The organism is Phenylobacterium sp. (assembly GCF_013911965.1).
In the GTDB taxonomy this organism is placed as follows: domain Bacteria; phylum Pseudomonadota; class Alphaproteobacteria; order Caulobacterales; family Caulobacteraceae; genus Phenylobacterium.
Window position 1 is genome coordinate 1 of sequence record NZ_JACESE010000019.1, and the last position, 52,625, is coordinate 52,625.

Annotated in this window: 63 protein-coding genes, 3 tRNA genes and 2 pseudogenes (1 of these 68 running past the window's edge); 23 read left to right on the forward strand and 45 right to left on the reverse strand. The window is 70.4% G+C overall.

The annotated features are described in order from the left end of the window. Together H2041_RS16195 and glpK are read right to left on the reverse strand one after the other, a co-directional pair. Positions 1-116 (reverse strand): annotated as a pseudogene (locus H2041_RS16195) (class II aldolase); the annotation flags it as partial. Positions 117-175: 59 nt separating this feature from the next. Beyond that, positions 176-1,675: a glycerol kinase GlpK gene (glpK, locus tag H2041_RS16200; RefSeq protein ID WP_293414456.1), complete on the reverse strand. Its 1,500-nt coding sequence runs from the start codon at positions 1,673-1,675 to the stop codon at positions 176-178. Positions 1,676-1,794: 119 nt separating this feature from the next. Here glpK and H2041_RS16205 point away from each other — a divergent pair, with 119 nt between their 5' ends. The 3 genes from H2041_RS16205 (at position 1,795) to H2041_RS16215 (ending at position 4,328) form a co-directional block, all read left to right on the forward strand. Next, the gene (locus tag H2041_RS16205) at positions 1,795-2,916 is read left to right on the forward strand and encodes a DUF2336 domain-containing protein (protein ID WP_293414458.1); all 1,122 of its coding nucleotides are present in this window, start codon (positions 1,795-1,797) and stop codon (positions 2,914-2,916) included. A 65-nt stretch (positions 2,917-2,981) separates the two neighbouring features. Beyond that, entirely contained in the window at positions 2,982-3,764 is a 783-nt protein-coding gene (locus H2041_RS16210; protein WP_293414460.1) for an NAD kinase, read from the forward strand. 78 nt (positions 3,765-3,842) lie between these two features. Further along, positions 3,843-4,328 (forward strand): Hpt domain-containing protein, encoded by a 486-nt coding sequence (locus tag H2041_RS16215; RefSeq protein ID WP_293414462.1) that lies wholly within the window; start codon positions 3,843-3,845, stop codon positions 4,326-4,328. Positions 4,329-4,335: 7 nt separating this feature from the next. On the opposite strand, the gene H2041_RS16220 is transcribed toward H2041_RS16215, so the two are convergent. Both H2041_RS16220 and H2041_RS16225 read right to left on the reverse strand, forming a co-directional pair. Continuing rightward, the gene (locus tag H2041_RS16220) at positions 4,336-5,109 is read right to left on the reverse strand and encodes an NUDIX hydrolase (RefSeq protein WP_293414464.1); all 774 of its coding nucleotides are present in this window, start codon (positions 5,107-5,109) and stop codon (positions 4,336-4,338) included. Positions 5,110-5,162: 53 nt separating this feature from the next. Then, positions 5,163-6,302: a DUF2336 domain-containing protein gene (locus H2041_RS16225; RefSeq protein ID WP_293414466.1), complete on the reverse strand. Its 1,140-nt coding sequence runs from the start codon at positions 6,300-6,302 to the stop codon at positions 5,163-5,165. 196 nt (positions 6,303-6,498) lie between these two features. Here H2041_RS16225 and H2041_RS16230 point away from each other — a divergent pair, with 196 nt between their 5' ends. Beyond that, positions 6,499-8,262, forward strand: a complete 1,764-nt coding sequence (locus H2041_RS16230) for an ATP-binding protein (protein ID WP_293414597.1) — start codon at positions 6,499-6,501, stop codon at positions 8,260-8,262. A gap of 102 nt (positions 8,263-8,364) precedes the next feature. Then, a complete protein-coding gene (locus H2041_RS16235; protein WP_293414468.1) occupies positions 8,365-9,561 on the forward strand; it encodes a CoA transferase in 1,197 nt (398 codons plus the stop codon). On the opposite strand, the gene H2041_RS16240 is transcribed toward H2041_RS16235, so the two are convergent. Both H2041_RS16240 and H2041_RS16245 read right to left on the reverse strand, forming a co-directional pair. Next, positions 9,558-10,391 (reverse strand): transglycosylase SLT domain-containing protein, encoded by an 834-nt coding sequence (locus H2041_RS16240; protein WP_293414470.1) that lies wholly within the window; start codon positions 10,389-10,391, stop codon positions 9,558-9,560. The genes H2041_RS16235 and H2041_RS16240 overlap by 4 nt on opposite strands. Positions 10,392-10,448: 57 nt before the next feature. Beyond that, positions 10,449-11,471, reverse strand: a complete 1,023-nt coding sequence (locus H2041_RS16245) for an FAD-binding oxidoreductase (protein ID WP_293414472.1) — start codon at positions 11,469-11,471, stop codon at positions 10,449-10,451. A gap of 95 nt (positions 11,472-11,566) precedes the next feature. On the opposite strand from H2041_RS16245, the gene H2041_RS16250 reads away from it, so the two are divergent. After that, a complete protein-coding gene (locus H2041_RS16250) occupies positions 11,567-12,079 on the forward strand; it encodes a CinA family protein (RefSeq protein ID WP_293414474.1) in 513 nt (170 codons plus the stop codon). A 35-nt stretch (positions 12,080-12,114) separates the two neighbouring features. On the opposite strand, the gene H2041_RS16255 is transcribed toward H2041_RS16250, so the two are convergent. The 3 genes from H2041_RS16255 to H2041_RS16265 all read right to left on the reverse strand — a co-directional run bounded on the left by H2041_RS16255 (position 12,115) and on the right by H2041_RS16265 (position 15,252). Then, the gene (locus H2041_RS16255) at positions 12,115-13,245 is read right to left on the reverse strand and encodes a ferritin-like domain-containing protein (RefSeq protein WP_293414476.1); all 1,131 of its coding nucleotides are present in this window, start codon (positions 13,243-13,245) and stop codon (positions 12,115-12,117) included. A 64-nt stretch (positions 13,246-13,309) separates the two neighbouring features. After that, positions 13,310-13,897, reverse strand: coding sequence for a TetR/AcrR family transcriptional regulator (locus tag H2041_RS16260; RefSeq protein ID WP_293414478.1), 588 nt, complete (start codon positions 13,895-13,897; stop codon positions 13,310-13,312). 530 nt (positions 13,898-14,427) lie between these two features. Then, positions 14,428-15,252 (reverse strand): RNA methyltransferase, encoded by an 825-nt coding sequence (locus tag H2041_RS16265; protein ID WP_293414480.1) that lies wholly within the window; start codon positions 15,250-15,252, stop codon positions 14,428-14,430. Between the two features lie 88 nt (positions 15,253-15,340). On the opposite strand from H2041_RS16265, the gene H2041_RS16270 reads away from it, so the two are divergent. Continuing rightward, positions 15,341-16,597: a cytochrome P450 gene (locus tag H2041_RS16270; protein ID WP_293414482.1), complete on the forward strand. Its 1,257-nt coding sequence runs from the start codon at positions 15,341-15,343 to the stop codon at positions 16,595-16,597. 105 nt (positions 16,598-16,702) lie between these two features. Next, positions 16,703-17,383: a spermidine synthase gene (locus tag H2041_RS16275; protein ID WP_293414484.1), complete on the forward strand. Its 681-nt coding sequence runs from the start codon at positions 16,703-16,705 to the stop codon at positions 17,381-17,383. A gap of 3 nt (positions 17,384-17,386) precedes the next feature. On the opposite strand, the gene H2041_RS16280 is transcribed toward H2041_RS16275, so the two are convergent. From H2041_RS16280 to H2041_RS16295, 5 genes and pseudogenes are all read right to left on the reverse strand, one after another. Beyond that, on the reverse strand, positions 17,387-17,653 hold the full coding sequence (locus H2041_RS16280) for a DUF2171 domain-containing protein (RefSeq protein ID WP_293414486.1): 267 nt from the start codon (positions 17,651-17,653) through the stop codon (positions 17,387-17,389). 80 nt (positions 17,654-17,733) lie between these two features. Continuing rightward, complete coding sequence (locus H2041_RS16285) at positions 17,734-18,558, reverse strand: VOC family protein (RefSeq protein ID WP_367134127.1); 825 nt, start codon at positions 18,556-18,558, stop codon at positions 17,734-17,736. After that, positions 18,532-18,885, reverse strand: a pseudogene (locus H2041_RS19120) (DUF1428 domain-containing protein); the annotation flags it as partial. The pseudogene H2041_RS19120 and the gene H2041_RS16285, both read right to left, overlap by 27 nt. Positions 18,886-19,006: 121 nt before the next feature. Next, on the reverse strand, positions 19,007-19,573 hold the full coding sequence (locus H2041_RS16290) for a hypothetical protein (RefSeq protein WP_293414490.1): 567 nt from the start codon (positions 19,571-19,573) through the stop codon (positions 19,007-19,009). A gap of 10 nt (positions 19,574-19,583) precedes the next feature. After that, the gene (locus H2041_RS16295; RefSeq protein WP_293414492.1) at positions 19,584-20,354 is read right to left on the reverse strand and encodes an SDR family oxidoreductase; all 771 of its coding nucleotides are present in this window, start codon (positions 20,352-20,354) and stop codon (positions 19,584-19,586) included. Between the two features lie 187 nt (positions 20,355-20,541). Here H2041_RS16295 and H2041_RS16300 point away from each other — a divergent pair, with 187 nt between their 5' ends. Together H2041_RS16300 and H2041_RS16305 are read left to right on the forward strand one after the other, a co-directional pair. Continuing rightward, on the forward strand, positions 20,542-21,756 hold the full coding sequence (locus H2041_RS16300; protein ID WP_293414494.1) for a parallel beta-helix domain-containing protein: 1,215 nt from the start codon (positions 20,542-20,544) through the stop codon (positions 21,754-21,756). Beyond that, entirely contained in the window at positions 21,753-22,817 is a 1,065-nt protein-coding gene (locus tag H2041_RS16305; RefSeq protein WP_293414496.1) for an SO2930 family diheme c-type cytochrome, read from the forward strand. The genes H2041_RS16300 and H2041_RS16305 overlap by 4 nt, the downstream gene beginning before the upstream one ends. A gap of 9 nt (positions 22,818-22,826) precedes the next feature. Here the strand turns inward: H2041_RS16305 and H2041_RS16310 are convergent, their stop codons facing one another. From H2041_RS16310 to H2041_RS16330, 5 genes are all read right to left on the reverse strand, one after another. Next, on the reverse strand, positions 22,827-24,278 hold the full coding sequence (locus tag H2041_RS16310) for an alkaline phosphatase (RefSeq protein WP_293414497.1): 1,452 nt from the start codon (positions 24,276-24,278) through the stop codon (positions 22,827-22,829). A gap of 257 nt (positions 24,279-24,535) precedes the next feature. Continuing rightward, positions 24,536-24,612 (reverse strand) — tRNA-His (locus H2041_RS16315). A 141-nt stretch (positions 24,613-24,753) separates the two neighbouring features. Then, positions 24,754-25,461, reverse strand: coding sequence for an energy transducer TonB (locus H2041_RS16320; RefSeq protein WP_293414499.1), 708 nt, complete (start codon positions 25,459-25,461; stop codon positions 24,754-24,756). Positions 25,462-25,473: 12 nt separating this feature from the next. Beyond that, positions 25,474-25,905: a biopolymer transporter ExbD gene (locus H2041_RS16325; RefSeq protein WP_293414501.1), complete on the reverse strand. Its 432-nt coding sequence runs from the start codon at positions 25,903-25,905 to the stop codon at positions 25,474-25,476. Positions 25,906-25,910: 5 nt separating this feature from the next. Further along, on the reverse strand, positions 25,911-26,819 hold the full coding sequence (locus H2041_RS16330; RefSeq protein WP_293414503.1) for a MotA/TolQ/ExbB proton channel family protein: 909 nt from the start codon (positions 26,817-26,819) through the stop codon (positions 25,911-25,913). 700 nt (positions 26,820-27,519) lie between these two features. On the opposite strand from H2041_RS16330, the gene H2041_RS16335 reads away from it, so the two are divergent. After that, on the forward strand, positions 27,520-28,167 hold the full coding sequence (locus tag H2041_RS16335) for a hypothetical protein (RefSeq protein WP_293414505.1): 648 nt from the start codon (positions 27,520-27,522) through the stop codon (positions 28,165-28,167). A gap of 91 nt (positions 28,168-28,258) precedes the next feature. Here the strand turns inward: H2041_RS16335 and H2041_RS16340 are convergent. The 12 genes from H2041_RS16340 to H2041_RS16395 form a co-directional block, all read right to left on the reverse strand. Beyond that, positions 28,259-28,334: transfer RNA gene (locus H2041_RS16340), tRNA-Phe, on the reverse strand. Between the two features lie 75 nt (positions 28,335-28,409). Beyond that, positions 28,410-28,577 (reverse strand): DNA gyrase inhibitor YacG, encoded by a 168-nt coding sequence (locus H2041_RS16345; protein WP_293414507.1) that lies wholly within the window; start codon positions 28,575-28,577, stop codon positions 28,410-28,412. After that, on the reverse strand, positions 28,574-29,614 hold the full coding sequence (locus H2041_RS16350) for a ribonuclease E/G (protein WP_293414509.1): 1,041 nt from the start codon (positions 29,612-29,614) through the stop codon (positions 28,574-28,576). The genes H2041_RS16345 and H2041_RS16350 overlap by 4 nt, the downstream gene beginning before the upstream one ends. Next, positions 29,611-30,201 (reverse strand): nucleoside triphosphate pyrophosphatase, encoded by a 591-nt coding sequence (locus tag H2041_RS16355; protein WP_293414511.1) that lies wholly within the window; start codon positions 30,199-30,201, stop codon positions 29,611-29,613. Before H2041_RS16355 ends, H2041_RS16350 begins: the two co-directional genes overlap by 4 nt. Positions 30,202-30,218: 17 nt before the next feature. Next, entirely contained in the window at positions 30,219-30,437 is a 219-nt protein-coding gene (infA, locus tag H2041_RS16360) for a translation initiation factor IF-1 (RefSeq protein WP_293414513.1), read from the reverse strand. 113 nt (positions 30,438-30,550) lie between these two features. Continuing rightward, complete coding sequence (locus H2041_RS16365) at positions 30,551-31,009, reverse strand: low molecular weight phosphatase family protein (RefSeq protein WP_293414515.1); 459 nt, start codon at positions 31,007-31,009, stop codon at positions 30,551-30,553. Positions 31,010-31,014: 5 nt separating this feature from the next. After that, entirely contained in the window at positions 31,015-31,494 is a 480-nt protein-coding gene (locus H2041_RS16370; RefSeq protein WP_293414517.1) for a UPF0262 family protein, read from the reverse strand. Between the two features lie 135 nt (positions 31,495-31,629). Continuing rightward, a complete protein-coding gene (locus H2041_RS16375) occupies positions 31,630-32,259 on the reverse strand; it encodes an SH3 domain-containing protein (RefSeq protein ID WP_293414519.1) in 630 nt (209 codons plus the stop codon). Positions 32,260-32,365: 106 nt separating this feature from the next. Further along, entirely contained in the window at positions 32,366-33,655 is a 1,290-nt protein-coding gene (gene hisD / locus H2041_RS16380) for a histidinol dehydrogenase (protein ID WP_293414521.1), read from the reverse strand. A 57-nt stretch (positions 33,656-33,712) separates the two neighbouring features. After that, the gene (locus H2041_RS16385; RefSeq protein ID WP_293414523.1) at positions 33,713-34,147 is read right to left on the reverse strand and encodes a DUF2948 family protein; all 435 of its coding nucleotides are present in this window, start codon (positions 34,145-34,147) and stop codon (positions 33,713-33,715) included. Then, complete coding sequence (gene murA / locus H2041_RS16390) at positions 34,140-35,435, reverse strand: UDP-N-acetylglucosamine 1-carboxyvinyltransferase (protein WP_293414525.1); 1,296 nt, start codon at positions 35,433-35,435, stop codon at positions 34,140-34,142. The genes H2041_RS16385 and murA overlap by 8 nt, the downstream gene beginning before the upstream one ends. A gap of 97 nt (positions 35,436-35,532) precedes the next feature. After that, the gene (locus H2041_RS16395) at positions 35,533-35,694 is read right to left on the reverse strand and encodes a hypothetical protein (protein WP_293414527.1); all 162 of its coding nucleotides are present in this window, start codon (positions 35,692-35,694) and stop codon (positions 35,533-35,535) included. 106 nt (positions 35,695-35,800) lie between these two features. On the opposite strand from H2041_RS16395, the gene H2041_RS16400 reads away from it, so the two are divergent. Further along, positions 35,801-35,875, forward strand: a tRNA-Thr gene (locus H2041_RS16400). 92 nt (positions 35,876-35,967) lie between these two features. After that, positions 35,968-36,525: a DUF2239 family protein gene (locus H2041_RS16405; protein ID WP_293414529.1), complete on the forward strand. Its 558-nt coding sequence runs from the start codon at positions 35,968-35,970 to the stop codon at positions 36,523-36,525. A gap of 160 nt (positions 36,526-36,685) precedes the next feature. On the opposite strand, the gene H2041_RS16410 is transcribed toward H2041_RS16405, so the two are convergent. Continuing rightward, positions 36,686-37,063, reverse strand: a complete 378-nt coding sequence (locus H2041_RS16410; protein WP_293414531.1) for a hypothetical protein — start codon at positions 37,061-37,063, stop codon at positions 36,686-36,688. Then, on the reverse strand, positions 37,060-37,521 hold the full coding sequence (locus tag H2041_RS16415) for a D-Ala-D-Ala carboxypeptidase family metallohydrolase (protein WP_293414533.1): 462 nt from the start codon (positions 37,519-37,521) through the stop codon (positions 37,060-37,062). Before H2041_RS16415 ends, H2041_RS16410 begins: the two co-directional genes overlap by 4 nt. A gap of 570 nt (positions 37,522-38,091) precedes the next feature. On the opposite strand from H2041_RS16415, the gene H2041_RS16420 reads away from it, so the two are divergent. After that, positions 38,092-38,286, forward strand: a complete 195-nt coding sequence (locus tag H2041_RS16420; protein ID WP_293414535.1) for a hypothetical protein — start codon at positions 38,092-38,094, stop codon at positions 38,284-38,286. A 16-nt stretch (positions 38,287-38,302) separates the two neighbouring features. On the opposite strand, the gene H2041_RS16425 is transcribed toward H2041_RS16420, so the two are convergent. Next, positions 38,303-38,692 (reverse strand): GFA family protein, encoded by a 390-nt coding sequence (locus tag H2041_RS16425; protein WP_293414537.1) that lies wholly within the window; start codon positions 38,690-38,692, stop codon positions 38,303-38,305. Positions 38,693-38,958: 266 nt separating this feature from the next. On the opposite strand from H2041_RS16425, the gene H2041_RS16430 reads away from it, so the two are divergent. Both H2041_RS16430 and rpiB read left to right on the forward strand, forming a co-directional pair. Next, positions 38,959-39,960, forward strand: a complete 1,002-nt coding sequence (locus tag H2041_RS16430) for a phosphoribosylaminoimidazolesuccinocarboxamide synthase (RefSeq protein ID WP_293414539.1) — start codon at positions 38,959-38,961, stop codon at positions 39,958-39,960. A gap of 11 nt (positions 39,961-39,971) precedes the next feature. Next, positions 39,972-40,421: a ribose 5-phosphate isomerase B gene (gene rpiB, locus H2041_RS16435; RefSeq protein WP_293414541.1), complete on the forward strand. Its 450-nt coding sequence runs from the start codon at positions 39,972-39,974 to the stop codon at positions 40,419-40,421. A 20-nt stretch (positions 40,422-40,441) separates the two neighbouring features. Here rpiB and H2041_RS16440 read toward each other — a convergent pair whose 3' ends face one another. After that, positions 40,442-40,981 (reverse strand): DUF805 domain-containing protein, encoded by a 540-nt coding sequence (locus H2041_RS16440; RefSeq protein ID WP_293414543.1) that lies wholly within the window; start codon positions 40,979-40,981, stop codon positions 40,442-40,444. A gap of 39 nt (positions 40,982-41,020) precedes the next feature. Here H2041_RS16440 and H2041_RS16445 point away from each other — a divergent pair, with 39 nt between their 5' ends. Next, positions 41,021-41,149 carry a hypothetical protein gene (locus H2041_RS16445; RefSeq protein WP_293414545.1) on the forward strand — a complete coding sequence of 43 codons (129 nt, stop codon included), beginning with the start codon at positions 41,021-41,023 and terminating at the stop codon, positions 41,147-41,149. A 228-nt stretch (positions 41,150-41,377) separates the two neighbouring features. Here the strand turns inward: H2041_RS16445 and H2041_RS16450 are convergent, their stop codons facing one another. Genes H2041_RS16450 through H2041_RS16460 form a run of 3 tightly spaced genes read right to left on the reverse strand, consistent with a single transcriptional unit; the run spans position 41,378 to position 42,542 of the window. Continuing rightward, positions 41,378-41,971: a hypothetical protein gene (locus H2041_RS16450; RefSeq protein ID WP_293414547.1), complete on the reverse strand. Its 594-nt coding sequence runs from the start codon at positions 41,969-41,971 to the stop codon at positions 41,378-41,380. An 11-nt stretch (positions 41,972-41,982) separates the two neighbouring features. Then, positions 41,983-42,204 (reverse strand): hypothetical protein, encoded by a 222-nt coding sequence (locus tag H2041_RS16455; RefSeq protein WP_293414549.1) that lies wholly within the window; start codon positions 42,202-42,204, stop codon positions 41,983-41,985. Continuing rightward, on the reverse strand, positions 42,201-42,542 hold the full coding sequence (locus tag H2041_RS16460) for a hypothetical protein (RefSeq protein WP_293414551.1): 342 nt from the start codon (positions 42,540-42,542) through the stop codon (positions 42,201-42,203). Before H2041_RS16460 ends, H2041_RS16455 begins: the two co-directional genes overlap by 4 nt. A gap of 89 nt (positions 42,543-42,631) precedes the next feature. Here H2041_RS16460 and H2041_RS16465 point away from each other — a divergent pair, with 89 nt between their 5' ends. The 6 genes from H2041_RS16465 (at position 42,632) to H2041_RS16490 (ending at position 47,218) form a co-directional block, all read left to right on the forward strand. Beyond that, complete coding sequence (locus tag H2041_RS16465) at positions 42,632-43,276, forward strand: peptidase S24 (RefSeq protein ID WP_293414553.1); 645 nt, start codon at positions 42,632-42,634, stop codon at positions 43,274-43,276. Positions 43,277-43,322: 46 nt separating this feature from the next. Further along, positions 43,323-43,736: a hypothetical protein gene (locus tag H2041_RS16470; RefSeq protein ID WP_293414555.1), complete on the forward strand. Its 414-nt coding sequence runs from the start codon at positions 43,323-43,325 to the stop codon at positions 43,734-43,736. A 57-nt stretch (positions 43,737-43,793) separates the two neighbouring features. Next, positions 43,794-44,621, forward strand: a complete 828-nt coding sequence (locus tag H2041_RS16475) for a phytanoyl-CoA dioxygenase family protein (RefSeq protein WP_293414557.1) — start codon at positions 43,794-43,796, stop codon at positions 44,619-44,621. A 94-nt stretch (positions 44,622-44,715) separates the two neighbouring features. Then, the gene (locus H2041_RS16480) at positions 44,716-45,186 is read left to right on the forward strand and encodes a MarR family transcriptional regulator (RefSeq protein WP_293414559.1); all 471 of its coding nucleotides are present in this window, start codon (positions 44,716-44,718) and stop codon (positions 45,184-45,186) included. Continuing rightward, positions 45,183-46,652, forward strand: coding sequence for an MFS transporter (locus tag H2041_RS16485; RefSeq protein WP_293414561.1), 1,470 nt, complete (start codon positions 45,183-45,185; stop codon positions 46,650-46,652). Before H2041_RS16480 ends, H2041_RS16485 begins: the two co-directional genes overlap by 4 nt. Before the next feature lie 47 nt (positions 46,653-46,699). Further along, complete coding sequence (locus H2041_RS16490) at positions 46,700-47,218, forward strand: hypothetical protein (protein WP_293414563.1); 519 nt, start codon at positions 46,700-46,702, stop codon at positions 47,216-47,218. Positions 47,219-47,222: 4 nt separating this feature from the next. Here H2041_RS16490 and H2041_RS16495 read toward each other — a convergent pair whose 3' ends face one another. The 7 genes in view from H2041_RS16495 to H2041_RS16525 are tightly spaced (at most 43 nt apart) and all read right to left on the reverse strand, a layout consistent with a single transcriptional unit that may run on beyond the window. Then, positions 47,223-47,999, reverse strand: coding sequence for an acyl-CoA thioesterase domain-containing protein (locus tag H2041_RS16495; protein WP_293414565.1), 777 nt, complete (start codon positions 47,997-47,999; stop codon positions 47,223-47,225). 43 nt (positions 48,000-48,042) lie between these two features. Further along, a complete protein-coding gene (locus tag H2041_RS16500) occupies positions 48,043-48,456 on the reverse strand; it encodes a Na+/H+ antiporter subunit G (RefSeq protein ID WP_293414567.1) in 414 nt (137 codons plus the stop codon). 5 nt (positions 48,457-48,461) lie between these two features. Next, positions 48,462-48,731, reverse strand: a complete 270-nt coding sequence (locus H2041_RS16505; protein ID WP_293414569.1) for a K+/H+ antiporter subunit F — start codon at positions 48,729-48,731, stop codon at positions 48,462-48,464. Then, positions 48,728-49,219: a Na+/H+ antiporter subunit E gene (locus H2041_RS16510; RefSeq protein ID WP_293414571.1), complete on the reverse strand. Its 492-nt coding sequence runs from the start codon at positions 49,217-49,219 to the stop codon at positions 48,728-48,730. The genes H2041_RS16505 and H2041_RS16510 overlap by 4 nt, the downstream gene beginning before the upstream one ends. A 10-nt stretch (positions 49,220-49,229) precedes the next feature. Next, entirely contained in the window at positions 49,230-50,744 is a 1,515-nt protein-coding gene (locus tag H2041_RS16515) for a monovalent cation/H+ antiporter subunit D (protein WP_293414573.1), read from the reverse strand. Beyond that, positions 50,741-51,085: a Na+/H+ antiporter subunit C gene (locus tag H2041_RS16520; RefSeq protein ID WP_363245032.1), complete on the reverse strand. Its 345-nt coding sequence runs from the start codon at positions 51,083-51,085 to the stop codon at positions 50,741-50,743. The genes H2041_RS16515 and H2041_RS16520 overlap by 4 nt, the downstream gene beginning before the upstream one ends. A 2-nt stretch (positions 51,086-51,087) precedes the next feature. Further along, on the reverse strand, positions 51,088-52,625 hold the 3' portion of the coding sequence (locus H2041_RS16525; protein WP_293414577.1) for a monovalent cation/H+ antiporter subunit A. 1,330 nt of this gene lie beyond the right edge of the window; 1,538 of the gene's 2,868 nt are visible here — the last part of the coding sequence; its start codon lies beyond the right edge, outside the window; it ends in the stop codon at positions 51,088-51,090.

The following is a 52,625-nucleotide window of genomic DNA, read 5'->3' on the forward strand; positions in this document are numbered from 1 at the left end:
CACCCGTGCAGCGCCACCAGACGGTAAAGCGCCGCCAGATCCACCCGCGCCTGCCACTCCTCGGCGCTCACCTTGCCCTTCAGGGACGTCACGACGCCCGCGGACCCATCGGCCATGGCGGCCTCCCTTCGTGTCTGTTCGTTGCCTCGAAGAGTCCTCCCGCGGGCGGGGGCCGTCAAGGGGCGCGGCTGAGCGTACGGCCGACGGCGTCGCGCCAGCGGGCCTGGCGCCTGGCGCGCGCCTCGGGATCGAGGGCCGGCTCGGCGGCCTCCGTCCGGGGGCGCGCGGCGGCGGCCTCTTCCAGGCTGGCGTAGAGGCCCGCGCCGAGGCCGGCGAACAGCGCCGCCCCCAGGGCGGTGGTTTCCTGATAGCTGGCGCGCGCCACCCGCTGGCCGGTGAGGTCGGCCAGGCGCTGGGCGAACCAGGCGCTGCGCGACATGCCGCCGTCGATGCGCAGCTCCGATCCGGCGCCGAAGGCGTCCGGCGCGTCGGACCGCATGGCCTCGATCAGGTCGGCGGTCTGGAAGGCGCTGGCCTCGTAGGCCGCCGCGCTGATCTCAGCCAGGCCGGTGTCGCGGGTCAGGCCGATCAGGGCGCCGCGGGCGTCCGGGTCCCACCACGGCGCGCCCAGGCCGGTGAAGGCCGGGACCATGACGACGCCGTGGCCCTCCCGGGCCTGCCGCGCCAGGTCCTCGGCCGCCTGGGGCGAATCGACCCCCAGGCCTTCGCACAGCCACTGGATGGCCGCGCCGGCGATGAAGATGGCGCCCTCCAGGGCGTAGGTGGCGCGGCCGTTCACCCGGGCTGCGACCGTGGTGAGGAGCCGGGCCCGGGAGACCGGCGCCGCCGCCCCGGTGTTGACCAGAAGGAAGCAGCCCGTCCCGTAGGTGGCCTTCATCTGGCCCGGCGCGATGCAGCCCTGCCCCATCAGGGCCGCCTGCTGGTCGCCGGCCACGCCGCAGATGGGCACGGCCCGCCCCAGGACGTCAGGCAGGGTGTCGCCGAAGTGGGTGGCGCAGTCCTTCACCTCGGGCAGGACCTGGGCCGGCACGTCGAAGAGTTCGAGCATCGCCTCCGACCAGGCCTGCATCCGCAGATCGAAGAGCAGGGTGCGGGAGGCGTTGGTGGCGTCCGTCACGTGCGCCTGTCCGCCTGTCAGCTGCCAGATGAGCCAGGTGTCGATCGTCCCGGCCAGGAGTTCGCCCGCCGCGGCCCGGGCGCGTGCGCCCGGCACATTGTCGAGCAGCCAGGCGAGTTTCGTCCCGGCGAAATAGGGGTCGATCAGCAGTCCCGTGACCTCGGTGACGTGCGGCTCCGCCCCCTGCCCCTTCAGGCGTTCGCACGTCGCAGCGGTGCGGCGGTCCTGCCAGACGACCGCGCGGTGGATCGGCTCGCCCGTGGCCCGATCCCAGACGACCACCGTCTCGCGCTGGTTGGTGATGCCGATCGCGGCCACATCGGAGACGCCACAGCCGGCCCGTTCCACGGCCTCGCGCATGACCGCGACGCTGGCCTGGAAGATCTCGACGGCGTCGTGCTCGACCCATCCGTCGGCGGGATAGTGCTGGGTCAGAGGCCGGCCCGCCTCGGCCACCGCCCGTCCCTGCAGATCGAAGAGGATGGCGCGGGTGCTGGTGGTGCCCTGGTCCAGGGCCATGATCAGCGGTTTGGCCATGCGGCGTTTCCTCCTGAAGCGTCTTGAACTGCAGCCTTGGTTGAACGGGGTTTAAGCATGTTTTCATTTGCTCCCGTCAGATTCGCGAGTGCGAAAGCCCTTCAGATTCGGAGATCGCCTTGAGCGCTCTGGCCCGGACGCAAGAGATTCTCAGCCTCGCCAAGAGCCGCGCGCCGGCCGATCGCGAGCGCCTGCTTATGGCCGTGGTCGACCTGTGCGACGTCTCCGACAGCGCCCAGATCATGGGCGCGCCGGCCATTCAGGACCTGCTGAACTCCATCTTCATGAGCCTGGTGGTCGAGGCCGAGCGGGAGATCCGCCGCCGCCTCGCCGAGAAGCTGTCGACCGTGGACTGGGCTCCGACGGCCCTGGTGAACGTCCTGGCGCTGGACGACATCGAGATCGCCCGCCCGATCATCGCCTCCAGTCCCGTGCTCAAGGATTCCGACCTGGTCCGGCTGCTGGTCGAGGCGACGGTGGAGCACCAGATCGAAGTCGCGCGGCGGCCCGGCCTGGGCGGCGAAGTGGTCGCGGCCATCCTGCAGCAGAACGAACCGGCGGTGCTCACGGCCCTGGCGGGCAATACGCAGACGCCGCTTTCGGCCGGCGACATGGCCCTCCTCGTCAACGCCTCGCGACGGGTGGCGGCCCTGCGCTCGCCTCTGGCCCGACGCCCGGAACTCACCGAGGATCTGGCCCTGCAGCTCTATGTCTGGGTCGGCCAGGCCCTTCGGCAGTCCCTCACCTCGCGCTTCCGGCTCGATCCGGCCGCGCTGGACGCCGCCCTCGCCGAGGCCGTCGGACAGGCGCACGCCGGTGGGGTCCAGGAGGCCGATCCGGCCATCGTCTGGCAGCAGGACGACGAGCGGGAGGAGATGGAGCGGCGCCTGATCTCCAAGCTCGCCGCCGCCGGCCAGCTGCGCCCGGGCTACCTCCTGCGCGCCCTGCGCGAAGGCAAGCTGTCGCTCTTCGTCGGCGCCCTCGCCGCCCTGGGCGATTTTCCGCCCGAGCACATCCGCAAGGCCCTCGACAGCGATCGGCCGGAGCTGCTCGGCCTGGCCTGCGCGGCCGTGAGCATCGACCGAAGCGCCTTCCCGACCATCCTGCAGCTCGTCCGCGAACTGAACGAAGACCGGCCCTGCGGCGGGGCCGAAGGCGCCCGACGCGCCTTGAGCGCCTTTGGCCCGTTCTCTCCCGATCTGGCGGCGGCCGCCTTCCGCCAGGCCGTGGCCGCCCACTGAGGCTTGCGGACGCCCGACGAGATCGGGTTTGACAAGGCCGGACGGCTGCCGGCTTTTGCACCGCCATGTTCAAGGCCGAACCCTTCGTGACCCGCGTCGCCTTCGCCGCCAGCGACCGCCCCGAAGCCCAGGATGCGCTGAAGGACCTGACGGCGCGCTACGGTCAGGTCCCGGAGGACCAGGCCCAGGTCATCGTCGCCCTGGGCGGCGACGGCTTCATGCTGGAGACCCTGCATCGGAACATGGGCGCGCCCAAGCCGATCTACGGCATGAACCGCGGCTCCGTCGGCTTCCTGATGAACGAGTACAGCGCCGACGACCTGCTGGACCGGATCAACGCCGCCGAACGCGCCGTCATCCACCCGCTGAGCATGGTCGCCGTGGACATCCGCCGGCGGCAGCACCGGGCGCTGGCGATCAACGAGGTGTCGCTGCTGCGCCAGACCCGCCAGACGGCCAAGCTGCGCATCTCGGTGGACGGCAAGGTCCGGCTCAACGAGCTGTCGTGCGACGGCGCCCTCGTCGCCACGCCGGCGGGATCGACCGCCTACAACCTCTCGGCTCACGGGCCGATCATCCCCCTGGACGCCAAGGTCCTGGCCCTGACGCCGATCAGCGCCTTCCGGCCCCGCCGTTGGCGGGGCGCCCTGCTCGGCCACGAGGCCCGCGTCACCTTCGAGATCCTGGAGGCCGACAAGCGGCCGGTCAGCGCCGTGGCCGACAATTACGAGGTCCGCGACGTCCTCGAGGTGCATGTGGCCGAGAACCGCGACATCAGCCTGGTCATGCTGTTCGACGCCGGGCGCAGCCTGGAGGAGCGGGTTCTCGCGGAGCAGTTCTCGTCCTGAGGCAGGCATAGCCACGCCTCATTCGTTGTTAAGGTCTGGGAACTACGGTCAGGCCAAGCATCCGTAAAGGAGATGGCCATGAGTCAGCAGAATACCGGTCAGGTGATCCAGGTCCCCAACACCCTCCGACTGAAGGTCGGCGGCCGGTTCGGCTCGGTCGATCCCAGCGCGATCGCCAAGGCCGAAGCTGCGCTCAAGAACCTCTCCGGAAACTTCGCCCAGTGGCTTCAGGACGAGGTCACCAAGCTCGAGACCGCCCGCGCGCGGGTGAAGTCCGAAGGTGCGAACCCGGAAACGCTCGAGAGCCTCTATCTCCGCGCTCACGACCTGAAGGGCCTGGGCACCACCTACGAATTCCCGCTGATCACCCGCATGGCCGCCTCGCTCTGCAAGCTGATCGACGACAAGGACAAGCGCCTGGAGGCGCCGATGGTGCTGATCGACGCCCATATCGACGGCATCAAGGCGGCCGTCCGCGACAGCATCAAGACCGACGACCATCCGGTCGGAAAGATCCTGGTCGAGGAACTGGAGCGCCGCGTGGCCGCCTCGGGCCTGGTCTGACCCGGACTTAGAGGACCGAGGCGAGCGGCTCGGCCACCGGCCCGTAGCCCGCCGCCTCCGGCAGCACCAGCATCCTGCCTTCGGGACGATCCTCCACCTGCGGCTCAACCGCATAGGGCGGGCGTGATCTCGCCTGGGCGACGGCCTCGTCCGCGGCCCGCGCCTCAGCCAGGCGCATCAGATTCATGCGGGTGGGGAAGACCACCTTGCGCCGCCCCGTCTCGGCGGCCTCGAGGGCTTCCTGCGGCGTGAGCCAGCAGGCGTCCACCGTCTCGCGCCCGTCGCAGGCGGCGAGCTGCCCCTCCGGGGCGTGAGCGACATAGAACCAGGTGTCGAACCGTTTGGCCGCGAAGGCCGGCGTGATCCACCGGGCGAAGACGGTGAGGGCGGCGAGGTCGATGCTCGCACCCGCCTCGCGCACCACGTCCAGGAACGGGATCTCGCCCCGGTCGACCGCCTGGCGCAGCTCGAGCGGGCAAGGCTCCATCTCCAGAGGCCCGCCTCCGCGGCCGCGCGCGAGCAGGACGCCGGCCTCCTCGAACACCTCCCGGATGGCGGCGATGCGCAGTGGGCGCTGCTCGGCCTCCACCGCGCCCCAGCCCAGGGCATGCTCCGACCAGGCTTCGTCCAGATCGCCGGCGTGGGTCTTGCCGCCCGGAAAGACGAGGGCGCCGGAGGCGAACTCGATCTGCCGGTGGCGCTCGACCATCAGCACCTCGAAGCGCGGCGCGTCGCGCAGCAGCAGGATGGTCGAGGCGGGGACGGCGGCGGCGGAATCCATGGCTCATGTTGAGCCGCGACGCCGCCCTTGGCCAGCGGCTTCGGCCGCGCCGGTCAGGCCAGCTGGGCGGCCGGCGCCTGCCGGTCGGCCAGGCGGTCCATCTTCTCCAGCAGATAGTCGGCGTCCTCGCGGCCGCCCACGTGGGGCTGGGTGAGAAAACGTTCGAGCATCTTCTTCTGGAAGCGCTCGCGGTCGCGCGCGCCGCCGTCGAACTCCACGGCGTGGAAGGTGTCCACCCCGGCCCGGAACGCGGGGAAGAGTCGCGCCGGCAGTCCCGCCCGCTCATAGACGGCCTTGAGACCGAGCGGCCCGGCGTCGTGGATCATCAGCCAGGTGCGATGGTGCGGCACGCCGGCCAGTTCGGCCAGGCCCCACTCGAAGAAGGCCATGTGGCCGTGAGCCAGGGCCCGCAGCAGAAGCGAGGCGGTCAGGCGCTCATTGCGGTGCAGGTGGGCGACGAAGGACTTCAGGTCCGCGGTCCGGCCGGCCTGGTCCACCAGGTCGATGGTCGCGCGCTCCTTGGCGCCGGTGGCGATCTGAAGCGCCAGTTCGGCCGAGACCGGGTGATGGGTCAGCAGGTGATCGCGCACCTTGTCGCTGACCATGTCGACGAGCTTCTCGGTGACCGACAGCGGCAGGGCCTGACGATAGGCCACGGCCGAGAGGACGCGCTCGGAGCGCTCGAACCGCGCCAGCACCTGCATCAGGGTGGCGTCGGCGAAATCGGCGTTGTCGTTGGCGCAGGCGACCTCGACGGCGCGCTCGGTGCCCACCTCGACGATGGCCTGGGTCACCCGCTTCGACAGGCGCGGGCGCTTGGCCACGGCCACCTGCCGGATGGGCCCGCCCAGGCGCACGATCTCCATCAGATCCTCGTCGGTGAAGACCGGCGAGAAGGCGATGATCGGCTGGCAGACGCTCTCCACGTCGCGGGCGAGCTTCACCGCCACGTCGTGCGGCAGGAGGGGCGAGTGCTTCAGGGTGACGGCGAGCGCACGGCGCACCAGTTCGGCCGCGTCGGCGGCCATGACGCGGAGGATTTCCTGCGCCAGATCGCGCTCCTCCGCCGTCAGCTCCACCGTCTCGATGCGGCGGCAGAGCTTGTGGGCGACCACCGCACGCTCGTCCGGCGTCGCGCCCTTGACGAGTGTGCGGATGTCCTCGTCGGTCAGAGCCGCCCGCGTGGTCGTCATGACGCACCCCCTCGCCTTCAGGACCGCCGTCCCAACCTCGGATAATGGTCGGTTAGGCTTAACGATCAGTTGCACACGCGGCTGTGGATTAACGCTGTTCCGTAACCCCGCGCCAACCGTGCGCCTCTACCCTCGACACGTGTCCGCAGAGGGTTCGTCCGTGTCATCAAACGCCGATTCTCGTCGGGCCGCGCCACTGCGCGGCGGGGCGTCCTTCTCCCACCAGTCGCTCGAGGCGCAGACCGCTCTGCTGCCCTACGCCCTGGCCGCCTTCGCCATCAGCCTGCCCGTCTATGTCTGGGCCGGTTCGTTCGCCCCGAACACCGCCTGGATGACGGCGAGCTTCGCCCTCTTCGCCATCGCCTGCGGCGCCACCTACGCCGCGGTGAGCTGGCTGAAGACCGAGGCCGCCGCCGATCTCGGCCGGCGCGCCCGGGTGCACATCCTGACCGGCCTCATCTGGGCCGGCTGCGTGGCCCAAATCGCCGCCTTCGCCCACCAGGCCGGCCCGATGCGCGAACCTCTGCTGATGATGGCCACGGCCGCGGCGGTGGTCTGCATCTTCTTCACGGCGCCCTGGCTGCCGAGCCTGCTGGTGGTCGGGGCCGCCGCCGCCGCCGGGCCGCTGATCGCGCTCTTCGCCCATCCGGAGAGCGAAGGCGCCGCCACCCTGGCCTGGGGGGCCGTGGCGCTGGCCTTCGCGCTCGCCCTGATCCTGAACCGCATCCTGCGCCGCCAGTTCGCCCTGGCCAGCGAGCGCGAGGTGCTGATCGCCGACCGCGCCGGAAAGGTCGAGGAGGCGAGCCGCCTGGCCCAGTCGAAGTCTGACCTGGTCGCCACCCTGAGCCACGAGATCCGCAACGGCCTGACCGGCGTCGCCCACGTCCTGGCCTCGGCCGCCGGCCGCAACGGCCGCGCCGCGCCCTCGCGCGAGCAGCTGTCGGCGGCCCTGGACGCGGTCAACGACCTGATCGCGGTCCTCAACACCACCCTGGATTCCGAGACCGCCGAAGCCGGCCGCCTGGCCGTGGACATCCGTCCCATCGACGCCGCAGCCCTGGTCCGGGATCTCGTCCTGCTCAACCGGCCGCATGCGGCCGCCAAGGGCCTGGAGCTGACCCTGCACGTGCCCGCCGAGCTCTCTGAGGGCCGCGGCGCGGCGCTGGGTGATGCGACCCGGGTCCGCCAGATCCTGGCCAACCTGATCGGCAACGCGATCAAGTTCACCGTCCGCGGGCGCGTGGAAGCCCGCCTGGAGATCACCGAGGCCGGCCGCCTCGCCGTAGAGGTCGCCGACACCGGGCCGGGCCTGTCGCCCGAAGAACTGTCGCGCGCCTTCGAGGCCTTCCACAGGGTCGAGCGGACCAGCGCCGGCGTGCCGGGGGCGGGTCTGGGCCTGTCGCTGTCGCGGCAGCTGGCGCGGCTGATGCACGGCGAGCTGAAGGCGAGCAGCGCGCCCGGCGTCGGCAGCTGCTTCCGGCTGGAGCTGCCCTTCGACGCCACGGCTTCGGGCGACACGCCCGAATTCGAGGATGCCGCCGCCCTTCCGGCGCAGGATCGGCGCAAGCTGCGCATCCTGGTGGCGGAGGACGACGGCCTGAACGCGGCCATGCTGCGGGCCGTCCTGGAACAGCTGGGCCACCAGATCGTCCACGCGGCCGACGGCCGGCGGGCGACGGACCTGGCGCGGGTCTGCGAATTCGACCTGGCGATGATCGACGGCCGCATGCCGGGCCTGGACGGTCCGCAGGCGACGGCCGAGATCCGCCGCTTCGAAGGCGCGGCGGGACGCCTGCCGATCATCGCCGTCATCGGCGGCGACGCCGAGGAGGCTCAGGAATGCCTGGAAGCCGGCGCCGACGCGGTGCTGCGCAAGCCGGTCACCGTCACCGCCGTCGCCCGGGCCGTCGCCGACGCGACGGCGCGTTCGGGCCAGGAGGCCGGCCGCCGCGTCGCCTGACGTCGCGGCGCCCTTTTCCCGGCCGGCGCCGAACGCCATCATGCCGCCGAACGACAAGGCCGGGCCCATGCCGCCCGGCCGCCAGGCGGAGGACCAAGGCTCGTGATCCTGAAGGGACTGAAGGTGGTGGAGTTCGCCACCTATATCGCCGCGCCCGGCGCGGCCGGCGTCTTGGGCGACTGGGGCGCGGAGGTCATCAAGATCGAACGGCCCGGCGGCGACGAGATGCGGCACGTCTTCGCCGACGCCAAGAGCGAGCTGTCGGCCAACCCCACCTTCGAGATGGACAACCGCGGCAAGCGCTCGGTCGTCCTCGACATCTCCAAGCCGGAGGGCCGGGACGCGGTGGCGCGGCTGGCGGAAGACGCCGACGTGTTCATCACCAATGTCCGGCCAGCCTCTCTGAAACGGGCGGGCCTGGACGAGGCCGCGCTGCGGGCGAAGAACCCCCGCCTCGTCTATGCGCTCGTCACCGGCTACGGACTCGAGGGACCTGACGCCCACAAGCCGGGCTTCGATGTCACCGCCTTCTGGTCGCGTGCCGGCGTGGCCCACATGCATGCGCCCAAGGGGACCGATCCCTTCCTGCTGCGCACCGGCGTCGGCGACCACACCACCTCGCTCGCCACCGTCTCGGCCATACTGGCGGCGCTCTACGAGCGCGAGCGGACAGGGGAAGGACGGTTCGTCCAGACGTCGCTGCTGGCCACCGGCGTCTATGTGGTGGGCTCGGACCTGGCGGTGCAGCTGCGCTTCGGGCGGCTGGCCTCCAACCGGTCCCGGCGCGAGCCGCTGAACCCGCTGGCGAACTTCTTCAGGAGCGCCGACGGGCGGTGGTTCGTGACCAATCCGCGGGGCGGGAGCGTCGACTGGAAGGCCATGTGCGACGTCGCCGGCCGGCCCGACCTGCTGGAGGATCCCCGCTTCGCCGGCGGGCGCGAGCGCAAGGCCAACACCGCCGAACTGACGGCGGAGTTCGACGCCGCCTTCGCCGCCCTCACCTATGAGGAGATCACCGCAAGGCTCGACGCCGCCGATCTCGTCTGGGCGCCGGTGCAGACCCCCGCCGAGGTGGCGGCCGATCCGCAGGTCCGCGCCGCCGGCGCGCTGGTCGAGGTCGAGGATGGCCGTGGCGGCCGCGCCGATTCGCCGGCCGCGCCCGCGCGCTTTCCCGGCAGCGACGCGCCGAGCCGCCCCGCAGCGCCGGCTCTGGGCGCCCACACCCGCGAGGTGCTGGCGGAGATCGGATACGGGCCAGCCGAGATCGAGGCCATGATCGAGGCCGGCGCGGCCGCCTAGGTCCCGTCCCGGGCCTCGGAGAGCATGCGCAGCATTTCGGTGGAGAAGAGCGAGCCGCCGAGCCGCTGTCCGACGCCGGCGTCCTCGGCGCTCTGCGATCCCCGGAGGATGAAGTCCACCAGGGCCTCCTGCTCGCGCAGGGCTTCGGCCCGCCGGGCCGAGGCGTACTGGATGAAGCCGCCGTCGGGCGCGGGCGTCGGCTGGGCTTCGCGCGGGCGGACCGCCTCCCCGCCCCCGCCGGTGCGGGTCAGGTTGGCGTAAACCTCGGCCACGGTCGCCGCGCGGCCGCCCTTATAGAAGATCGATCGGTTGGCGCGGGCGGCCTCGGGGAAGAGCGAGGCGGCGCTGGCGTTGGGCTGGGTGCGGGTGGCCTCGATCAGACGCGCCGATCCCTGCGGCCCCAGGAAGTGGGCGGCGTAGAGCTCGCCGGCCGTGGGCGTGCGCCCGACCCGGCCGCGCAGATAGGCGGCATGGTCCGTGGCCAGCTCGCCGGCCATCAGCGAGGCGGCGTGGGGGTCGTAGCGCAGGTCCATCACCGTCTTGCGCGCCTCGGCGCCGGCGACACGGTAGCGCCCGTCCGAGCCCTTCTGGATCAGGTCGGCGTAGCGGGCATAGCCGTACTTGGCGCCATGCTGCTTGAGGGTGGCGAGCCAGGTCTGCTCGACGAACTGGAAGAGGCCGGCGGCCGAGGAGGTCTTGGCCTTGGCCGAGGGGTTGTAGCCGCTCTCGCGGTGGGCCGTGCCCATCAGGAAGGTGAAGTCGACGCCCGTCGCGCTTGAGGCGCGCTGGATCGCCGTTTCAACCACACCTCTGAGGCCCTGCACCGCCATGCGCCTCTGATGCCGCAGACATGGTTAATTCGCCGCTAACCACGTTCGCCCGGAGGGTCAGGCGTCGAAACGCCGCGGGTCCAGGCGCTTCGCCCAGGGGCCGGGATCGTGACCGAGCACGACATCGGCGACCATTCGACCGACCATCGGGGCGAGCAGCCAGCCATTGCGACGCGCGCCGGTCGCAAGGATCACGCCGTCAGCGGCCGACTCGCCGACCATGGGCAGGCCGTCGGGAGTCGCCGCCCGCACGCCGGCCGCAGCGATCCAGGGACGGTCGGCCAGGCGAGGAAAGACCGCCGCGGCGCGCGCGGCGAAATCGCGCGCCACCGCAGCATCGACGGTCCCCTCCCCGCGCCCCACCTCCATGGTCGCGCCGATCAGGGGTCCAAGGTCGGAAGGGACGGCGTAGGCCCCAGGACCCCGGAGCGCCGGCCCCGTATAGTCCAGATACGGCAGGCTCAGGATGTGGCCCTTGATCGGCGACAGGACCTTCAGCTCCGGCGCCAGCTTGACCGAACTGGGCGACCAGCCGGTGGCGACCACGAGGCGGTCGATCGTCTGCAGATCGGGCGGCGCAGTGTTGAAGACCACGCCAAGATCTTCGGCGACGACGGCCATCGAGAGAAGCGCCGAGCTATCGATGCGCCAGTCCTCCGCGATGGCGAGCGCGCCCAGCCCGGCGGCGAAGCCCAGGGGGAAGTCGGGCAGCTCTGAGGGGCCGAGACGATGGGACGAACGCCCCAGAGCCGACAAGGCCGTCTCCAAGCCGGCCAATCGCGCCTCGTCCCCCAAGAGCAAGGTTCCCGTGCGGTCCAGGTCGAGCCCGTTCTCGGCGGCGAAGGCGGGCCAGAGCGCGCCGGCGGCCAGCAGGAGGTCGACGTGCGGCCGGGCGGACTCGTCGGTCAGGGCTTCGCTGACCGGCGCGATCATGCCGGCCGCCACGCGTGAGGCGTTCTGTTCGAGCGGCCTCTTCGGATCGTGCACGCTGACCTGCGCGCCAGACTTGGCGAGCTCCAGCGCGCAGGCGAGCCCGAACACGCCTTCGCCGACGATGGCGACTCTCAAACCTTGGGTCATGGCGTCCTTAGGAACCCGCCGTCGCGGCAGATCAAGAGGAACCGGCCCGATCGGCGCGGGTTCACCGCTGGCTTTCAACCGTTGTGGAGACGCACGTGGCCGAGGCCCTGAAGCTCGACATACCTGATGAACTGGACCAGCTGGCCAAGGCGGTCCTGAAGACCGCCTGCGACCGCGACCTGCGCCTGGCCTCCGCCGAGAGCTGTACGGGCGGTCTGCTGGCCTCGCTGCTGACGGACATCCCCGGCTGCAGCCACGCCTTCGAGCGGGGATTCGTCGTCTATACGGACGAGGCCAAGAACGAGCTCCTGGGCGTGCCCAAGGCGATCCTGGAGACCGACGGGGCCGTGTCGGAGGCCGCCGCGCGGGCCCTGGCCGCCGGGGCGCTGGAGCGCTCGCGCGCCGACATCGTGGCCGCCATCACCGGGTTCGCCGAGGCTGGCCCGGGGCCGGAGGACGAAGCCGGCCTCGTCCACTTCGCCAGCGGCCGACGCCATCGCGGCGTCCATCACCGCCTGGTGCGGTTCGGCGACATCGGGCGGGCGCGCGTGCGCTACGGCGCCCTCGAGGTCGCGCTGAAGATGATGCGCGAGGAAATGGAGGCCTGACGTCTTGCGCGACGTCAGGCCCGAGTTGTCCGCGGCTACTCGGCCGCGATCGTCACCGGAGCGGCGGTGCGATCCTTGAAGTTGATTTCCTGGAGGTACTTGATGCCCTCCTCGGCGATGTCGTCGCCGACCATCTTCTCGCCTTCGGCCTTCAGCTCGTCCATGTCGACATAGGTCGCATAGAAGGCCCGCGTCCGCTCGGTGATCAGGCCGGCGTTGAAGAGGGTCTTGATGAGCACGCGGAAGATGTTGGTCTGGCTCTTCAGCCGCTCGCGACGGCTGTCGTCGTTCTGGTAGGTGGCGCGCATCTCGGCGACCACCCGCTCCGGATCAAGCCCGAACTGGGTGTAGATCGCCGCCTGCTGCACGGGCGAGCCCATGTTGAACAGCAGCGACTGGAAGCAGTGGGCGGCCCAGTCCTCGACGATGTCGCGCTCTTCCTGCGTCATCTTCGGAATGGTCCGGTCGGCCCAGATCTTGCCGAACTTGTGGTGGAAGGCCTCGTCGGTCATCACCAGCTGGAAAAGCTTCCTGGCCAGGGGATCGCGGTTGTACTGGAAGCCCGCGGCGAAGGCGCCCATGGCCAGGCCCTCCACCAGCATCTGCATCCCAATGATCTTCTTGTAGACCTCCGGGGCGGCGATGATGTCGACCAGCAGCTGCTGCAGGGTCGCGCCGCAGGGCCGCGGGCGGCCCCAGCGGGCCTTCACATACTTGGCGAAGGCGGTGACGTGGCGGGCTTCCTCGCGCGTCTGGTTGGCCGCGTACTCCTGGGCGCCCTGATCCTTGAGCACGTGGCAGAGGCTGGCCGACAGGTTCAGCGCCCCCTGCTCCCCATGCAGGATGGAGGAGAAGTTCCAGAGCACCATCTCGTTGATGAACTTGACCTTCTGGCCCGTCTTCTCGAGGTGGTCGAGCACGTAGGGCACGCCGAGCGCCATGACCTGATCGTCCGGGAGAAGCGCCTCGTTCTCCATGTCCCAGGGCTCGGAGAAGTCGATGTACTTGGGATCGAGGGGGTCCCAGAAGTGGTCATGGGTGGCCGAGATGATCTTGTCGAACGCCGTCGAGCGGGCGTTGTAGCGGTCCAGCTCCAGCATGGACTCGAAGTCGTCGGGGGCCACCGCGTCATACATGACGTCTTTGGTGATGTTGCCGTCGGCCATGGTTTCCTCCCAATGCAGCCGAGGACCAGCAGACGCCCCGAAACGGCGTTTGGATAGGGCGCCCTCAGCGGCGGCCGAACAGCAGCTCCAGCCCCTGGATGACGTCCTCCAGCAGGGCGTCGTGGCGCTCCGTCTCCGGCGAGGCGAGCGTGGCCGCCCCATGGCCGCAGGCCCAGACGGCGAGCGCGATCTTCGTCCGGGCCTCGGGTTCGTCGCGATCGGGCAAGGCCACCCCGATGGCCCGCTCAAGGACCTCGAACGCCTTCTGCCGCGCCTCGTCGACCTTCGAGTGGCCCAGCACGCCGGCGTCGAACATCAGGCCGAACAGGGCCGGCTGCGCCCGGGAGAAGCCGAAATAGGCTCGCGCCAGGGTGCGGATCCGCACCCCCTGGGGCGCCTCGGCGAGGGCCTGCTCCAGGGTCTGTTCAAGCTCCTGGAAGCCGGTGGCCGCCAGTTCGGCCAGCAGTTCGGCCTTGTTTTCATAGTGATGATAGACCGAGCCCGGCGCGATGCCCGCCCGGGCGGCCAGGGACCGGAGGTTCAGCTGGGCGAGGCCGCCGGCCTCCACCAGGGCGCGCGCCTCCTCGAGCAGCTGCGCCCGCAGATTGCCCACGTGGTATTTGCGGCGCGCCGCCGCATCCGACCAGGCCATCAGCGCCGGCTCCGCGGCTCTGCGCGCCGGACCGTCACGCCCGACGCCATGAAGGACTGTTTCTCGCGCTCCAAAGGCATGGGGCGATTGGGCGCCAATGCGCAGGCGATGTCCAGAAGTCACCTCCGGCCAGGCTTCGCCTTCGCGCGACGGCAGGTCGCATCGCGAGCGCTGCCGACGCCCCCCATCCTCCTGGTCAGCAAACGCCGGCGCGGATAATCCTACCTAATGCATAGGATTTAAACCCGCCTGCAGATAAACTTGGGTTGGACGACGCCGCCCCTGCTCTACCTGTAGGGGAACCGAGCCCCGGAGCAGACGTTGCTCGGGGCAGGAACAAGGAAAGACAGGATGGGCCAGGCCCTCGCGGACAGACTGCCCAAGACGGGCGATGCGATTTACTCCCGAACCCAGGCGCTTGCCTGGCGAAGCCAAGAGGATGGCAGATGGTCGGCGCGCCAGACGCTGACCTTCGTTGTCGCCTCCTCCGCCCTTCTCTGGATGTTGCTTCTGGAGACGGCGCGAGTTCTCTAGGCGCGCCGGGCGGCGATGTGGTGAAGGACGACCCCGCTGGTCGTCGCCACGTTCAGGGAATCGAAGCCCGCCGCCATCGGAATGCGCACGGAACGCGTGCGCGACAGGAGGTCCGCCGGCAGGCCTGGTCCCTCCGCCCCGAACAGGACCGCCGTCCGGGCGGCCGGCCTGAAGTCGGCGAGGGTCTCGCGCCCCGAAGGACTGAGGGAGACGACCTCGAATCCCGCCCCGGCCAGCCGATCCACCAGATCCTCGGAGGGCCGCAGGCGCGCGAACGGGGTGACGAGCGCAGCCCCGACCGACACCCTCAGCGCCTTGCGATAGAGCGGATCGCAGCAGCCGGCGTCCAGCACCACCGCATCCGCCCCGAAGGCCGCGGCGTTGCGGAAGATGCCCCCCATGTTGTCGTGATTGCCCACGCCGTGGACGGCGACGACCGTCGCCTGAGGGCCGAGGCCTTCCAGCACCTCGTCCGCGCTCGCCGCCGGCAGCCGGCCCAGGCCGAGCAGCCCGCGGTGGATATGGAATCCCACGATCGCGTCCATCACCGCCGGCTCGGCCACATAGACCGGCGCGCCGGGCGCGACGCCGGCGATCATCTCGGCGAACCTCGGCGCGCGCGGCGCGGCGACCAGGAAGGCCACAGGCGAGCACCGCGGCGAGCCGATGAGGTGGCGCAGAACCACCTCGCCCTCGGCCATGAACAGTCCCTGACGTCCGACGAGATCGCGGTCGCGCACGTTGAGGAACGGCTCGACGCGCGGGTCGGCGGGATCGTCGATGGCGACGAACGGCGGCGATGCGCCCGCTTCCTGCTTCAAGTTCGGAATTCCCGCATCCGGAGAACGGGAAAAGTTGACGCCCGCGTCATCTTTCGCCTATCCTTGCGTCAAAATCTGGAGGATTCTCATGGCTGACGGTTCGGTGGACATTTTGAAGGACGCGCAGGCGAAGGCCTATGCGACGCCCCTGGACGAGCTGAACCCAGCCCAGCCGGCCCTCTTCCAGGCCAACGCCATGTGGCCCTATTTCGAACGGCTGCGGAAGGAGGCTCCGGTCCACTACACGGCCGAGAGCGAATACGGCCCGTACTGGTCGATCACCAAGTACAACGACATCATGGCCGTGGACACCAATCACCAGGTGTTCTCCTCCGAGCCCGGCATCACCATCGCCGAGCAGACGGGCGACGAAGGCCCGCTGCCGATGTTCATCGCGATGGACCCGCCCAAGCACGACATCCAGCGCAAGACCGTCAGCCCGGCCGTCTCGCCGACCAACCTGCAGATCCTCGCCCCGCTGATCCGCGAGCGGGCGGCCAAGATCCTGGACTCGCTGCCGATCGGCGAGGAGTTCGACTGGGTCGACAAGGTCTCGATGGAACTGACGGCGATGACGCTCGCCACCCTCTTCGGGGTGAAGCAGGAGGACCGCCGCAAGCTGACCTACTGGTCCGACGTGGTGACCGCGGCCCCCGGCCACGGCCTGATCGATACGCTCGAGCAGAAGATGCAGATCTTCATCGAGTACCACGCCTACTTCACCGAGCTCTGGAACGAGCGCGTCAACGCCGAGCCCACCGGGGACCTGATCTCCATGCTGGCCCACGGCCCGGAAACCCGGAACATGTCGCCGCGGGAGTACTTCGGCAACGTCGTGCTGCTGACCGTCGGCGGCAACGACACGACCCGCAACACCATCTCCGGCTCCGTCCTGGCGCTGAACGAGAACCCCGACCAGTACAAGAAGCTGCGCGAGAACCCGGACCTGATCCCGTCGATGGTCTCGGAGACCATCCGCTGGCAGACGCCGCTGGCCCATATGCGCCGGCGCGCCACCCAGGACATCGAGTTCGGCGGCAAGAAGATCAAGGAAGGCGACAAGGTCGTCATGTGGTACGTCTCGGGCAACCGCGACGACGAGGTGATCGAGAACCCGAACGCCTACATCATCGACCGCGCCCGGCCCCGCCAGCACATCTCCTTCGGCTTCGGCATCCACCGCTGCGTGGGCAACCGCCTGGCCGAGCTGCAGCTTCAGATCATCTGGGAAGAGATCATGAAGCGCTTCCCCGACATCCAGGTCGTCGAGGAGCCCAAGCGGGTCTATTCGACCTTCGTGAAGGGCTATGAATCCATGAAGGTGGTCATCCCCAAGCGGCTCTGACCCTCTGCGCCCCTTCGAGCATCTGCGGGCGTCGCCAGGAAGCCCCGCCGCTCTCACCAGCGGCGGGGCTTTTGCGTGGGGGGCGCGGCCGGCTATGACCGCGGCATGAAGCCCTGGATCCACCTCGACAGCGCCCAGATGCCCGACGACGGGGGCGAGCTGCGCCTGATGCGCCGCGACACCGAGTTCTCCATCATGGCCGGCCCGATCGAGCTGATGAACAGCCGGCTGAGCGGTTCGGAGGAGGCGCTGGCGACCCTGACCTGGGAGCGCCTGTCCGGCCGCGCGGCGCCACGGGTGCTGATCGGCGGCCTGGGGATGGGCTTCACCCTGCGGGCCGCCCTGGCCGTGCTGCCGGGCGATGCGCGGGTGACCGTGGCCGAACTGGTTCCGGCGGTGGTGGCCTGGGCCCGCGGACCGCTGGCGGGGGTGTTTTCCGGCTGTCTGGACGACCCGCGGGTGACCATCCGCGAGGGGGATGTCGGCCCGCTCATCGGCGCGCGGCAGGCCGCCTGGGACGCCATCCTGCTCGACGTGGACAACGGGCCGGAGGGCCTCACCCGGCGGGCCAACGACGCGCTCTACGATCTGGCGGGCCTCGCGCGGACGCGGGCGGCCCTGACCCGCGGCGGAGTCGTTGCGGTCTGGTCCTCGGCGCCGGACGAGGGCTTCACCCGGCGCATGCGCCGCAGCGGCCTCCTCACCGAGGTCCTGCGCGTCCCCGCCCGCAAGGGCGGACGGGGCGCCCGGCATGTCATCTGGATCGGGACGAACGGCGGCCGCTGAGCCCTAGGGCCGACGGTCGGCGATCGCCTCGCCGCCCTCCTCCTCCTCCAGCAGGGCCGCATTGTCGGCGTTGGCGCTGAGCCGGACACGATCGCCCTCCACCTCGGCCACCAGGCCGCCGGAGATGTAGTGATGGTGATCGCTGTGCGAGCCGCTGTCGGCCCGCGTCAGCTTGATCCGGTCGCCTTCCACCTTGTCGACCGTGCCGAGGCGGACGCCGTCGGCCCCGATGACTTCCATATGTTCCCTGATCGCCGAGAGATCGGCCATGGCTGACGCTCCTTCGCTGTCTGGCGAAGGAAACGGCGCGGCCGGACCGGTGTTCCGTCCGGCCGCCGCCGCGCGCCGTCCTAGCTCTTGCGGGGGCCCACCAGGCCGAAGGCCGCGCCCTGAGGATCGATGCAGGTCATGGAGAAGTCCCCGCCGGGGATTTCGTCCGGCGCCTGGACCACCTGGCCGCCGCCCGCCTCGACGGCGGCCTTGGCGGCGTCGATGTCCGGGACGCGGAAGTAGGTCATCCACGAGGGCGGACCCATGGCCGCATCGGCCTTCATCATGGCTCCGATCACCCCGCCGTGGCGAATGAACTGGTACTGGCCCATGGGCCCCATATCCATGTCGCCGTCGTGGCGCCAGCCGAACAGGTCGCCGTAGAAGGTCCAGGCGGCGGCCTGGTCCAAGGTGCGCAGCTCGTTCCAGGCGGCGTGCCCCACCCGCGGCCGGTCATTGGCGAAGGCCATGCTCTTGCCGCCCGAGGCGGGCTTCATGACGTAGAGCGGCGCGCCCTGAGGGTCGGCCACCATGGCCATGCGCCCGACCATGGGAACATCCATGGCCGCCATCTGGACGGTCCCGCCCTTGGCCTCGACGGCCGCCACCGCCTCGTCCACGTCGTCCACCGCGAGGTAGGACAGCCACACCGGGCGGGCGCCGTTGGCGACCATCTCCGGCGTGACGGCCATCAGGCCCCCGACCTCGTGCTCGGGCGCATGGACGATGCGGTAGTCCATGTCGGCCTGGCCGAAACTGGCGAAGGTCCAGGGCAGCACCTTGGCGTAGAAGGCCTCGGCGGCGTCGACGTCGGTGGTGAGCAGCTCGTACCAGATGAAGTCGCCCGGCCGGCTCACCTGCGGCGCCTCGAGCGTCACGACGGGCGCGAAGCCGCCGAAGATCATCCGCGCGCCGTCGAAGGGCATGGGATTGTGCTCCGGGCTCATCCGCGGGTCGGTCTTCATAAGCTCTTCCATGCGCGACATGGCGGCGTCGCGCGTCGCCTTGTCCGGCCACTCGATGAAGGAGAAGACCACCGCCTCCTCGGCCGTCGCCTGGACGGCGCGGCGGAAGTCGGTCTGCTTGCCGTCGGGAACGTCGTCCCCCCAGCACTCCAGAACCCGCAGGGCGCCGAGCTCCATGAAGACGCTGTCGCCGAGATTGGCGTGGTCGATGAACTTCTGGCGGTTGGCGGTGGGAACCGCGATCACGAAGCCGTCGATGTAAGTCATGGTCTGCCTCCTGAGGCGTGCCTCCGGCCGATGCTGCGCCGGGCGAGCCAAGGACGAACTACGACTCAGAAATGCGACAACGGCGACCGTCGAAATTTCATCGGCCGTGGACGCGCGGTCTTCAGCGGGTCTCCGGCCTGGGCAGCAGGACGCAGGCGCGGGCCAGGGAGACGCGCGTCAGCTCACGCCGGCGCAGGAAGATCTGCATGGCGTCCGTGGTCGGGTCGCGGGAGACCTGCCATTCGCCCAGGTCACGGTAGCGGGTCATCAGCAGCAGGCGCCGCGAACCCTCCAGACGGTCGGCCTGGCTCTCGGCCGCGAGGAAGAGACCGAAGATCTGCGTCTCGAAGCGCGCTTCGAAGTCCGGCCAGGCCTGGCCGGACAGGGCGACGAACTCGTCCGCCGCCTCCCCGTCGATGGTGAACCAGTTGTGGACATAGACGCCGCCCGGCGGCGGCCGCGCGCCCTCGGCCGGGCGCAGGGTGGGCGAGAGGCTGTGCGCCTCGGCCTTCGTCTTCGGCGGCAGCTCGAAGCCGCCGCTCCCCAGCACAAGGGCCTGATCGGAGGCGAAGCCCAGCAGGGGCGCGAAGACCGCCACGCAGCCTTCGCGTTCGTAACAGGCGTGGGCGAGGTTCTTCAGCCCGGCGCGGTCGCGTTGCAGCGTGACCTGGAAGTAGTGGTAATCCAAGGCCTTGCCCCTAGAAATTGACGCGGCTGGAGATCGCGCCGTCGACCAGCATGTTGATGCCGGTGGTGAAGGCCGAACGGGGGCTGGCCAGGAACACCGTCGCGGCGGCCACCTCCTCCGGCGTGGCCATCCGGCCGGTCGGATTGCGCTTGATCATCTGGTCGAAGAAGCCCGGCGCATTGGCCTTCACATTGCCCCACACGCCGCCCTCGAAGAACACGGTGCCCGGCGAGACGACGTTGCAGCGGACCTGCTTGGGCGCGCCGACCTTGGCCACCCCCTTGGCGAAGTGGATCAGCGCGGCCTTCATCGGGCCGTAGGCCGAGACGCCGTTCGCTTCGGCCGCCGAAACGGACGAGGTGATGATGAAGCAGGCGTCCCCACTTGCTGCCGCCGCCTTCTCCAGGTGCGGTTGCGCCGCCTCCCAGGTGCGGACGGCGCCCAGCATGTCGACCTCGAACATGGCCCGCCAGTCGTCCTCGCCGCCGCCGCTGACCAGGGCGCTGGCGTTGGAGACAAGCACGTCGAGCCCGCCGAGCGCCTCGGCGGCGTCGGCCACGAAGGCGCGGATGGCCGGGCCGTCGGCGATGTCCACCGCCCGGCCCCAGGCCCGCACGCCCTTGGCCTGAAGAGCCTTCACCGTCTCGGCCACGCCGTCCTCGCCGCGGGCGCAGACGGCCACGTCGCAGCCCTCCTCGGCGAGAAGCTCGGCGATGGACCGGCCGATGCCGCGGCTGGCGCCGGTGACGATGGCCTTCTTGCCCTTCAGTTGCAGATCCATGGCGCGTCCGTCCCTTCATCTCATGATCGAGCGCGGACCTTAGCGCGCCCGCCCCGGCCAGGATCAAGAGCGCGTCCCTCGATTCCTGATCGCCGTTCTCTTTGATCGTTGCGCCCGACAGGCGGGAACGCCAAGCTCTTCGCATGAGCCGGTCGCCAGAACCGGCCGCCAAGGGAGGAAGAACACCATGCGGGTCATCGCCGCCCCGGCCGTCATGGCCGTCCTGCTCGCCGCGGCCCCCGCCGCCGCCAAGACCCTTTCCGTCTCGCCCGGAGCCGACGCCCAGGAGGCCCTGCAGCTCGCCCTGCTCGACGCCAAGCCCGGGGACGTGGTGGAACTGGCCGCCGGCCGATACGAACTCACCGACGGCCTGTCGCTGGACGTCGACGGCGTGACGGTGAAGGGCGCCGGTCCCGAGGCCACCATCCTGTCCTTCGACGGCCAGAAGGGCGGCGCCGAGGGGCTGCTGATCACCTCGGACAGGGTGACGGTGCGCGACTTGGCCGTGGAGAATTCCAAGGGCGACGGGGTCAAGTCCAAGGACGCCGACCAGATCAGCATGATCAATCTGCGGGTGGAGTGGACCGGCGGGCCAAAGGCGACCAACGGCGCCTACGGCGTCTATCCCGTCGGCTCGACCAATGTGCTGATCGAGGGCGTGACGGTCCGCGGCGCGTCCGACGCGGGCATCTATGTGGGCCAGTCGAAGAACATCGTCGTCCGCGGCAGCCGGGCGGAGTTCAACGTGGCCGGCATCGAGATCGAGAATTCCAGCAACGCCGACGTCTACGACAACGTCGTGACCCGCAACACCGGCGGCATCCTGGTCTTCGACCTGCCCAACCTGCCGGTCATGGGGGGCCATTCCACGCGCATCTTCGGCAACCGGATCGTCGACAACGACACGCCGAACTTCGCGCCGGAGGGCAACATCGTCGCCAGCGTGCCCGTCGGCGCCGGCGTCATGGTCATGGCCAACCGCAACGTCCACGTCTTCGACAACGAGATCGACGGCAACCAGACCGCCGCGGTCATGCTCGTCTCCTACACCCGTCCCTTCGACGATGCGAACTACGAGCCGACCCCGCGCGAGGTGGTGGTGCGCGACAACAGGCTCGGCCGCAACGCCTGGGCGCCGGCCTTTCCCGGCGGCGAACAGCTCCTCGCCGCCCTGGGTGGAACCATGCCGCCGGTCATGTGGGACGGGGTGGGCCCGGAGGGCGCCGGCGAGGCGCAGAAGATCAACCTGCTGAACGGGCCGGTCATCAACCTGAACCTGCCCAAGGCCGGCGCCATGGACCAGGCGCGGCCCGAGGTGGCGGCCAAGATCGAACAGGGGGCCGTGGCCGAGCCTGCGGCGGTCGTCCTGCCCGAGGATCAGGCCGTTCTGATGGCCTCGTGAGGCGGGCTGCGATCCTGCTGGCGCTCGCCGCCCTCGCCCTTTCGGGGGCGAGCCCGGCGCCGGCGCCGGTGGACCTTTCCGTCGTCCTGGCCGAAGCCCCGGCGGCGAAGCTGTCGGACTACCGCCTGTTCGTCGACGCCGGCGCGCGCCAGCCGAACGGCCGCGTCACGCCCTACGACGTGGCGACCCCGCTCTTCAGCGACTATGCGGTCAAGCATCGCTACGTCTTCACGCCGAAGGGCGAACCGGCCGCTTGGCGGGACCAGGGGCCCCTCGCCTTCCCCGTCGGCACGGTTCTGGTGAAGACCTTCGCCTATCCCGCGGACTTCCGCCGGGCCGAGCAGGACGAGCGCTTCCTGGAAACGCGCCTTCTGATCCGCAAGGCCGGCGGCTGGACCGCCCAGACCTATCTGTGGAACGCCGAGCAGACCGAGGCGACTCTCAAGCGCGTCGGCGCACGGCTCGATGTCAGCTTCATCGGCCAGGACGGCGCGCCGGTCGCGTTCGAGTACGCCGTGCCGAACCAGAACCAGTGCAAGGAGTGCCATTCGGCCGACGGGGTCATGCAGCCGATCGGCCCGAAGGCGCGCAATCTGAACCACGACTTCGCCTATCGTGAGGGAACGCGGAACCAGCTGTCCCAGTGGCGGACGCTCGGCCTGCTGGCCGGCGGCCCGGCGCCGGCCGATGCGCCGCGGACGGCCGACTGGACCGACGCCTCCGCAGGCCTGGAACAGCGCGCCCGCGCCTATCTCGACGCCAATTGCGGCCACTGTCACAACCCGGCGGGGATGGCGAGCACCAGCGGCCTGTTCCTGAACGCCGAGGAGGACCGACCGGCCCACCTGGGCCTGAACAAGGCGCCCGTGGCCGCCGGCCGCGGTTCCGGCGGGCTCAAGGTCTCCATCGACCCGGGCCATCCGGAGCGGTCGATCCTGATCCACCGCATGGCCTCCGACGATCCGGGCGTGATGATGCCCGAACTCGGCCGCGCCCTGGTCCACGAGGAGGGCGTCGCCGTAGTGGCGGCCTATATTGCGAGCCTCAAGCCCGCGCCCTGAGGGGCGACGTCACTTCGCCGGCGCGTCCAGCGGCAGGCGCAGGGCGTGGCGCATCACCTGGAAGAGGTAGGGCTGGTCCATGGAGCCGCGGATCAGATAGGCCGCCGGGCCGTCGGCATAGGCGGGCACGTCCTCGCCCGCATGGGCGGCGCTGCCCAGACGCACGCCGGCCTGGCGGACCTGATCGGCGGCGGCGATGTCGAGGCCCGTCTGATCGGCCCGCGCCTCGCCCGCCGGCGGACCGCCCGGGCCCGTAGCGTAGGTCAGGATCGGCAGCGGCTTGCCGTCGCCGGCCAGACGCGGCTCGTCGTCCGAGCCGCCGATGAAGCCCAGCACCGGCTCATCGCGGTCGCCGCCGTTGATCACCAGGCCGTGGCTGTGGTCGGCGGTGACGATGATCAGGGTGTCGGCGGAGTCGGTCATCTCCCGCGCCACGGCGACGGCCTTTGAGAGCTCGACGGTTTCGTTGAGCGCCTCGGCCACCAGGCCGGCGTGGTGCGCCTTGTCGATGTGCGCCCCCTCAACCAGCAGGACATAGCCCTGCGGCGCGCGGGAGAGGCGCGTGATGGCCGCGGCCGTCATCTGGGCGAGCGTCGGGATCTGGCGCGCCCGGGCGGCCCGCCCGGTCTCGCGCAGCATATGGTCGGGGGCGAAGAGGCCGAGGATCTGCCCCTCCCCCTTCGCCGCCTGCTCCAGGGCCGCGGCGTCCTGGACGAAGACCGCGCCGTCGTGGGCCTTCCACGCGGCCACCAGGTCGCGCGCGTCCTTGCGGGCCCCGCCGATGACGGTGGGAATGAAGTGGGCCAGACCACCGCCCAGCGCCACATCCATGCGCACCTCGTCGGGGGCGTCCACCAGCTGGCTGGCGATGTCCTTGCAGCCGGCGGCGCGGGCCTCCGGCGGCAGGCCGGTGTCGTCGTGCCAGTCGCGGTCGGCGGCGTGGGCGTAGAGCGCCGCCGGCGTGGCGTCGGTGATCGAGGCGGTGGAGACGACGCCCACGGCCTTGCCCTGCTCGCGCTTGGCGCGCCGGGCGATGGACTCCACGAAGCGGGCCGGCTCGCATACGCCCCGCCGGGTTCCGCCGTCCACGCCCAGGGCGCCGTTGACCGTGCGCACGCCCGTGGTGATGGCCGAGGCGCCGTTGGCGGAGTCGGTCACCAGGGCGTTCTGCGAATAGGTCCGCACGAGACCGCCGTCGGGCAGGGTCTCGAACGCCAGATTGTTGGAGGGACCGTCGCGGCCGCCCCGCTGGCCTTCCAGGATGCGGGCCGCCGTGACGGTGCTGACGCCCATGCCGTCGCCGATGAACAGGATGACGTTACGCGCCGGGGCGGCGTTCGGCGCCTTGGCCAGCGCCGCCTGCAGCGCAGCGGCCGGATCGGCGCCGGCCGCATGGGCGGCCATCGGGAACAGGAGGGCGAGGGTCGCCGCAGCGGCCCGGGCGGTGGCTTGGAGGGTCATGCTGGCCTCGGCAGGGCGGCGCTCGAGGGCCGCAGATTCGGCGCTTATGCCCGGCTCAGGTGACGGCCGTACGAAGATCGACGTCATTTGACCGACAAATGGAGGCCGGCCCGCGTGCAACAGGCTCGATCCCCGGCCAAAGCCGATCCGTGAGCGCGAAAACTCTGCGGGAAACAGCCGCAAGGCCGCCGGCCCGGATGCGGAAGGTCCTGCTGGCCGGGAAACGAAAAAGGCCTGATTGCTCAGGCCCTTTGCGATGGTACCGCCTCCCCGGTTCGAACGGGGGACCTCCAGAGCCACAATCTGGCGCTCTAACCAACTGAGCTAAGGCGGCGTGTCGCGAGGGGTAGGTTTCTAGTGGCCGCGCCGGCTCCGATCAAGCGCGATCGCACGCGCCGGAGCCCCGCTTCCAAAGAAAAACCCCGGAAGCCGAAGCTTCCGGGGTTCTGCTGTCTTGTCGACCTCTCCGGCCGCCCTATTCGGGCAGGCGGAAGGAGATCGGGATCCGCACCGTGCCGCCTTCGACGGGCGAGCCGTCGGCGGTCCGGGGCCGCATCCGGAACAGTCGGCTCATCCGCAGGGCGGCGGAGCCGAAGTCCTGGTCGCCGGGGCTTTCCTCGACGACGGAGCAGTTCTCGAGCGTCCCGCGCGCCGTCACCGAGCAGTTCAGGACCACCCGACCCTCGACCCCCATCCGCTGGGCGCGGTCGGGATAGTAGCGGGCCATGTCTTCCCCACTGGGCAGACGGGCCCAGTCCGGGTTGGTGATCACCGAAGGCCGCGGCGGCGGCGTCGGCGGAGCCGGAGCCGGCGGCTTCGGCTGCTCGATCCGCTTCTCCACCGGGGGCACCGGCAGGGGCGGGATCGACGGCGCATCGATCGGCGGCGTCACCGGCGGCCGAGGCTGAAGCTTCGGCGGCGGCGGCGGCGGCGTGTTCGCCGGCGGCGGCGGAGGCGGGGGCGGCGGCGGCGGCGGCGGAGCGGGCTTCACGATCGCCACGTCCGTCACGTCGTCCGAGTACTCCCGATACTCCGGCTCGAACTTGGTCTTGTAGAGATAAAGACCAAGCGCGATGTGCACCACGACCGAAACGATGATCGCGATGATGGCGCCGTTGCTCTTCCGCTTGCGCGGGGCGTCGAAGACGCTGTGGTGGTGAACGGTGTCACTGCTGTCAGACATGCGTCACCCCCCTCAATTGTCTTCTTCGCCGATGAGCGCCACGCTGTAGAACCCGTTGTCCTGAAGCATGTTCATCACGCCCATGAAGTCACCATACATGGTGTCCTTGTCGGCGCGGATGAAGATGCGCTCCTTCTCCGGGTTCCGCGTCCCGATGTTGTCTCTCAGATCGTCGCCGAGGGCAGAGAGATCGGTGCGAAAGTCACCGATGTAGACGCTGCCGTCGGACTGGATCGAGATGTACACCGGTTTCGGTGGGTTCGGAGACGGCTCGGCGACAGCTGGCGGAAGAGCGACCTGGATCGTCACGCTGGCCAGCGGGGCCGCCACCATGAAGATGATCAGGAGAACCAGCATGACGTCCACGAAGGGCGTCACATTGATTTCGCTGTTCTGCTCGATGTCGTACTTGCCGCCCCCAGAACCTGAGATTTTAGCGGCCATTGGGATTAGGCCCCCTTGTCGAGCTGCCGGGAGATGGCGTTCATCAGCTCAGCGATAAACCCTTCCGTACGGGCGCCGTAGGCGGAAATGCGGGTCTGGAAGTAGTTATAGAAGATAACCGACGGGATAGCGGCGAACAGACCCATGCCGGTCGCCAGCAGGGCTTCGGCGATGCCGGGCGCCACGACGGCCAGGTTGGTCGTGTTGGTGTTCGCGATGCCGATGAACGAGTACATGATCCCGTACACCGTACCGAACAGACCGATGAACGGACCGTTGGAGCCGACGGACGCCAGGAACTGCATGCCGCTCGACAGACGCTTGGTCAGCGAGGCCTGCACGCCGCCCACGGCGGACATGGCGCGGGTGATGGTGGTTTCGCGGTGCTCGCCGGTGACGCTCAGGCCCGCCTGACGCGACACTTCGACTTCCTGCACGGCCGCAGCGGCCATGTCGGCCAGCGGGTTGCCTTCGAACTCGTCCGACATGGCGACGCGGCCGATGTCGTTGATGTTCTTCGAGCCGCGGAACGCTTCGAGGAAGCGGTTGGTCTGACGCTCCAGGCCGCCGAACTCGATCAGCTTCGTGATCAGCAGGGTCCAGGAGAAGATCGACGCCAGGGCCAGACCGATGAGCACGGCCTTACCGACGGGCTGGGCGTCGATGAACATCTGCATGATGGTCAGTTCGCCAGCATGCTCGATCTCGGTCGGAGCGGCTTCTTCGGCCGGCGCTTCCGCCGCGGGGGCGGCTTCGGCCGGAGCAGCTTCGCCTTCGGCCGCGGGATCGGCCGGAGCCTCGGCGGCGGCCGGATCAGCCGGAGCCGCGTCTTGCGCGAACGCCGGCGCGCCCATCACCAGCGCAGCCGCGCCAATGAGAGCGATGAGGGGGGTCTTCCGTTTATTGTCGAGCATCTGTCGCCAGTTCCTAATGGTCTAGCACGTTTGGACCGAGGGTCGTCGCGCGAGAGCGTCTCCACCCTAGTTGAACAAGCCCGGCGCGGACATCGTTAGAACGACCTCCGGCCGGAACCGCTTTCGCTGCACCCGACCCGTAGCGCCCGATTTCCACAATCCTGTGAAAATGAGCGCCCCGATTGGGCGAGGCGAGACCGTATCCCAGAGGAACACGGACCCTCACCGCAAAGTTAGACGTGCGGCGAGGCTCCTTTGGCAACCCCCAAACGGAGCGTCAAGTGGCGTCAACCTCAGCTAACCGCTGATAACCGCTTCCGAAATCCGGGTACTGCTGCAGCGCACAACATGAACCGCCAGCATTACTTGGCGTAATTCAACTGGTCGACGAAAAGTAATGCTGCAGTGCAGCATGCGCGACCGAACGACGGTCGGCCAATATGGCGGGAATCTGGCGAGAATCGACGCCGTCGCGCTTAGCTTTTGCGCACTCGCAACGTCGGGGCGGCAAATGGGCGGGCCTCCGCCGCCAGTCAAGCCGGCGACGCCGCCATCGCCCGAATTCGCTTCAGCCTGTCACCGATTTGTCGCGCCCGATGTGAGCCAGATCAAACGGCCAGTGGGCTGGGGAAGCGGGAGCGGGCTTTCGTGCGGTCCCGGACGCTTCCCGAACCGCCCTTGATCGTGCGACCTTCACCTCATGTCGCGCGATGTGGTCATCATTCCCGGTCTTGCCAGATTGCCGTCCGAGCTGTCGGCCTACGCAGACCTGGGCCGCATCATTCCCCTACCAGGGCAGGGCGCGCCGGTCCTTCCGGAGATGACCTTCGCCGGCATCGTTTCCAGCCTGCGCTTGCAGATACCTGCGGGCGCGTTCGTCGTGGGGGAGAGCCTTGGCGGGCTCATCGCCCTCGGACTGCCAAACCCCGTGCTGGCGATTGACCCGCCTCTGACGACAAGCAAGCAATGGGCGCTCCAGATCGCTGCGCGCGACATGGCGCGGCGGATCGCAAAGCGTCCCTTCGACGACCTCCTCGCCAACGTGTTCGGCTACATGCCGGACGGCGGGCTTGAGGAGCGAATCTATTACGGCCTGCTCGAACGACGCCAGCCGACGCACATTTTGACTGGGGACCTGCCGCTCTTCCCCGGTCATCTGCCCGTGCCGCAGCCCTGCTTGCTCGACGATGTCGACCGCTACATGCTGCAGCGCGCGGGCGTCCCGGTTCACCAGATATCCGGCCCCCACGCCCTGATGGATGCCAACCCTGCAGCCGTTCGTCAGGTGATCCTCGAGGTTCGGGAAGCCCTTCAGGGCGCCCTTGAAGGTCACAACAGCGGCGATTGAAAACTGAGGCCCGATTGGGCGGGGTGCGAAGCGCGATAAGAACGCTTCCGTCCCGATGGGGAGGTCGCTTCGCAAAGTCTCATGGGAAGGATGGTGCCTGGGGGCGGATTCGAACCACCGACACGCGGATTTTCAATCCGCTGCTCTACCAACTGAGCTACCCAGGCGTAGGCCGCCGACGCGGGAGCCGCGTCTATAAAAGAGCCGTCCGCCGAAGTCCAGCGCTGTGCGACGGCTTCTTTTCAGCGCTCTTCGTCATCCTCGCCGACCTCGTCCTCCTCGGCCGCAGGAAGGGCGTAGCCGCCGGAAAACCACCGCTGCAGATCGACGTCGGCGCAGCGTTTCGAGCAGAAGGGGCGGATGGCCGGATCGGTCGGCTTGCCGCAGATCGGGCACTTGGGGCGGCTCATGATGCGCTGACCTCGAACGCCTCACGCCCCCGCCCCGCCTCGGGCGAAACCTCAAAACGGCGACCGATCCTTCCGGCCAGGCTCTCGAGAAGCGGCGCGGCCGCCTCGGCCACGGCCGGAGCGCATCGCACCTGAAGCCGCGCGCCGGGATTGGCCGCCGCCTCGGCCTCCATCCGCCGGATCAGGCGCTGGGCGAGGCTGCGGTCGGTCAGCCGGCCGCCGGCGTCGCAGAGCGTGTCGAGCACCGGCGCCGCGCGGCGCGGCACGGTCAGCTCGATCGTCCCGAACCGGCTGACCGGCCCGATGGCCACGCCGGGATTGTCCGGCTGGAAGGCGGCGCGCATGGCGTTCATCAGCGCCGTGCCGTCATGGCCGCGGCCGGCCAGGTCGAACACCACCAGTCCCCCCTGCCCCTTCAGCCTCAGAAGCCGCGCGCCCTCGGTGATCGCCGCCAGATTGGCCTGGCGGGTGACGCGCTTCACCTCCGCGCCCTTGCGGTCGCCCACATCGACGTCGATCGAGGTCAGAGCCCGCGTCGTCTCGATGGCGATCGTCCCTCCGCCCGGCAGCGGATGGACCGTCTGCAGCGCCTCGGCCTCGGCCTCATCGGCCAGGGCGCGGGCCTCGGGGCCGGTGACGGGATCCTCGTCGCCGACGAAACCGGCGAGAACCTCGGTCAGATCCGGCGCCTGGGCGAGCAGGGCCGGCTCCCCCTGGGCGGGCCCAAGCGCCCGCAGGGTGGCGAGCTTCCCGGCGCGCGGCTCGACGCGGATCTCCACCTCCAGCGCCTCGCCCTGGCGAGGCCGGGCGTCCGGCTTGAAGGGGAGGATGGCCTCGGCGCCCTCGCCCAGGTCGAGGAAGGCGATCCCCAGCTGCGGCTCCACATGCCGCACCCGGGCGCGCAGGCGGGCGCCCAGACGCAGCCGCTGGGGCGCGTCGTCGCGGACGACGAAGAGGCGTTCAGGACGATCGTCGAGGAGCACCCCGCCCCGGGTTTCCCCGAGGCCGCGGTCGATGAAGCTGGCGCGTCGGCTCATGCGCCCTGATAGCCCAGTCCGCGCAGCAGGTTGAGCGTTTCATAGAGGGGAAGCCCGACAACCGCCGGATAGGAGCCCTGCAACGAGGTCACGAACGCCCCGGCTCGGCCCTGGATTCCATAGCCGCCCGCCTTGCCGAGCCCCTCGCGGTTGGCGACGTAGGCGTCGATCTCGAAGGCGTCCAGTCGCTTGAAGCGGAGCCTAGTCTCGACGAGCCGCGAAGCGTGCCGCTCGCCGGGCGCGGCCACGGCGACGCCGGTGTAGACCCGGTGCGACCGTCCGGAGAGCAGGCGCAGGCAGGCGCGGACTTCGGCGTCGTCTTCCGCCTTGGGCAGGATGCGCCGCCCCACGGCTACCACCGTGTCGGCGGCCAGGACGAGGGCGTCGGGGTGGGCCGGCGCAAGCGCCGCGGCCTTTTCCCGGGCCAGGCGCTCGGCCAGGGCGCGCGGGGTCTCGCCAGACCTCGGCGCCTCGTCGATGTTCGACGCCATGACCAGGTCGGGGGTGACGCCGATCTGGTTGAGCAGATCCAGCCGACGCGGACTGGCCGAGGCCAGCACCAGGCGCGGTGAGTGCGGAGAAGCCAATGGACCGCCGGACCTGCTCAGCGGACCCGGAAGGTGATCCGGCCCTTCGTGAGATCGTAGGGGGTCATCTCGACGAGGACCTTGTCCCCGACCGCCACGCGGATGCGGTTCTTGCGCATCTTGCCGGCGGTGTGGGCGATGATCTCGTGATCGTTTTCGAGCTTCACGCGGAACATGGCGTTGGGCAGCACCTCGCTGACCACGCCCGGGAACTCCAGCAGTTCTTCCTTCGCCATGCAGGCTCCATGGGCGGCGAACACCTAAACGAAAGGCCCGCGCCGGGAATCGGGCCGCGAGCCGTTCGCCTGCAAATTATACCGTAGCTTCCTGAGGCCGGTAGGCGCCGCCGTCAAGCGCTTCCGAAGCGCTCGCGAAGCCTTGCGGCCAGGGCGTTGCGCACGTCCCGATAGGCCTCCAGCCGGTGCTCGCGCGAGCCGCCCGCCAGGGTCGGGTCGTGGGTCGGCCAGTACTCGATGTCGACCGCGCGGTGACGCGTGAGCTCGACGGCGCGGTGCTGGGCCTCCGGCGTCAGGGAGATGACAAGGTCGAACGAGCCGTCCTCCAGTTCGTCGAAGGTCTTGGGCGTGTGGCGGGACAGGTCGCAGCCGATCTCGGCCATCACCGCCTCGACGAAGGGGTCGGCGCCTTCGGCCCCCTCCTCGGCCTTCAGGCCGCAGCTGTCGACGAACACCCGATCGCCCAGCATCTTCTTCAGAAGCGCCTCGGCCATGGGCGAGCGCACCCGATTGAAGTTGCAGGCGAACAGGACGGCGCCGGGCAGCGGCGGCGGGTCGGACTCCGAAGCCATCGGGTTCAGGTCCGGTGGTGCAGGGCGCAGATGAGGGTGAAGAGCCGCCGCGCCGTGTCGAGATCGGTCTCGATCTTGCCCGACAGCCGGGTGCGCAGAAGCTCGGAGGCCTCGTTGTGCAGGCCGCGGCGCCCCATGTCCAAGGCCTCGATCTGCTGCGGCGTCGCGTTGCGGATGGCCTGGTAGTAGCTCTCGCAGATGAGGAAGTAGTCCTTGATCAGCGCCCGGAACGGCGAGAGCGACAGGATGTGGCGCTTCTCATAGCCGGGCCCCCGGACGTCGAGCACGAGGCGGTTCTCCATCAGCCCCATGCGCAGGTCGTAGGGACCGCCCTCCGCCCCCTCGGGCGCGAAGTGGTTCTCCTCCAGCAGGTCGAAGATAGCGATCTGCCGTTCCTGCTCCTGGTCGCGCGAGATCGCGCCGAGGGATTCCTCGTCGATCTCGACGCTCTGCAGGCGGTGGTTGTTCGGGTCGTCGTCGGCCATGACGCTCGGGCGAAGTTCTTGCCCAAGCTTTATTGCAAACCACCCCGTGCCGTCATCCCTGCCGGACATCCCCGTGCGCGCGAAAAAGCCCCCGCCGCGATGCGACGGGGGCCAATTGCGGCGCGGAGGCCGGGATCAGTAGCGGTAGTTGGCGTAGCGGTAGCCTTCCGGCTGCACATAGGCGCCGTGGACATAGCCCACGCCGACGCCGTTCTGGCCCACCAGGACCCAGTCCGAGCCCCGAACCTGGGCCAGGGCTTCGAATCGTTCGCCGGCGCGAAGCTGGCCGACGCGGGCGCTGCCGGTGGTCGGGGCGGCGCGCAGGTTCACCGTGGTGCGCGCCACCATGTAGCCGCCGCCGCCATAGTAGCTGGCCGGGGCCAGACTGCGGTCGAGGCGGTAGCCGCCGTGGCTGTAGGTGGCCGGCTGGTTGTAGTCATAGCCGCGCCCCTGGGCGTAGCGGCGATCCTGGTCGTCGTGCTGCAGCTTGCAGCCGATCGCCGAGCCGGCGGCCGCGCCGACCACCGCCCCCAGGGCCGTGCCGGTCCCGCGGTCGTTCTTGGCGAGGTTCGAGCCGGCCGCGGCGCCAAGCAGCGCGCCGATCAGGGCGCCGCCTTCCTGCTTGCCGCCCGAGGCTTGGCAGCCGAGCACGCCGCCGAAGTTCTGCGCCTGGGCCGCAGGCGCCCCGACGCCCAGGACCATGGCGCTGGCCAGGACGGCCGCCGCCGCGCCGGTGGTGAATTTGGAAACAGTCTTGTTCGGCATGGGTGCGCCTCCATCAGATCGATTTCGACGGGCCATCTCGACCCTACGAAGCGACCTTAGGCGCCCGCGCCTGAACAGGCGCCGGAACGGGCCTGACAGGAACCGTTCAGCTTTTCGTCTGGCCCAGGCGCAGGGCGGCGGAGCGGGCGTGGGCCGGCAGCCCCTCAGATTCCGCCAGCGCCACGGTGGCTGGCCCAAGCGCGGCGAACGCCCGCTCGTCGCACTTCACGATCGAGGTGCGCTTGATGAAGTCGTAGAGGGAAAGGCCGGAGGAGAAGCGCGCCGCCCGGCTGGTCGGCAGCACGTGGTTGGAGCCGGCCACATAGTCGCCGATGGCCTCCGGCGTCCACCGCCCCAGGAACATCGCCCCGGCATGTCGCACCCGCTCGGCCAGGGCGTCAGGATCGGCGACGGCGAACTCCACGTGCTCGGGCGCGAGCCGGTCGACCAGCGCCGGCGCCTCGTCCAGGGGGGCGATGATGATCGCGCCGTGGTCGCGCCAGGACTGGGCCGCCGCTTCCCCCGTCGACAGCGTCTTGAGCTGCGCCTCGATCTCGGCGGCGACGGCCGCGCCGAAGGCGGCGTCGTCTGTGATCAGGATGGATTGCGCGGCCGGATCGTGCTCGGCCTGGGACAGCAGGTCGGCGGCGATCCAGTCGGCGCGGTTCTGTCCGTCCGCCACGACGACGATCTCGGACGGACCGGCCAGGGCGTCGATGCCGACGACGCCATAGACCCGGCGCTTGGCCGCCGTGACGAAGGCGTTGCCCGGCCCCACGATCTTGTCCACGGGCTTGATCGGTCCGGCGCCATAGGCGAGGGCCGCCACGGCCTGGGCCCCGCCGACGCGCCAGATCTCCGTCACGCCGGCCGCCTGGGCGGCGGCCAGCACCGCCGGCTGCAGCTTGCCCGGCGGGGTGACCATGGCGATGCGCGACACGCCCGCGGCCGCAGCGGGCACGGCGTTCATCAGGACTGTGGAGGGATAGGCCGCGCGTCCGCCGGGCACATAGACGCCGACGGCCTCCAGCGGGCTCCAGCGCCAGCCCAGTTCGGCGCCGGTCTCGTCGACGAAGCGGGCGTCCGCCGGACGCTGCCGCTCGTGATAGGCGCGGATGCGTCCCGCCGCGAGTGCGATGGCCTCACGCACCTCCGGCGCGCAGGCGGCGGCGCCTTGCGCGATCTCCTCCTCGGTGACCCGCAGATTGCTCTCGTCGACCTCGGCCCGGTCAAACTGCCGCGCGAATCGCAGCACCGCCGCCAGGCCCTCGGCCTTCACTGCGGTCAGCACGTCGCGGACGATCGCCTCGACGTCTTCCGGCGTCTCGCGCCGCGCATCGGCGAAGGCGGCGAAGGTCTGGGCGAAGTCGGGCTGGGAGAAATCGAAACGGCGCATGGCGCCGCTATTTAGTGGTCCGCAGGCCGTAGCGCCATGGGGCGCGTGCTGCGGGCCTCAGTCCTCGTGCCGCGGGCGCCTGCGCGTCGGCCAGGGCTCCGAGACGTCGGCCATCAGAACGTCGAGACACTCGACCATCACCCGCATTTCCCCGCCGCCGGCGAAGGTCAGCACCGCGGTCCCGCCCGGCGGCTCTTCCGCCGGCTCGAAGCCGATCGACAGCAGTTCGACGACCGCGTCGGGCGCGTCCGAGCGAAGGCGCCGCGCCTCGACGCGCTCGACCGATCCGAACTGCACCGCCGCGCGCACGCGGCGGCCGCCGCCGCACTCCCAGCAATAGCGGTTGAAGCTCAGGGTCAGCCGCCGCGCCTTCTGTTCGAAGCGAATGTCGCCGATCTTGCCCACCGCATCCTGCAGGGCCGCCGAGATGACCTGCAGGTCCCCGGCGTCCTGGGCGAGGAGCTTCAGCGGCTTGAAGACACGATCAGGCATCCAGCACCGCCGCGCCTTCGCCCGGGATGCGGCGCACCCGGGCCCCGCACGCGCCGAGCTTGGCCTCGAGCCGCTCGAAGCCGCGATCGAGATGATAGACCCGGCTCACCGTCGTCTGCCCCTTGGCCGCCAGCCCGGCGATGACCAGGCTGACCGAGGCCCGCAGGTCCGTCGCCATCACCTCGGCCCCGTTCAGCGCGCCGACGCCGGAGACGCGCGCCTCGCCGCCGCGGATCTCGATGTCCGCCCCCAGCCGCGCCAGTTCTGGCGCGTGCATGAAGCGGTTCTCGAAAATGGTCTCGCGGATCACCGAGCGTCCCTCGGCCAAGGTCATCAGGGCCATGAACTGGGCCTGCAGGTCGGTGGCGAAGCCCGGATAGGGATCGGTCTCCACCTCGACAGCCTTCAGGCGGGCGCCGTTGCGCTTGATGGTCACGCCGTCGTTGTGGCGGGTCACGCCGACGCCGGCCTCCTCCATCTTCTCCAGCAGATTGGCGATGAAGTCGCTGCGCGTGCGGGTGATGCGCACCTCGCCGCCGGCCATGGCCGCGGCCATGGCGTAGGTGCCGGTCTCGATCCGGTCGGGGATGACCGCATGGGTCGTTCCGCCCAGTCGGCTGACGCCCCGGACATGCACCTCCGACTGGCCTGCGCCCGTGATCTGGGCGCCCATCTTGTTCAGGCAGTCGGCCAGGTCGACGATCTCGGGCTCGCAGGCGCAGTTGCGCAGCACCGTCTCACCCTCGGCCAGGACGGCCGCCAGCAGGGCGTGCTCCGTCGCGCCCACGGACACGAACGGGAAGGTGATCTCCGCGCCGGTCAGGCCGCGCGGGGCCTGGGCGTAGACATAGCCCTCGTGCAGGTCGATGTGCGCGCCCAGCGCCCGCAGCGCCTCAAGGTGCAGGTCCACCGGCCGCGCGCCGATGGTGCAGCCGCCCGGCAGCGACACCTTCGCCTGGCCCGAACGGGCCAGCAGGGGCCCCAGCACGTTGAACGAGGCGCGCATCTGCCGGACGAGGTCGTAGGGCGCGATCGCGCTGACGATCTCCGGGGTCTGCAGAATGGTCTCTGCGCCGTCCGCCCCGTCCCGTTCCTCGACCTCCGTCCCCAGACGCGAGAGGAGCTGACCCAGGAACCGGGTGTCGGCCAGGCGCGGCATATTGGTCAGGCGCAGCGGCTCGTCGGTGAGCAGGCTGGCGGCCATGAGCTTGATCGCGGAGTTCTTGGCGCCGCTGATGGCGATCTCGCCCTCCAGACGCGCGCCGCCTTCGATGGCGATTCGGTCCAAAACCCCCTGCCCTCGCTGACGCCGCATCTTCTGCGGCGGTGAACAACCCAGAGGCGCTTCTAGCGTGGCGGACCGCCCGCGCAAAGCGGCGCTCCGCTCACGAACGCTTGTCGTCCCCGGTTTCGGAGGGCGCGTCGCCGCGCGGACCTTCGCTCTTCGCCGGCGCCTTGCGCCGCCGCAGGTTGGCGCGCAGGGCCTGTGCGAGCTTGGCCTCGCGCTCGGCCTCCGGCGTGGGCTTCGGCTTGTCGTTCCCCGTCATGTCCGCGTCGTTGCGGCGCATCCGATTTGCCGTCAAGGGCGAGAAATCCGGATTTGGGGGCTTCACGGCGCCCGCGGCTTTCGTTATAGCGCCCGCCTCGCCTTTCGCCGCCGTAGCTCAGTGGTAGAGCGCATCCTTGGTAAGGCTGAGGTCGGCAGTTCAATCCTGCCCGGCGGCACCATGTCTCCCCGGCCCAGCGGGTCGGGGAGACGCCACTCCCAAAATCATCCGGGTCTTATTGACGGCGCGCCTTGTGGACGGCCAAGTGCGTCCATGACGACCTTCACCGCTTTCGCCGGCGGTGCGCGCATCGCGCACGGATCGGCTTGCGAGGTGGCCCTGGCGCTGAGCGCGCTCGCCCCCGATGCGCCCCCGCCGCTGGTCCTGGACGACGCCACCGGCAAGGCCGCCGACCTCGATCTGCGCGGCGGACCCGAGGCGATCCGGCGCCGCTACCCGGCGCCCGAAGCTCCGGAGCCGAAACCCGGCCGCGGGCGGCCGAAGCTCGGCGTCGTTCCGCGCGAGGTCACCCTCCTGCCCCGCCACTGGGAGTGGCTCGCCCGCCAGCCTGGCGGCGCCTCGGCGGCCCTTCGCCGACTCGTCGAGTCGGCGCGCCGCGAAGGCGGCTCGGCCGAGGATCTCCGTGTGCGACGCGAGCGCGCCTACAGCGCCATGGCGGCCCTCGCCGGCGATGCTCCGGGGTTCGAGGAGGCGAGCCGCGCCCTGTTCGCCGGCGATCGCCCGCGGCTGGAGGCGCAGATCGCGATCTGGCCCGGCGACATCCAGGCCTATGTGCTCGCCCGCCTCGACGACTCAGCGGCCCTCGACTGAGCGCGCCTCCAGCGCGTGCTCAGCCGCATGCGTGTCCACGGCGAGCTTCCGAGCCGCGTCGCAGGCCACCAGTTGCGCGCCTCGCATCACATAGCCGATCTCCAGATCGGCGAAGCTCGGAGCTTCAGGAAGGACGTAGAGGGCGCACGGCCTTTGCGCCTCAAGGGGCATGGAGAGCTGCGGCGCAGCCCTCGAGAGCGGGAGCTGCGGCGCACAGCTGGCGATCGGCCAGGCGCAGGCGGTCAGCACGATCAGGATCAAGCGGCGCATTCGCGTCCTCCGCGTTCAGGGCCTTCGGAATGGCGGCCGCGGCGATCCGCTCGGCGGCGCGCACGGGAACCTGCTGGGCCGCGACGCGGGCGGCGGCGTCCCGTTCGCCCTCCGCCTCCAGGGCGTGCCGGTCCGCCGCCGACTGCGCGGCGGCCACCTCGGCCCGCAGGCGCCGCGACGCATCGGCGCGTCCATCCAGATAGAGGGCGAGCCCACAGATCAGCAGAACGCCCGCGAGGCTCGCCCAGAGCGTGAGGCGCCAAGTCATGGGCGCAGCCCCGCCCGATAGCGTCCGCCCTCGTAAGTCATCACCTGGCGCCGCCAGCGGCCGCCCAGGCCCAGATGCACCCAGCGGCCGTTCTCCTCTATCAGCTGGTCGAACCGCAGATCCGAGGCCGCGATCGCCCGGCAGATCTCGCGCGGCGTCCCGAAGGCCGGGCAGATGAAGTCCGCCGCCTCCCCCCGCATGTGGGCGCTGGTCGCCGAACCGCCGACCGCGCGGTTCACCTCCGGCGAGCGATAGCCGCTCGTCACCAGGATCGGGCGGTTCCCAAGCAGGGCGCGCACCGTCTCCAGAATCCGGGCCGTCTCCGTCAGCCGCGTCAGCACGGGCGGCGGCGGATCATTCGACAGTCCGCGCTGCTGCGTGGCGGTCAGTTCCTCCAGCGGCGCCAGGGCCGCCACCGCCTCGCGCGGATCCTTCCGCCTGCGAACCGCCCGCGCCATCGCCACCTCACTCTTCTGAAAACCAACGGGGCCGTCCGCCCCGCGCCCGCTCCGCGCCTCACGAGAGGCGCGCCGATGGCTCCTGGAGCCGGGCGCGGGGCTCCTGCGGCGCATGAAGAAGCCGCCGCCCCGGGCCTCGTCCCATCGCCGCCGCCCGCGGGGGAGGACACGAACGGCAGCGGAACATCAGGCGCGCGTCCGCGGCCGGAGCTTGAGAGGACGCTCCAGCGCCGCCTGCGCCATCAGCGCAGCCGCCACACCTGACTTTGCGAAAACCCGGAAAACCGCGAGGCGAACCCGCCCCGCCGCGGCGTCCCTCAGCGCCTCAGACGCAAGAACGACCCATACCCAGAAGCTACCAAATCCTCAGGGGAATGCAAGAACATTTAGAGAACATCTCAGCGAACGCCAATGACGCCCATTCCTGCTTGCGCCGCTTGGTGGACCTCCTCATGCTCCGGGCGGACTGACGGGGAAGGGTAAGATCGGCTGGCCGCGTCGCAAAGGGAACACCACCCCGAGGCTCGACCGGTGGCTGGCGAGCCGGGCATATCCCCTGAAGGAGATCACATGTACCAGTGTTGCTTCTGCGGCGAATCCATTTCCCGGAAGGACGCGGGCGCTGTCTCCATCGGCATCTGGACGATCCAACGCAAGGATCCGCCGGGGCAGAACGTGTTCGCGCACAATCGCTGTCTTGCGGAGAAGTTCGGGCCGACGCTGCACCCCTCCGTGCCGTTCGATGCAGAGGCCTTCCTCGACTGAGCTCGCGGGCCGCCGCTCAACGCGACGCATAAGCCGCCATCAGCCGGCCGAAGTCCGCCGGCTGCGGGAAGCCCGCGAACCCTTCCACCGCTGGCGTGCTCGCCCAGGGCAGCTTCTCAGCCGTCATCGTCTCCATGAAGGGCTCCAGCCCCGAGGGGTCGTCGAACAGGGTCGAGCGGACATTGACGAAGCCCTCGGCGCCCTCCGGCCGCGTGAACATCCAGCTCATGCAGTGCGGGCAGAAGAAGTGCCGCGTCGCCCCGTGCAGCCCGCCGATCACCGGCTCGCCCGCCGTGACCTCGAAGTCGTCGGCGGCGAAGAGCGCGCTCAACGAAAAGGCGCTGGCCGTCATCTGCTGACAGCCGCGGCAATGGCAGGCCATCGTCACCTTCGGCGCCCCGCTCACGCGAAACCGCACCTGGCCGCACCGGCATCCGCCCTCTCGCGACATCGTCCCCATGGCCCTCGCCTCCTCAGCTTCAACCGCCCGCCATGTGCGCAGCCGAAGGCGGAGCCGTCCAGGGCGGGGATCGCTCCTGACCGCGGCGTCCCCGGCGGCTCTCAGATTGGGCTTGAGCTGGAGCCTCGCTCCAGGCTCATAAGGCGCTGCGCCGCGAGGCGCCCAGAGACAGACCGCCCCTTCCGACCCTGCCGAGACTGCGAGTCGCCGCCATGCCCACCATCGACGAAGCCCGCCTCTCGGCCAGCGCCCATCAGGTCCTGCGCGAGGCCATCGACCCGGCCCTGCCCGGCCTCTACCGCGGCAAGGTGCGCGACAATTACGACCTGCCCGACGGCCGGCGCATCCTGGTCACCTCCGACCGCCTGTCGGCCTTCGACCGCGTGCTCTGCCACATCCCGTTCAAGGGCCAGGTGCTGAACGGCGTCGCCCGCTGGGCCTTCGAACAGACCGCCGACATCTGTCCCAACCATGTGCTCGACTATCCCGACCCCAACATCGTCGTCGGCCGCCGCCTGCAGATCCTGCCCGTCGAGATCGTCGTCCGCGGCTACCTCGCGGGCACGACCAGCACCTCGATCCTGACCATGTACAAGGCCGGCCGCCGCCAGATGTACGGCCAGACCCTGCCCGACGGCCTGAAGCCCAACCAGGCGCTCGACCGCCCGATCATCACCCCCACCAGCAAGGCCGACGACGGCGCCCACGACGAGCCGCTGACCGCCGACGACATTCTCTCGCGCGGCCTGCTCACCCCGTCCCAGTGGGATCAGATCGGCGAAACCGCGCTGGCCCTCTTCGCCCGCGGCCAGGCGTTGGCCGCCGAACGGGGGCTGATCCTGGCCGACACCAAGTACGAGTTCGGCCTCGACGCCGACGGGACCCTCCGCCTGGCCGACGAGATCCACACCCCCGACTCCAGCCGCTACTGGCGCGCCGACACCTATCCCCAGCGCCTGGCCGCCGGCGAACGTCCCGACAGCTTCGACAAGGACGTCATCCGCGACTGGGTGGCCGCCCGCTGCGACCCCTATGCCGACGCCATCCCCGACATCCCGCCGGAGCTGATCTGGAAGACGGCGCTCACCTATGTCGAAGCCTATGAGCGGATCACCGGCCAGACCTTCGCCCCGCCGAAGCCGACGCCGCCGGTGCAGGACCGCGTGATGGCCGCCCTGGCGAAGTTCCACGACGCCGCTTCCGCGAAAGCCTGAGCCGCCCGCCCATGACGCCGAACCGACGGATCGTCCTCTCCAGCGACCACACGGCCATCGCCCTGCGCCAGGCCATCGCCGCCCACATCGCCGACCACGGCTGGGAACCCCTCGACATCGGTCCCACGACGCCGGACAGCACGGACTACCCTCGCCATGGCGAAGCCGCCGCCCGCCGCGTCGCCTCCGGCGACAGCCGCTTCGGCATCATCCTCTGCGGGACAGGCCAGGGGATCATGATGGCCGCCAACAAGGTGAAGGGCGTCCGCTGCGGCGTCTGCGCCGAGCCCTATTCCGCCGCCATGATCCGCGCCCACAACGACGCCAACATGCTGGCCCTGGGCGCCCGCGTCGTCGGCCAAGCCCTGGCGCTCGCCATCGTCGACGCCTTCCTCACCACCGATTTCGAAGCCGGCCGCCACGCTCCGCGCGTGGAGATGATCAAGGCGCTGGAGGGGTAGGATCGCGGCCGAAGATGATCCTATCGCCGTTCGCCATAGCGGTTCGGCCCGGGGGAGCCTGGCAAGGCGAGAAGGACGATCAGCCCAAGCACGGCGAGCCCGTAAAGCGCATGCGCCGCTGCCGCACTGTCGAACAGCCAGTGTGTGGGAAAGTCCTCGTACCACGTGACCCAGAAGGCGCCCATGCCGTATTCGGCGAACGGAATGGGGAGCAGTCCCCAGCGCGCCGAGCGGCCGATATCATGAAGGCGCCGCGCGACGGCGGCCGCCATCAGAGCGTAGTAGCTGACGGTCGTCAGGAGCGTGAAAAGCATGAACTTCTGCGTCGCGGCGTCGAAATGCTCGTCTAGCCGGTCCAGCAGTTCGCTCGACGGCTCTGCGCCCGCTTGAATGGCGAACATGGCCTCCATCAGCGGATAGGTGATCAGAACACCCCCCGCAAAGCCCACCGAGACGTACAGCCCGAGGACCATGGCGGCGAAGAGCCAGAACTCCCCCAGCGTATCCCGTCCCCCAAAATCCCGCAGCCGGCGGAAACCGCCGATAACCTCATTCCGCATGCCCGCACCCCCGCCTGATGCGCGTATGTAGAGCGCAGCTTGGCCATTCGGACCAGCCCGCTGAGCCACCTCGGCGCCTACGGCGTCATCTCCATCGCCAAATCCCCCAGCACCGCATCGATCGTCCGCCGCCCCGCCGCGGCGATCGCCTCGTTCTTCCCGCGATAGTAGGAAGCGCCAGCACGCCCTCGATCAGGGCCCAGGCCCGCCCGCGCCGCCAGGTGGCCGCGGCGCCCGCACGGCCAGTTCCTCGCCCAGCCGGCACATGTCGTGATCGGCGCTGTCGGCGCTCACGCGCGAAACCGCCCGCGCGACAGCCCTGGGGCCTCGTCATCAGCTATGTCGTCGATCCCTCCGGCGTCCTCTGACACGTCGCCCAGCGCCGCCCAGGCGAGATCAGCGACTAACAGCGCACTCATCCCCCGCCAGCAGGTCGAGCGCCACGCCGAGCAGCGCCTCCAGTTCGATCACCGCGCGTTCGCCTCGCGCCGCCTCGCGGGGGGTCAGCTCGCGGCCGCAGACGAGGTCGCAGGCGGCGACGAGTTGCGGCTGGTTCCACAGGCGCGTGCGGAGCGCCGCGAGCCGCGCGGCCGCCTGGGCCGAGCCTTCGGCGGCCATCAGCAAGACCTCCTCCCGCGCGCCCGGCCCAGCGGGGCCCCCACCGCCCGGTCGCACGTCGAGGGTGGAGCGGATCGCCCCCTCCCGCGCCGACCGGCGATAGAGGACGCCGTATCGCTCGCCCGCGCTCTTCTGCCGGGCGCTGATCTTCCCCTTGCGCGCCAGCCAGTCGAGCCCCGCCTGGCGCTTGTAGGGCGTGGCCCGCGCCGCATGGGCCGGCGCCTCGAACGCCGCGCCGCGGGCGGCCGACAGGGCCACCGTCTCGGCCACGCCCGCCTCCACCGCTGCGGCCTCGGCCTTGGTGCGGGCCCGCCGCTCGGCCGCCAGCAATTGTTCCCGCGCCCGCAGCGCAGGGTCGAAGATCCTCGCCATCGCTGTTCCCCCTATGGCCGGCCGCGGGAGACCACGGCGTCGGCCAGCCGGTAGACCGCCTCGCCGGCCGCCCGGTCCCCCTCCAGGATCACCAGGCCCGCCGCCGTGTGGGCCAGCAGCTCCTTCAGGAACTGCGCCCGCGCGCCGGGCGTGCGATCGCCCAGGGCGCGGGCCACCAGGGCGCCGGCGTCCTCGGGCGCGCCCTCCGCCGCCCCTTCTATCGCCACCCTCATCGCGAAGCCTCCGGCCAGACGAGCGGCAGGCCGACGCAGACGCCGGTCCGGCCGATCCGCCGCTCGGTCAGGGCGGGAAAACCGCCCTGCCCCATCACCGCGGCCACATGCCTGTCGTGCCGGGCGAACTTGGGCTGCGCCTCGCCGGCGCCCCGCGCCACCTGGCCGCGGAAGGCCTTCTCCATGTTGCGCATCGCCCGCGGGCCGAGGCGGAGAAAGGCGCCGGCCTGGGCCGAGGTGGCCCCGCCTCGCCGCAGGTTCGCATAGTCGCCGAGGGCGGGCAGGCTGGGCGGCTTGGACTTCGGGGCCGCCGCCCGGATGTGATCTGACGTTTCCATGGCCTGAGTGTATTTTTCATACATACAGCCGACAAGCAGAAACTGTAGGTTATTTACAGCCGCCCACAGGTCCGCTAAGTCTGGCGACCATGGACAAGCCGTCAGACCGACTGCGCCAGGCGAGGCTCGAGGCCGGCTATGAGACCGCCGCCGCGGCGGCCGAAGCCTTCGGCTGGAACCGCAACACCTACGCCTCCAACGAGAACGGCAACGCCCCCTTCTCCTTCCGGCGCAGCAAGGAGTATGCGGCCGCCTTCAAGGTGCGGCCCGAATGGCTCTACGACGCGCTGGGCCCCATGCGCGATTCCGCCCGCGAAGGCTTCGTCCCGATCCTCGGCCATGTAGGCGCAAACCCCGACGGCGTCGTGCTTTTCGCCACGGGACAGGAGCCCACCGACCTCGCCCCCATCCCGCCGGGCGGCACGACCCGGGCCCGCGCCCTGCGGGTCGTCGGCCATTCCATGCGCGGCCTCGCCGACGACGGCGCCCTGATCTATTTCGAGGACCAGCGCACCCCGCCCACGCCCGACATGCTGGGCCATGTGGTGGTGGTCGAGGTCGACACCGACGAGGTGCTGGTCAAGCGCCTGCTGCGCGGCTCGCGCGCCGGCCTCTACGATCTGGAAAGCGTCGCCGGCCCCACGCGCCAGGACGCCCGCCTGCGCTGGGCGGCCCACATCACCGCCATCATCCCACCCTTCCAGGCCCGCCGGATCATCCAGAGCGCCCTCTGAGCGGCTTTTCCTTGCCGTTGATTGTATGTAAGATACAATCCCGCCTGTGAGCGCTCCACCCCCACCCCGGCACGACGAGATCCTGGCCCGGCTGGCGGCCCGCGACCAGGCCGCCTGGGCCGCCGGACAGGCCGCGCGCCGGACGGGCGCCGTCTGGTCGGCCCTGACGCCGGACCCCCGCCGCCGACGCGACGCCGACCAGCTCAGGGCCGCCGCCGAAGCCGAACACGCCGCCCGCCGCGCCTGGCGTGACAGCCCTCAGGGCCGGCTGAAGACCGCCCTCTCGGCGCTGCAGCAGGCCGCCCGCGCCCTCGATCACCGCGCCGAGGCCCTGCGCGAGGCCGCCAGCCGCGACCCCACCCTCGCCGCCGAGGTCTGGCCGCGACGCCGCGACGACCTCCGGCGCGACGCCGCCCGCCTCCGCCAGGCCCTGCATCAGCTCCTGCGCGCTCTCCGCTGAGCCCGTGCTATCCTGCCCTTCGACGCGTCCGCAGAGGCGCGCGAGGAGAGGACGCCCATGCAGACCCCGGCCTTCGACGCCGACGCCCATGCCCAGCGCATAGAGGCGGACGGCTACACCATCATCGAGGACTTCCTCGGCGCCGACCAGCTCGCCCGCGTCCGCCGCGCGCTCGCCCCGCACCTTCGGAGCCGCCACGGCCGCAACGCCTTCGAGGGGTTCCGGACCGAGCGCGTCTACACCCTCGTCGCCCGCGGCAAGGTGTTCGAGGAGATGACCGAGGAGCCGCGCATCCTCGCCCTCCTCGACCGTTTCCTCCTGCCCGGCTATCTGCTGACCGCGAGCCAGGCCATCAACATCGAGCCGGGCGAGGCCGCGCAAGGCGTCCACTATGACGACGCCTTCTACAACCTGCCCCGCCCCCGCCCCGCGGCCAGCCTCAGCGTCATCGTCGCCGTCGACGACTTCACCGAGACCAACGGCGCGACCGACATCCTGCCCGGCAGCCACCGATGGAGCGACGAGGAGGTGACGGCCTTTTCGCTCCGCCCCGACGCGGCGGCCCAACTGAAGCCGGCGGTCATGCCCGCGGGTTCGGCCATGGTCTTCCAGGGCCACATGCTCCACCGCGGCGGCGCCAACCGCTCGGACGCGCCCCGCCTGGCGCTCACCAACCAGTACTGCCAGCCCTGGGGCCGCACCCAGGAGAACTTCTTCCTCGGCGTCCCGCGCGAACTGGTCCGCACCATGTCGCCGCGCCTTCAGGCCCTGCTCGGCTACAGCATCTGGCATCCCTTCATGGGCCATGTGACCGCCTCCCATCCGCTCAAGACGCTCGACGAAGCCTACCGGCCGCCGGTGCTCGAGGACCGCGTCGCCGACTGACCCGCCATGTCCCGCGGCGGCGCTTGACCCGGGGCGGGAGAGGCGTATGGAGGGCATATCAATAGTTCACAAACCTAACTAGATTCATTTGATCATGCCCCTGGCCGCCCTCGCCAAGGATCCTGCCGATCCCGACCTCCTGGCCGAAGCGCTGCGCCCGGCCATCCTTCGCGTCTCGCGGCGCCTGCGGCAGGAAGCGTCCAAGGCCGGGCTCTCGGCCCTCGACGTCCTCCTGCTGGTGGAGATCAAGCGTCAGCCCGGCGTCGGGGTCTGCGATCTCGCCGACGGCGAGAAGATGTCCCGCCCGGCCATGAGCGGCCACGTCAAACGCCTGGAGGCCGCCGGCTGGATCAGCCGCATCAGCGACGCCAAGGACGGCCGCCGCTCCGGCCTCGCCATCACCGAGGCCGGGCTGAAGGCGCTGGCCGAGACGCGCCGCCACCGCAATGACTGGCTCGCCGCGCGCCTGGCCCACCTTAGCCCCGAGCAGCGCGAGGCTCTCGCCGCCGCCGCCGGGCCCCTCCTGGCGCTGGTCGAGACCCAAGGCCCGGAGGCCGCGCGGTGAGCGAGATCTCCACCACCGACAGCCCGCCGGAGGTTGCGCCGGCCCAACCCGTGGACAAGTCGACCGCCGCCACCCGCGGCTGGCTGGTGCCCGCCATCATCGGCTCGGCCCTGATGATGCAGACGCTGAACGCCACAGTGCTGTCCAACGCCCTGCCCACCATGGCCCGCGAGCTCGGCGAGGATCCGCTGCGGCTGAACCTCGCCATCACCATGTACCTGCTGGCCGCGGCGGTCTTCCTGCCGATCAGCGGTTGGGCGGCCGACAAGTTCGGGGCGCGGCGCATCTTCATGGCCGCCATGGTGCTCTACGCCCTCTCCTCGGCCGCCTGCGGCTTCGCAAATTCGCTCACCGAACTCGTCGTCGCCCGCCTCTTCCAGGGGGCGGCCGGGGCCATGATGGCGCCGGTGGGCCGCCTCGTCCTGTTGCGCACGACGCCGAAGAACGAGCTGGTCGGCGCCATGTCGGTGCTCACCATGCCGGCCCTGCTCGGCCCGGTGCTCGGCCCGCCCGTCGGCGGCTTCGTCGTCACCTTCTGGGACTGGCGCTGGATCTTCTTCATCAATCTCCCGATCGCCGCCATCGGCGTCCTGCTGGTGGCCCGCTTCGTGCCCAATGTGGCGGTCCAGAACGCCCCGCGCCTGGACTGGTTGGGCATGATCCTGACCGGCTTCGGCCTGGCCGGCGTCATCTTCGGGTTCGAGAACCTGGGACGGGACATCCTGCCCTTCCCCCTGGTCCTCGCCCTGTTCCTGGGCGGCTTCGCGGCGCTCGGCCTCTACGCCTGGCACGCCAGGCGAACGCCCCACGCCATCCTCGACCTTTCGCTCTTCCGGCTGCAGACCTTTCAGGCCGCCATCGTCGGCGGCGCCTTCATGCGCATCGCCATGGGCGCCACGCCCTTCATGCTGGCCATGCTGCTCCAGATCGGTTTCGGCATGACCGCGTTGCAGGCGGGCCTCCTCACCTTCGTCAGCGCCGCCGGCGCCCTCATCATGAAGACGACGGCCCCGCCCATCCTGCGCCGCTTCGGGTTCCGCCAGGTCCTGGTGGTCAATGCGGTGATCACCGGCCTCTTCTTCATGGCCTATGCCCTCTTCAAGCCTACGACGCCCCACTGGATCATCATGGTCGTCCTCCTGGCCGGCGGCTTCTTCCGTTCGCTCCAGTTCACCAGCCTCAACGGCCTGGCCTATGCCGACATCGAGCAGGACCGCATGAGCCGCGCCTCGACCATGTCCAGCATGGCCCAGCAGCTCGTCCAGTCCATCGGCATCGGCCTGGCCGCCATGCTGATCCACCTGTTCACCCGCCTTGCGGGCCAGGCCGAACTGACGGCGGCCACGGTGTCGCCGGCCTTCCTGGTGATCGGGGCGCTCACCTTCGTTTCGCTGTTCTTCTACGTCCGGCTGCCGGACGATGCGGGGGACGAGATGAACAGCCGCGGGCGCATGGCCCGGCCTTGACCCCGGCCCCTGCCGTCCGTCCCATGGGCGGCAAACGGGAGACGCTCATGAAGTTCCTGGCCGGTTTCGCCGCCCCCGCCGCCCTCGCGCTCGCCGCCTGCTCGGAAGACCCGGCCCCGCCGGCGCCGGTCGAGCCGGCGGCCGAGCCCGCGCCGCCCGCCGCGCCGACCCAGCCCGGCCTCTCTTGGGACATGGCCTCCAGCGGCGAAGGGGTCGCCCTGGTCATGAGCGGTCCGGACGGAAGCCAGCGCCTCCATCTCGGCTGCACGCGCCACCCGCCCCGGCTCGTCCTGGTGGTGAACGATTTCAACCCGGTGGGCAGCGAGGAGCGTCTGACGGTCGGCCTGGACGAACAGCTCTTCGTCTTCGTGGCCGAGCCCACCGCGCCCGGCGCCGGCGTGCGCGCGACGACCGCCGTCTCCGGCGACTTCCTGGAGCGCCTGCCCCGCGCGGCGACCCTTGGCGCCGTCTACGGCGCGCAGGCATTCGGCCCGGTCCGCCCGCCGCCGCAGGAGATGGCGACGCGCTTCGCCGCCGAGTGCCGCCAGGCGGCCGGCCTGCCCTAGAGCCTTACGGCCGCCGACTCTGGGCCAGCGCCGCGCAGGCCGCAGATCCGATCGGGCCTTCCTCGTCGTAGAGGAAGCACTCGCCGATCGCCACGCCGTCGGTGGCGTGGTGATTGATGGTCTCGAAGCCCACCCACGGGGTCTTCGGCAGGCGGTGCAGATAGACGGTCACGTCGCTGTTGATATAGCCCAGCCCCTTGTCGCCGGCGTTGGCGAAGGGGCTCGCGAAGTCGGCGGCCACAGCCACGCGGGTGAACGGCGTCAGGGCCTCGCCCTCCACCAGCTCGCGCACCTCGCTCATCCAGGTCCGACGCTGGCCCGGCGTGCCGAAGCCGCCGGTGATCCGCCGCATCGCCCACATGCCGCCCATCCCCTCGCGGGCGTCCTCCGGCGGCGGGATGTCGGCCGGCGCCGGCGCGTCCCAGTTCGGCGGACTCCAGACATTCCCCTCCGGATTGGCCGTCCGGCGCAGGAACTGGCAGCTCGCCCGCGCCATGGGGGTCCCGCCGCTGATGAAGTCGGCCTCCACCAGCTTCAGGCGCCCGCCGGCGCGCACGACCCGCGTCGTCACCTCGATCTCGGAGAAGTCCGGCAGGCGGAACATGTCCACCGTCAGCCGCGCGGGCAGCAGGTCGGCCTCGCCATGCTCCTGCTCGATCACGTGGCCCAGCAGGCCGACGATGACGCGGCCGTGCAGCGACTTGGGATTCCACGGGCCCCGGCAGGCCGGGGTGGGCTGAAAGCGGCCATCCTGCCGCCGGAAGAAGGGTTCGTTCGCCATGACGGGCGCCATCCCTGCCGGATTCCGCGACCCAGGCAAGCGCTCAGCGGTTCAGATCGAGCTTCTCGCTGTCCTCGCCCTCGAAGGTCGCCCAGCCGCTCCCCACCCCGGTCTCCGGCAGTCCGGCGGCGATGTCGTCCATCGGGTTGGGGTCGATGCCCCGCCCCTGACGGTGCAGGTGGGCCTTGGCGATCATGTTGGCCGAGATCGGCGCGGTCAGGAACAGGAAGAGGGTGATCAGGAGTTCGTGGGCCGACCAGGCGCCCTTGAAGGCCGGGAAGAAGATCACCGAGGCGATCAGGCACGATCCGACCCCGAGCGTCGTCACCTTGGTCGGTCCGTGCAGCCGCGTCATCAGCGAGGGCATGCGCGTCAGCCCCCAGGAGCCGACGAGCGCGAAGAAGCCGCCGAAGACCAGCAGCGCCGAGACGAGGACTTCGAGGAGCGTCGACACCATGGCCCCTACTCCACCACGTCGCCGCGCAGGACGAACTTGCAGTAGGCCACCGTGCCGACGAAGCCGACCATGGCCAGCAGCAGGGCGGCCTCGAAATAGACCGGCGAGCCCATCTGGATCTGGATCAGCACGATCACCGCGATGGCGTTGATGGTCATGGTGTCCAGCGCCAGGACCCGGTCGGCCGTGGTCGGTCCGCGCAGCAGCCGCCACAGGTTCAGAACCATCCCCAGGCCCACACAGCCCAGGGCGAACAGCACGGCGGTCATGATCATAGGAAGATCCTCATCAGCCTGGCCTCGTAACGCGACTTGATCCGCGCCACCTCGCCCTCCGGGTCGCCGGTGTCCAGCGCGTGCACCAGCAGGACGCGCCCGCAGGAGGAAACGTCGCACGACACCGTCCCCGGCGTCATGCTGATCGTGCCGGCCAGGGTCGTGATCGCCTCGGGCGAGGTGAGCTCCAGCGGCACGACCAGCCAGTGGGAGCGGATGTCCTTGTTCCGGCGGAACAGCACCACCCCCGCCACCTGGATGCTGGCGGTGACGATGTCCCACAGGACCAGCAGGATGTAGAAGCCGTGCGACGGTCCGAAGCTCAGGCGCGGCCGGTCGGGCCAGAAGGGGCCGGTGATGATCGGGATCACCACCCCGACGATCACCCCCAGCACGACGCCGCCCACCGACAGCTCGTTGCTCAGCAGGACCCAGACCAGGATCAGGGTCACGGTCAGCGCGGGATGGGGCAGCAGTCGCTTCATCATGCCGGCCTCCTCACCGCCCCTTCAGCACGGCGGCGGCATAGTCCGCCGGATTGTAGAGCTGGGCCGCCGTCGCGTTCAGATAGGCCGTCACGGGACCGCCGGCGAAGGTCAGGCCGACCAGCAGCAGCAGCAGGGCGGCGGCCACGGCCGGCGCAGCGCCCGGCGCCACGGGCGCGGCCGCATGCAGCTCGCCGGTGGTCTCCCGGCTCTTCCAGAAAATGGCGCTGCCGGCGCGGGCGAAGGCCAGCAGGCCCAGCACCGTCGTGCCGAGCACGAAGCCCCAGACCCACCAGCCCCCCTCGACGCCGCGCATGGCGTCGAGCACCAGCAGCTTGCCGGGGAAGCCCGACAGCGGCGGCAGGCCCACGACCGCCACGGCCGCCAGCATGAACAGGGCCGAGAGCACGCCGGCCTGCACGAAGGGCGGACTCGGCGCCAGGGTGTCGCCATAGTCGCCGCGCCGGGCGGCGATGATGTCGACGATCAGGAAGAGGGCCGCCGTCGCAAAGGTCGAGTGCGGCAGATAGTAGAGCGCCGCGGCCGTGGCCTGGGGCGAGAAGACCGCGATGGCGCAGAGCAGCGTCCCCATCGATCCGATCACCGAGAAGGCCGCCAGGTCCCGCAGTTGCCGCGCGGCCAGGACGCCGAGATAGCCGATGGCCAAGGTCGCCAGCGCCGCCGGCAGCAGCCAGGGCGACGGCGCCCAGGCCAGTTCGCCGGCCGCCTCGCCGAAGGTCAGGGTGGTGAAGCGCAGGATGCAATAGGCGCCGACCTTGGTCATCACGGCGAAGAGCGCGGCCACGGGCGCGGTGGTCGAGGCGTAGGTCCTGGGCAGCCAGAAGTGCAGCGGGACGAGCGCCGCCTTCAGGCCGAACACGGCGATCAGCAGCAGGCCTCCGGCCAGGATGAGGCCATGGTCGCCCGGCGGCGCCTCGGCCACCCGCTGGCCCATATGGGCCATGTTGAGCGTGCCCGTCGCCCCGTAGAGCAGGCCGACGGCCACCAGGAAGAGCGTCGATCCCACCAGGTTGATGACCACGTACTGCACGCCCGCCTTCAGCCGCGCCGCGCCGCCGCCGTGCAGCATCAGGCCGTAGGAGGCGATCAGCAGCACCTCGAAAAAGACGAACAGGTTGAAGACGTCGCCGGTGAGGAAGGCGCCGTTCAGGCCCAGAAGCTGGAACTGGAAGAGCGGATGGAAGTGCCAGCCCTTGCGGTCGATGCCGGTCACCACCGCATAGGACATGACCGCCAGCGCCAGCAGGCTGGCGATCAGCACCATCATGGCCGACAGCCGGTCGAGCACCAGCACGATGCCGAAGGGCGCCGGCCAGTCGCCGAGTTCGTAGGTCTGAATGGCGCCGGTGTCGGCCTGCACGACCAGCGCGCAGGCCAGCCCGACCAGGGCGGCGCAGGCGCCGATGGACAGCGCCCGCGAGGCCGCCAGCCGCCGGCGCAGGAAGAGCAGCATCAGGGGCGCCAGCACCGCCGGCAGCAGGATGGGCGCGATCAGCCAGTGGTTCACGGCGCCGGCTCCGCGGGGTCGGCCTTGCCGTCGACCTGGTCCGTGCCGGTCTCAAGGAAGGTGCGCAGGGCGAGCACGACCACCAGCGCCGTCATGCCGAAGGAGATGACGATGGCCGTCAGCACCAGGGCCTGGGGCAGCGGGTCGGTGTACTCGGTGATCCCCTTCTCGTAGAGCGGCGGCCGGTCGATCAGCAGCCGTCCCGACGCGAACAGGAAGACGTTGATGGCGTAGGACATGAAGGCCAGGCCCAGCACCACGGGGAAGGTCCGGCCGCGCAGCACCAGGTAGATGCCGCCCGCCGACAGCACGCCCACCGCGCTGGCCACCAGGAATTCGATCGTCATGGCCGGTCCCCAGCGTGGTCGATGGGGACCGCGGGGCGGCTGGGGTCGACGTCCATGGCGAGGTCGCTGGGCGGCAGCTTCTCGGCCCGCTGGGCGACGCTGGAAAGGTGGTGCAGGGCCAGCATCACCGCCCCGACGACGGTGAACGCCACCCCGATGTCGAAGACGAGCGCGCTCGACAGCCCGACCTCCCCGATCAGCGGGATCGGCACATATTCGTAGGCGCTGGTCAGGAAGGGCGCGCCAAGCACCATGGCCGCCAGGCCAGTGGCCGCCGCGGCGGTGACGCCAAAACCGATCAGGCCGTGATGGTCGGCCGGCAGACGGCGGTTCGACCAAGCATAGCCCGAGGCCATGTACTGCATCAGCAGCGCGATCGAGACGACGAGGCCCGCAATGAAGCCGCCGCCCGGCTCGTTGTGCCCGCGCAGGAAGATGTAGAGCCCGACGGTCGAGGCGAGCGGCAGGAGAAGCCGCGTCGCCACCACCAGCATCATCGGATGCCGCTCGGGCGAGCGCCGCTGATCGGGCTCCCACCGGGCCAGCCTCTGGCCGGCCGAGCCGCGGTCGGCCGTCTCCAGCAGGGCGAAGATGGTCAGCGCCGCGATGCCCAGGACGATGATCTCGCCGAAGGTGTCGAAGCCCCGGAAGTCCACCAGGATGACGTTGACCACATTGGTGCCGCCGCCGCCCGAATAGGAGTTCTCCCAGTGATAGTCAGAGATCGAAGGCGGCCCCTCCCGGCGCAGCAGCACCCAGGTGGCGAGCCCCATGCCGACGCCGCCGAGGGTCGCCAGGACACCGTCGCGAATCCGCCGCGGCGCGCTGCTCTCCACCGGCGTGCGCTTGGGCATCAGGTTCAGCGCCAGAAGCATCAGCAGGATGGTGACCACCTCCACCGAGATCTGGGTGAGCGCCAGGTCCGGCGCCGACAGATAGACGAAGCCCAGGGAGATGATCAGGCCGATGACGCTGATGAAGATCAGCGAGATGTAGCGATGGCGGTGCCACACGACGACCGAAGCCGCGGCGGCGACCAGCAGCGCCCAGGCCGCAAGGGTCACGCCGTTGGCCGGCAGCGGGGGCCGCGCGCCCGCGACGTGCTCGGCGCTGAAATAGCCCGCCAGGCCCAAGGCCACGGCGCTGGCCAGAATCACCGCCAGGTAGCGCTGCAGAGAGCCCGTATGCAGCCCGTCGCTCGCGCGCCGCGCACCGCGCACGGTGACCTCCACCAGGCCGTCGAACACCGTCTTGGCCTGCGGCAGCGGCGAGGCCTGCCAGAGCCGGTCCAGCCCGCCATGGTGGGCCAGCAGCACCGCCCCGCCGACGATGGCGGCCGCGCTGAGCGCGAGCGGCAGGTTGAAGCCGTGCCACAGGGCCAGGTGCTTCTCCTTGGCCGCCCCGCCGGTCACCGCGCCGGCGACGGCGTTGACCAGGTCCCCGGCGATGGCGTGCGGGAAGAGGCCGATGGCGACAACCAGGGCCGTCAGCAGGGCTGAGGGCGCCCACATGCCGACCGGCGCGTCGTGCGGCT

Excerpts from the sequence above, each read along its gene's own strand:
- H2041_RS16510 (WP_293414571.1), bottom strand. The coding sequence starts at position 49,219 with ATGATGAAGCGACTGCTGCCCCATCCCGCGCTGACCGTGACCCTGATC.
- H2041_RS16345 (WP_293414507.1), bottom strand. The coding sequence starts at position 28,577 with ATGAGCCGCCCCAAGTGCCCGATCTGCGGCAAGCCGACCGATCCGGCC.
- H2041_RS16300 (WP_293414494.1), top strand. The coding sequence starts at position 20,542 with ATGCGGGTCATCGCCGCCCCGGCCGTCATGGCCGTCCTGCTCGCCGCG.
- H2041_RS16455 (WP_293414549.1), bottom strand. The coding sequence starts at position 42,204 with ATGAGGGTGGCGATAGAAGGGGCGGCGGAGGGCGCGCCCGAGGACGCC.
- H2041_RS16275 (WP_293414484.1), top strand. The coding sequence starts at position 16,703 with ATGAAGCCCTGGATCCACCTCGACAGCGCCCAGATGCCCGACGACGGG.
- H2041_RS16370 (WP_293414517.1), bottom strand. The coding sequence starts at position 31,494 with ATGGCCGACGACGACCCGAACAACCACCGCCTGCAGAGCGTCGAGATC.
- H2041_RS16220 (WP_293414464.1), bottom strand. The coding sequence starts at position 5,109 with ATGGATTCCGCCGCCGCCGTCCCCGCCTCGACCATCCTGCTGCTGCGC.
- infA (WP_293414513.1), bottom strand. The coding sequence starts at position 30,437 with ATGGCGAAGGAAGAACTGCTGGAGTTCCCGGGCGTGGTCAGCGAGGTG.
- H2041_RS16280 (WP_293414486.1), bottom strand. The coding sequence starts at position 17,653 with ATGGCCGATCTCTCGGCGATCAGGGAACATATGGAAGTCATCGGGGCC.
- H2041_RS16405 (WP_293414529.1), top strand. The coding sequence starts at position 35,968 with ATGACGACCTTCACCGCTTTCGCCGGCGGTGCGCGCATCGCGCACGGA.
- H2041_RS16260 (WP_293414478.1), bottom strand. The coding sequence starts at position 13,897 with ATGGCCTGGTCGGATGCGGCGGCGCGCCGCAAATACCACGTGGGCAAT.
- H2041_RS16415 (WP_293414533.1), bottom strand. The coding sequence starts at position 37,521 with ATGGCGCGGGCGGTTCGCAGGCGGAAGGATCCGCGCGAGGCGGTGGCG.
- hisD (WP_293414521.1), bottom strand. The coding sequence starts at position 33,655 with ATGCGCCGTTTCGATTTCTCCCAGCCCGACTTCGCCCAGACCTTCGCC.
- glpK (WP_293414456.1), bottom strand. The coding sequence starts at position 1,675 with ATGGCCAAACCGCTGATCATGGCCCTGGACCAGGGCACCACCAGCACC.
- H2041_RS16500 (WP_293414567.1), bottom strand. The coding sequence starts at position 48,456 with ATGGTGTCGACGCTCCTCGAAGTCCTCGTCTCGGCGCTGCTGGTCTTC.
- H2041_RS16480 (WP_293414559.1), top strand. The coding sequence starts at position 44,716 with ATGCCCCTGGCCGCCCTCGCCAAGGATCCTGCCGATCCCGACCTCCTG.
- H2041_RS16475 (WP_293414557.1), top strand. The coding sequence starts at position 43,794 with ATGCAGACCCCGGCCTTCGACGCCGACGCCCATGCCCAGCGCATAGAG.
- rpiB (WP_293414541.1), top strand. The coding sequence starts at position 39,972 with ATGACGCCGAACCGACGGATCGTCCTCTCCAGCGACCACACGGCCATC.
- H2041_RS16295 (WP_293414492.1), bottom strand. The coding sequence starts at position 20,354 with ATGGATCTGCAACTGAAGGGCAAGAAGGCCATCGTCACCGGCGCCAGC.
- H2041_RS16410 (WP_293414531.1), bottom strand. The coding sequence starts at position 37,063 with ATGACTTGGCGCCTCACGCTCTGGGCGAGCCTCGCGGGCGTTCTGCTG.
- H2041_RS16430 (WP_293414539.1), top strand. The coding sequence starts at position 38,959 with ATGCCCACCATCGACGAAGCCCGCCTCTCGGCCAGCGCCCATCAGGTC.
- H2041_RS16310 (WP_293414497.1), bottom strand. The coding sequence starts at position 24,278 with ATGACCCTCCAAGCCACCGCCCGGGCCGCTGCGGCGACCCTCGCCCTC.
- H2041_RS16465 (WP_293414553.1), top strand. The coding sequence starts at position 42,632 with ATGGACAAGCCGTCAGACCGACTGCGCCAGGCGAGGCTCGAGGCCGGC.
- H2041_RS16350 (WP_293414509.1), bottom strand. The coding sequence starts at position 29,614 with ATGAGCCGACGCGCCAGCTTCATCGACCGCGGCCTCGGGGAAACCCGG.
- H2041_RS16375 (WP_293414519.1), bottom strand. The coding sequence starts at position 32,259 with ATGCCGAACAAGACTGTTTCCAAATTCACCACCGGCGCGGCGGCGGCC.
- H2041_RS16285 (WP_367134127.1), bottom strand. The coding sequence starts at position 18,558 with ATGATCTTCGGCGGCTTCGCGCCCGTCGTGACGCTCGAGGCGCCGCAG.
- H2041_RS16365 (WP_293414515.1), bottom strand. The coding sequence starts at position 31,009 with ATGGCTTCGGAGTCCGACCCGCCGCCGCTGCCCGGCGCCGTCCTGTTC.
- H2041_RS16325 (WP_293414501.1), bottom strand. The coding sequence starts at position 25,905 with ATGGCCGCTAAAATCTCAGGTTCTGGGGGCGGCAAGTACGACATCGAG.
- H2041_RS16440 (WP_293414543.1), bottom strand. The coding sequence starts at position 40,981 with ATGCGGAATGAGGTTATCGGCGGTTTCCGCCGGCTGCGGGATTTTGGG.
- H2041_RS16385 (WP_293414523.1), bottom strand. The coding sequence starts at position 34,147 with ATGCCTGATCGTGTCTTCAAGCCGCTGAAGCTCCTCGCCCAGGACGCC.
- H2041_RS16215 (WP_293414462.1), top strand. The coding sequence starts at position 3,843 with ATGAGTCAGCAGAATACCGGTCAGGTGATCCAGGTCCCCAACACCCTC.
- H2041_RS16330 (WP_293414503.1), bottom strand. The coding sequence starts at position 26,819 with ATGCTCGACAATAAACGGAAGACCCCCCTCATCGCTCTCATTGGCGCG.
- H2041_RS16505 (WP_293414569.1), bottom strand. The coding sequence starts at position 48,731 with ATGATCATGACCGCCGTGCTGTTCGCCCTGGGCTGTGTGGGCCTGGGG.
- H2041_RS16225 (WP_293414466.1), bottom strand. The coding sequence starts at position 6,302 with ATGACGACCACGCGGGCGGCTCTGACCGACGAGGACATCCGCACACTC.
- H2041_RS16240 (WP_293414470.1), bottom strand. The coding sequence starts at position 10,391 with ATGGCGGTGCAGGGCCTCAGAGGTGTGGTTGAAACGGCGATCCAGCGC.
- H2041_RS16210 (WP_293414460.1), top strand. The coding sequence starts at position 2,982 with ATGTTCAAGGCCGAACCCTTCGTGACCCGCGTCGCCTTCGCCGCCAGC.
- H2041_RS16245 (WP_293414472.1), bottom strand. The coding sequence starts at position 11,471 with ATGACCCAAGGTTTGAGAGTCGCCATCGTCGGCGAAGGCGTGTTCGGG.
- H2041_RS16395 (WP_293414527.1), bottom strand. The coding sequence starts at position 35,694 with ATGACGGGGAACGACAAGCCGAAGCCCACGCCGGAGGCCGAGCGCGAG.
- H2041_RS16335 (WP_293414505.1), top strand. The coding sequence starts at position 27,520 with ATGTCGCGCGATGTGGTCATCATTCCCGGTCTTGCCAGATTGCCGTCC.
- H2041_RS16495 (WP_293414565.1), bottom strand. The coding sequence starts at position 47,999 with ATGGCGAACGAACCCTTCTTCCGGCGGCAGGATGGCCGCTTTCAGCCC.
- H2041_RS16490 (WP_293414563.1), top strand. The coding sequence starts at position 46,700 with ATGAAGTTCCTGGCCGGTTTCGCCGCCCCCGCCGCCCTCGCGCTCGCC.
- H2041_RS16460 (WP_293414551.1), bottom strand. The coding sequence starts at position 42,542 with ATGGAAACGTCAGATCACATCCGGGCGGCGGCCCCGAAGTCCAAGCCG.
- H2041_RS16255 (WP_293414476.1), bottom strand. The coding sequence starts at position 13,245 with ATGGCCGACGGCAACATCACCAAAGACGTCATGTATGACGCGGTGGCC.
- H2041_RS16450 (WP_293414547.1), bottom strand. The coding sequence starts at position 41,971 with ATGGCGAGGATCTTCGACCCTGCGCTGCGGGCGCGGGAACAATTGCTG.
- H2041_RS16270 (WP_293414482.1), top strand. The coding sequence starts at position 15,341 with ATGGCTGACGGTTCGGTGGACATTTTGAAGGACGCGCAGGCGAAGGCC.
- H2041_RS16320 (WP_293414499.1), bottom strand. The coding sequence starts at position 25,461 with ATGTCTGACAGCAGTGACACCGTTCACCACCACAGCGTCTTCGACGCC.
- H2041_RS16420 (WP_293414535.1), top strand. The coding sequence starts at position 38,092 with ATGTACCAGTGTTGCTTCTGCGGCGAATCCATTTCCCGGAAGGACGCG.